The sequence below is a fragment of the Siminovitchia jepli genome, assembly GCF_047228825.1.
Classification (GTDB): Bacteria; Bacillota; Bacilli; order Bacillales; family Bacillaceae_C; genus Siminovitchia.
Genome location: NZ_JBFEGN010000007.1, coordinates 1 through 57,671 on the forward strand (window position 1 = coordinate 1; position 57,671 = coordinate 57,671).

Sequence of the window (57,671 nt, forward strand, 5' to 3'; positions counted from 1 at the left end):
TGGTTCTTCCCGACACCAGGGTAAACAAGTTCAAGAACAGGATAAGACATTTATCCAGAAGGCAACAAGGAAAGAGCGTGATTCGGGGTTTCGCCAATTACTTTAAAGTAGGGAATGTCAAAAAGAAATTCGAACGACTGGATCAATGGATACGTATGAGGGTACGAGCCTATTTAAGGAAAAAGAGGTCAATGGAGTCCAATTGGCGTATACCCAACAAAGTGTTAGCACAAGCTGGATTAGTTTTCATGGTCGACTTACTCACCGACGTTCCTAATTCGCGAGTGAAATAAAAGCAACAAACTCACTCCCGGAAATGGGGAACTAACGAAGTGAAAGCCGGATGCGGGAAATCCGCACGTCCGGTTTGACGAGGGGTCGGAGGGTGAAAGCCCTCCTCCTACTCTACTACTTTTAAAGAAAGTATAAGTTTTTTTAGGGTTTAACATTTTGAACAAAGCCCTTAGTTGTCTAGCTCCGACGGACAGGACGTCCTAGTGCCGCCGGCGCCACAGGACGTGGCGACCTAAGGCGGCCAGCGCCTATCGACTAGCAGACTTCCCGCCTCAAAGGGTGCTCCTGCGCTATAGCATATTCGATGAAGCTTTGTTCAGCTCGTCGCAAAGCTGCAGGATGCCAATTCAAAGAAGCAGCTTTCCTACGATAGGTCAACATCGGCTCCGACGCACAGGATGTGCTAGTGCAGGCGAAGCGACAGGACAAGGAAAGCTTCGACAGCATCAGCATCGCACGAAGGAAAAGCGAAGCTTTTTCGAGGACGTCGCTGCTTGAGCCTGCCTTCGTCGCCGTGTTTCCTTTATCTCGTCGGAGTCACTCCAGTCTGTACGTCGATGGGCAAGGCGCTTGCGCTTTTCTTATGTACTTTAAAATTAACAAATGGAATAAAACTGCCGCAATTTAACACCAAGGAAATCGTTGAGGGATGTAATCGGTGGAAAGCCATTCATTCAAAAGAGTTTGTATGCTGCTGTTTGCGCCTTTCAGAAGAAAAAAGCCGCTAAAAAAGCCACCCCGTATATGGAAGCGGCCTTATGCATGCTATATTTTTTCGCGTACCGGGCGGACTTTGAGAAGCCTTGGTTTTGTTTCAGAAATCATAATGGCAAGTAAGATAAGAGCTGCCCCTATTGCCATCTTCAATGTAATCACTTCGCCCAAAATAGCAATGGAGAAGATCATGCCCCAAAATGATTCAGTCGAGAGAATAATCGCTGCTTTCGTTTCCGAAATGAACTTCTGTGCCGAAGTCTGCAATAAAAAACAAAGTGCTGTTGAGAAGATACCCAGATACAGGAGCGGAAGTATCGCTCCATCCGTTACCGGCATGGCGATTTCGCCTCTGAATAAGATGACGGCAAAGCCTAAAAAGGCTGCGGTCCACATTTGAATGATGGTCAGGACAATCGGGTCTTCATCTTTTACAAATTTGGCTGTATAAAAAATATGAAAAGCAAATGCGAATGCACATAGCAATGAAAGAAAATCGCCGAAATTGATTTCCATGGACAGCTTCAGCGATAAAAAGCCGATGCCGGTCATGGCCAATACGGCACCGGTCAGCTCATATTTATCGAGTTTCTTTTTATATAAAAGAAAGCCGATAAAAGGAACGATGACAACATTGACCGCCGTGAGAAACGCATTTTTGGAAGGGGTCGTAAATTGGAGCCCGACCGTTTGCAGGGCAAATGCCAAATATAAAATACTCCCGAGCAAGACACCCTTTAGAATCATGTTTTTACGGATGGACGTCAATTTTTTATAAAATATGAAACTTAAAATGAGTCCGCCTATCAAAAAACGGACAGCCATATTTTGATAAGCTGTGTAATGGACCAAAGAAATGGAGCTTGCCACAAATCCGCTCCCCCAAATGATGGCCGTAATAAACAGGCCGATTTCCCCAAAGTATTTGCGCATGATTTCCCCCCGAATTTATGTATCTCTCAACCTCATTCTAATATAAATTTTCTTTTTGCAAAAGATTCCCGCAAAAAGAAAATGGTAAAAAGTGCATCAAAGCACGAATCATCTTTTTCATTGCATGCCCGCAGAAGCGTGGAGGTTGAGATAGAGGTGGATGGATTGAACAGTGAAATGTTTGCCGGACAAGGGTGAAAAGCTCCACAATTAATTTTTATCTTGCAGAAAATACCTTCCTTTTTCCATGTTTTTTATCTGCCTTTGTGCTTATTTCGTTCTCCCATATTGACAGATAACAATTTGAGACATACAATCCATATTGTTAACCTAATTTTTAAATAGGTTAACAATATGACAGAAAGGGGGAGGAACGATGCAAAGCGGAGAGCTTTTCAGCGTTAGAATGAGGGCGGCCAAGGACGGGCCCCATGAACGGGGCGGCACTCACATATCCGGTGGAGAGATGCTCGCAGCATTCGGCGATATTCAGCAGGCTGTCATGTATTTGCTGGAAAAGGGGTTAAACCATTCAAAAGGCAGGCCGGATTTTATGCAGATTCAATTTGAATGTATTCATGAGCCTGCAAAATGCGTTAAACCTTTGAAAATGAAGACGAATGAGGTGGAAACGCCGGAGGAAGGACAAGCACTGGCGTGGAGCCTGTTGGAAGAAACGGGGATTCGAAGGCACATCATTGATGAAGCCTATAAGCTTGTTTCGCAATACTCAAGCATGAGCGGGGCCGTGTTGATTGATGTTCATTCAGGAATGCGGTTGGATAACAGGAAAGAAAAAGGGGTGCGTGTTTCCAGAATGGACTGGCAGAGCGGACATGATGAAAAATGGGCCGGCTGCCATGATGTGCCCCTTCATTCAAGAGTGAAGGAAGCGGTTGTTCTTGCCACAAAGGTATGTGGACATCGAGCTGCTGTTGCTGAGTTATGCTGGTCAGATGATCCGGATTATATAACAGGTTATGTGGCAAGTAAAAGGCTTGGCTATCAGCGCATCACCAAGCTGAAAGAATACGGGGACGAACGGGGCTGCAGGATTTTTTTTGTAGATGGCAAGGAAGATATACACTCTTACATACACTATTTGGAAAATCAGCCCGTCATTGTTCAATGGGAGGTAGAAGAATGACACAAGCATTCATTGAAAAAAGCAAGAAATACCTTTGGCTGCCTTTTACGCAAATGAAAGATTACGACCACGATTCTCTCATTATTGAGAGCGGTAAAGGAATAAAAGTAAAAGACATATTTGGGAAGGAATATTATGACGGCTTTTCTTCTGTTTGGCTGAATGTACATGGCCACCGCAAAAAGGAATTAGACGATGCGATCAAGAATCAGCTTGAGAAAATTGCCCACTCCACGCTGCTGGGGATGACAAATGTTCCGGCAACGGAACTGGCCGAAAAGCTGATTGAAATCAGCCCTGAAAATTTGACGCGTGTCTTTTATTCGGACAGCGGGGCAACGGCCATGGAAATTGCCCTTAAAATGGCTTTTCAATATTGGATCAATATCGGCAGGCCGGAAAAGCAGAAATTTATCGCCATGCAAAACGGCTATCATGGAGATACGATTGGTGCTGTAAGCGTCGGTTCCATAGAACTTTTCCATCATGTATACGGACCGTTGATGTTTGACAGTTACAAAGCGCCTATTCCGTACGTTTATCGTTCTGAAAGCGGCGATCCCATCCGGTGCCGTGATGAATGCTTGCATAAGCTTGAGCAGCTTCTAATTGAAAAACATGAGGAAATTGCGGCACTTTCCATTGAATCTATGATTCAGGGGGCTGCCGGAATGATTGTGATGCCGGAAGGATTTTTGTCGGGTGTGCGTGAGCTATGCACGAAATTTGATGTTTTAATGATTGTGGATGAGGTGGCGACCGGATTTGGACGAACCGGAAAAATGTTTGCCTGTGAACATGAACATGTCCAGCCGGATCTTATGGCTGTCGGCAAAGGAATAACGGGAGGTTATTTGCCGATTGCCGCAACCTTCACCACCGAAAAAATCTACGAAGCTTTTTACGATGATTACGATCAAATGAAGACTTTTTTCCATGGTCATTCTTATACAGGGAATCAGCTTGGGTGCGCAGTCGCCCTTGAAAATTTGCGGTTATTTAAAACCGAACAGATTGTAGAAGAGGTGGCCAGGAAGGCAAAGGTGCTTGAAAGGCTTCTGGGTGAGCTGCATACACTTCCACACGTTGGAGATATTAGGCAGCTTGGTTTTATGTGCGGCATCGAGCTTGTTGCGTCCAAGGAAACGAAGGAACCTTTTCCTTCCGAAAAAAGAGTTGGATATCGTGTTTCCCTAAAAATGAGGGAACTGGGGATGCTGACACGGCCGCTCGGAAATACAATTGTCTTTATGCCGCCACTTGCCAGTACAATCGAGGAACTTGAGGAAATGATTTCCATTATGAAAGAAGCCATTCATGAGGTGACAAGTGTTGCCGTTTGATGGCTGGCTGCGTGGCCGCTTAAACGAGGTAAAAGCCGCCGGTTTGTACCGGAAGCTCCGAACAATGGAAACGGCTCCCCAGCCCGAAATGATAGTGGACGGACAAAAGCAAATCGTCTTTTCATCCAATAATTACCTGGGGCTGGCGAATGATAAACGGGTGATCCAGGCTGCAATGAAAACATTAAATCAGTTTGGAGTTGGAAGCAGCGGTTCAAGGCTGACGACAGGCAATTCCGGTTGGCATCAAAAATTGGAAAAAAGAATTGCGGATTTTAAGCAAACGGAAGCCGCCCTGCTTTTTTCAAGCGGATATTTAGCCAATATCGGTGTCCTGTCGTCATTGCCGGGAAAAGGAGATGTCATTTTAAGTGATCAATATAATCATGCCAGTATTATTGACGGCTGCCGGCTATCCAGAGCGGAAACACTCATATATCAACATGTCGATATGGAGGATCTTGAAAAAAAGCTGACTGATACAGCTTGTTTTCAACGGCGGTTTATCGTGACAGACGGCGTCTTCAGCATGGATGGTACCATTGCGCCTCTTGACCGGATCATCGAGCTTGCCAACCGTTATGAGGCACATGTGATTGTCGATGATGCCCATGCCACAGGTGTTGTGGGGAAAAACGGCAGAGGGACGAGTGAATGTTTTGGTGTATTGCCTGATGTGGTGATTGGCACTTTAAGCAAAGCTGCCGGTACGGAGGGCGGTTTTGCCGCCGGTTCTCATGCCTTCATCGATTTTTTAATCAACCATGCCAGAACATTTATCTTTCAAACGGCCATTCCGCCATCAAGCTGTGCGGCTGCGTATGTTGCTTTCGGGTTGATGGAACAGGAGCGGGAAAAGCGTCAACTGCTCCATTCCAACATCAAGAAGGTGAAAGCGGGATTACGGGAAATGGGCTATCAGGTCAAGGGAGATGATACAGCGATTATTCCCGTGATCATAGGTAAGGAAGGAACGGCAGTTGCATTCTCCAAAAAATTGCAGGAAAAGGGAATATACGCGCCTGCCATTCGTCCGCCAACTGTACCGGCAGGGGAAAGCCGTATCCGTTTGACAGTGACCGCTGATCATCATGCAAAAGAAATAGAATACTTGTTAGAGGTATTTGATTTTATAGGAAGAGAGTTGAGGATCATCAAATGAAAGGAATATTTGTAACGGGAACAGATACGGGAGTTGGAAAAACGGTTGTATCTTGCGGGCTTGCTGCAGCATTAAAAGAACAAAGGATAGATGTCGGAGTATTTAAACCGCTGTTAAGCGGAATTTCGCGTGAACATGCCGAAAGTGATACAAGCCTGCTGAAACAAATGTCGCAAACGACACTGTCCCATGAGGAAATTACTCCCTTTGAATTTGTGGAACCTCTCGCCCCGCTAGTTGCAGCACGCCTGGAAGAGAGAAAGATTTTCCTTGAAGATGTGCTCGCTCATTGGGAGAGCATGAAAGAAAAGCACGAATTTTTTATCGTCGAGGGTGCGGGTGGCATTTCTGTACCGCTCGGCGAAGATTTTTTGGTAAGTGATCTGATAAAAGCTTTACAGCTGCCGTTGTTAATTGTAGCCCGGCCGAATCTTGGTACAATCAATCATACTTTTTTAACGATCCAATACGCCAAAAGCATGGGTCTTCCCATTGCCGGTATCGTCATAAACGGTAGAAGTGAACACCCGGATATTGCCGAGGCAACGAGCCCGGAGTTGATGGAGGATATGTGTGGTGTACCCATTTTAGGCATGATGCCGAAGCTGGACGAAGTCACGAAAGAAAAGGTTCAAAGCATGATTCAAGTTTATCTGGATATGCCATTATTGCTAAACCGTTTGAAATTAGACGGGACTTCTGACCAGGAAGTGCGTTTGATATGACCACAAAACAGTCCATTTCACTTACTTCCGCGGCGTTTATTGACAATCCTTATCCGTTTTACGACGAGATGCGTTCCATGGGGCCGCTATACAAGCTGGATTCGTTTCCATATCCAGGTTGGTACATTACCGGTTATGAGGAAGCAAAGAAAGTCCTTTTGGATACAAGATTTAAAAATCGGATTCCGCTTCCACTCACATCGAAAAAATATGGACGCCTGAAAGAAGTTCAGAACGATATGATGTTGTTTAAGAATGAGTTTGACCACAGGCGCTTGCGCGGACTCACCAGCGCGGCATTTGTACCGTCCAAGCTGGAACATGTTCGACACTATATAGAAGAAACTGTCCATGATTTGCTTGATCAGTCAGTGCAAAAAAACAAAATGGATGTCGTATCTGATTATGCTTTTCCCTTGGCAAGTCTTGTGATCGCAAAGCTGATCGGTGTTCCGGTAGAAGAGCGGCCATTATTTCGAGATTGGTCGGCCAATTTAATCCGAACGATTGATTTCACCCGCACCAGACATATATTGGCAAATGGCGACGAAACCATTGGTGTACTGCTGGATTATTTTCAGCGATTAATCAACAAGAAGAAAAGTGCTCCAAAAGAGGATCTGATCAGCATGCTGGTAATGCAGGACAACCAATTATCCGAAAAAGAACTGTTGGCAACATGCATTTTGCTGGTCATAGCTGGGCATGAAACGACGGTAAACCTGATCAGCAATACTGTCCTTGTTTTATTGAATCATCCGGTGCAGTATAAGGCATTACAAGAAAATCCGGCACTGATCGAAACGGCAATAGAGGAAGTTCTGCGCTATGAAAGCCCTACACAGATGACAGCCCGAGTGGCATCAGAAGATATCGAAATGGGGGAATCTATCGTTCAAAAAGGTGAACATGTATATGTTCTTTTAGGGGCGGCAAACCGTGATCCAGAGAAATTTGCCAAGGCCGATGTATTTGATATGACGAGGAAATCCAACCCCCATCTGGCATTTGGACATGGTGTTCATTTTTGCATAGGGGCGTCACTGGCGCGCATGGAAGCTCAAATCGCCATTCAAACCCTATTACAGCGCATGCCGGATCTCCAATTAGCCGATTCCCATCCGCGGTGGAGGAGATTGATCGGGTTTCGATCGTTATCGGAACTGCCGGTTATTTTGAGCTAGTTCAGCTCTGAATCTATCCCATTTTTCAAAAAGGTGGTTGGACAACTTTCTTTTTGAGCATACTGCTATTGGTGATGAACATGTTATGTCATTCGAGCGAAGAATTAATGGCGTTTGTAAAAGAAGCAAGGTCAGCTGCCAAGGAGGGAAAAGTTGCTGAATACATCCCTGCACTGGCAAAAGCGAATCCCAATAGTTTATCGATTGCCATTTTTTATCCTGACGGAAAATGTATATCGGCGGGCGACATTGACAAAAAAATGACACTGCAAAGTATTTCCAAGGTCATCAGCCTGGCGCTCGTCCTCATGGACAGGGGAGAAAAAGAGGTATTTTCGCGTGTGGGCATGGAGCCGACGGGAGATCCGTTTCATTCGATCGGAAAACTGGAAACAATGTCTCCCGCCAAGCCCTTAAACCCAATGATCAACGCCGGAGCATTAGTCGTTACGCACCTGCTGAAAGGAAAAAGTGTTGAAGACCGGTTACAGCCATTACTTTCCTTTATACGGGAAATGGCCGGTGACAACCGGATTGATTACAGTGAAGAAGTGGCTTTGTCCGAATATCAATCATCTTTTTTAAATCGGGCCCTTGCTTATTTTTTAAGGCAGCATGGCGTCATTCAGGAAGATGTGGAAGAACTGATTGATCTATATACAAAGCAGTGCGCGATTGAAATGAACTGTCTTGAGCTTGCCAGGATCGGAATGGTGTTTGCGATGGACGGCTTGGATCCGATGAGGGGAAAACAGCTCATGCCGCCCAAAGTTGCCCGCATCTGTAAAACATTTATGGTGACGTGCGGAATGTATAATGCTTCCGGAGAGTTTGCAATTAAAGTCGGAATTCCGGCAAAAAGCGGCGTATCCGGCGGGATCATGGGTGCTGTTCCGAATACATTTGGGATCGGCATTTTTGGCCCCGCATTGAATGAAAAAGGGAACAGTGCAGCAGGCACCAAGCTGCTGGAGCTGTTGTCAAAAACCTACCGTTTAAGTATGTTTTAACCAATGATGACAACAATTCCCGCTTGAATATGGAACATTCGTTTGCATATAATATATACAAACAAATGTTCCGGAGTGGTGTGAATGAAAGGGCTGCCCATGCGTGCTGTGCAGGCAGGCGAAAGGTTGGAAATGATCTATTTGTCCGAAAACAATCAGCTTTCCCAGCGTGTCATCAAAGTCATATCTGTGTCGGAAACAACAGTTAAGGCGTACTGTTACTTAAAAAAACAATTTCGGACTTTTAAAAGGGAAAATATCCTCTCGGTGGCTCCGGCCGTCCAAAAAAAGCAGATTTATGAGAAAGTATAATGCCAAACGCCATGTACTTTCTCTTTTTGTATATTCCCCTGCCGTTCCAAGTAATCCAAATGGCCGATCACCTCTGACATGACGAGCGAAAACTGCTGGTCGTAAACATCTTGATAGTACGTTTCGGCAATCTCATTGGCCGTTCTTTTCCCGTTTCTGATCAATGTTAGAAAACGCTCTGCTTTTTTCTCCATGCCATCCAGTCTCTTTTGTATCAAATTCTTTGGTTGATGGATAACTGTACCGTGGCCTGAATAGACTTCGTCAATCGGAAGCGACAGGCATTTTCTTAATGACACCATATGGATCAGCAATGATGGCATTCTCTTTCCGTTTTCATCAGGCTCTACAAGGGCATTGCTGGATATATGGCTGATCAATAAATCTCCGGCAAAAAGCCGCTCCTGCTTTCGATCATAAAGAGCGATTTGATCAGGGGCGTGTCCTGGTACTTCCAGCACTTCGAAATATTCCCCAAAGCGCTCCCCGATATCGACCAGATCAGCGGTTATTTTTTGTGATTCATTTTCCTTCATGGCTTTTTTCAAATGTTCTACTTGTTTCTTTCCCCTGTCTCCGCACCCCATTTCTTCATACAGCTTTTGATAAAATGCCATGCGCATCTGTAAAAAAGCCGCATCCCTTTTTAAGCGCGGAAAGGAAAGGGGATGCGCATATACAGGAATTGGGTGTTCTGCTGTTATCCAATTGACAAGGCCCACATGGTCTATATGGTGATGGGTCAAAACAATATGCGTTAAGTCTTTTATACCAAATCCGTATTTCTTCAAAGTATCATGAAGGGCTTTCCGGCAATCGCCATTGTTATAGCCGGCGTCGATCAGTATGAGGGATTGTCCGGTCTTGACCAGATAAAAGTTAACCGATTTCAAAGAAGATGGAACCGGTACTTGAACTGGAAAAATGTCCATATTTTGTACAATTGGCAACACATTCACTCCTTATAGGCTGGTTGATTCCGGGAAGAAATGCTCTTTTTTATTGTAAACGTTTATTGCCGCAAAGTTCAATCACCGTTTATTTTACTCCTTTATTGACCATAAAGGTTAATATATCAATGTTTTTGGAATGAAAGGTGAAATCATGTGAATAATTGCGGCGTATACTTCATGACTCATTCGATCGAGACCCAAAGGGGAGGCATGACAAGGGCAGTGATCCAGAGAGCCTCTTTGTTGGCCGAGCACGGGAAAGAAATAGGCATTATCACCTTCGATTTTAATCCTGATTATGAGGATGTGATTGAGCATTACTGCACCACGGGACTTTGGAACAGGAAGATACGCCATTTCAATGTATATGAGTTTTTTGAAAGGTACAGCGGTGAAGACGATATCCCCATAGAAAAGGGGCAAAGCTATCGAAGGCAAACGCTCGATTACGGAAAATATCAGCTCCATAAAGAATATAAGGAAAACCGGCTGCATGCGATTGACTGTTTGTCCGGCAAGAAGAAAAAAGAAAAGAGGATTCTTTTTGACCGGCATGGAAACGTGCGGCAAGTGATCCATTTTGATCCAAAAACATCGGAAGTAACCAATGAATTGTTTTTTACACGGAATGGGCGTCTCTTTTTTAAGCGGCTTTTTCATCCGGCTACCGGCAAGTCGGCGGGGTGTTTTTGGTTTGATCGAAACGGAAAACAATTGAAAGCCTTTCGGGCGGTAAGAGATTACCGGGATTTTTTTATTCATTCGATCATTCAACAAGATGAAGCGGCGGTATTCGTTTCGGACAGCCGTTTTTCCGACAGGGTGCTTTTTCACATCAAAAACCCGAAAGTTGCCAAGCTTGCTGTTCTTCACAGCAATCACCTGCAGTTTCCGTTTGATTACGGCAGCAGCCTTGTGCCAAGAAACGGGAACCTTCTTCAGCAATTGAGCAGGCTTGATGGTCTGATTGTACTGACAGACAGTCAGGCGAATGATATTCGCAGCCGGTTCGGAGACAGGACGACCATTCATGTCATTGGACATCCAGCCATCATGAATGAGGCCAAGAACAGGGAACGTGATCCTTATACAGCGGTAATGCTTGCGCGTTTTCAAAGAATCAAGCAAATACCGCATGCCATTAAGGCTTTCAAGAAAGTGATTAAACAAGTACCGCAGGCAAAGTTGGAGATTTGGGGATTCGGAAAGGACGAAGCAAGGTACAAAGCCTTAATCAAAAAGCTGCATTTGGAAAAACATGTATTCGTGATGGGATTTACCCATACACCTTTCAAAGTGTATCAGCGGGCAGCTTTTTCCATCATCACTTCGAAATCCGAAGCATTCGGAATGTCCATCGTTGAAAGTATGGCAGCAGGCACGCCTGTGATATGTTACGCGTGCAAGTATGGGCCCTCCGATTTAATTGAACATGGAAAAAATGGACTGCTTGTCGAAACAGATCACATTAATGGATTGGCGGAGGCCATAACCGATCTGTTTTTGAACAAGGAAAAACGAGAGGCTCTTGGCATCGAAGCGCAAAAGATCAGCCAAGCATTTTGCGGGGAAGTGATTGCGGAAAAATGGCTGGCTGTGTTTGAAGAGGCCATCAAGCAAAAAGACAGGCGGATGAGGCTCGGAAAGATTGTTTGCGAGGTGGAACAAGTAGCGTTTACAAAGACGAAAGAGATCTATGTGCAGGGGCGCATTTTTTTCAATGAAAAGGATATAACACCATTGCTCAAACAGCATCTTTCGATTTCATTGCAGTTGAGAAGAAAAAGGCGGCTGGAAGATGTATGTGCTCCGCTTGAGATCCGCTGGCTGGATCACGGGATCGTCGCGTTTCAGGGAGTGCTTCCGTATGTCCGTATGCCAAAAGGGATATGGGATATCTTTATTTGTGCATCCTGTTTAAACGATCATATGATGATTCGGCCTGGCATAAAAGCAGAAGCGGACATTCCGAAAATAAAAAAGGTCATGGGGAGAACCGTGCTCCAATTCCGGGGGCAGCAAGATGGCCTTTGCTTAAAAGTATACAAAACCGAACAGAAAGAACCGGTTGACTTGAAGCGGCTGCCAAAACTTTTTTACATGAGATCCATCGCGAAATTCCGGGATATGCTGCAGGAAATTTACATAAAAAACGCTCCCTGAGACAGGGAACGTTTTTTCAATATTACAGTCCGCCGATGGACAAATATTTTGTTTCCAAGTAAGGCTCGATTCCTTCGATGCCGCCTTCGCGTCCCAGGCCGCTTTCTTTCATGCCGCCAAACGGCACATGGGCTGCAGACGGAGCGCCGTCGTTCCAGCCGACGATGCCGAACTCAAGGTGTTCGGAAAGGAAAGTACCTGTTTTATAGTCATTTGTAAAAAAGTAAGCAGCAAGTCCGTATGGGGTGCTGTTGGCAATTTCGACCGCTTCTTCCAACGTTTTGAATGTTGTGATCGGTGCAACAGGGCCGAATGTTTCTTCCTGCATGATGTCCATGTCGTCCGTTACATTTTTTAGGACTGTCGGATAAATGAAATAGGAGCCTTTTTCTTCATCCACATCAAATTTATTGCCGGCAAGCACTTCGGCACCTTTATCAATGGCGTCATTAATTTGGAAGGCAATTTTTTCGTAGCCTTTTTTATTGATAACCGGACCGATATCCGTGCCTTTTTCCAGGCCGTTGCCCACTTTCAGCTTGCTTGCGCGTTCAGCCAGTCTTTTGGAGAACTCTTCCGCAATACTTTCGTGAACGATGATGCGGTTTGCGCAAACACAAGTTTGTCCGGCGTTTCTGAATTTTGTTGCCATTGTTTGTTCAACGGCAAAGTCAAGGTCGGCATCCTCGGCAACAATGAGCGGAGCGTGTCCGCCAAGTTCCATGGTTACGTGTTTGATCGTATCCGCACTGTCTTTTATAAGGGCTTTTCCTACAGGCGTAGAACCAGTAAATGTAATTTTTCGGACGAGTTTACTGTCTGTGAACAACCCGCCGATTTCACGGCCGCTTCCATTGACTACTTGAACGGCGTCTTCCGGAATGCCTGCTTCGTGGGCCAGTTCAATGAGACGAATCGTTGTTAACGGGGTTTCAACCGCAGGTTTGACAATAAATGTACAGCCGGCTGCAAGGGCTGGAGCCGCTTTTCTGGTCATCATTGCTGCCGGGAAGTTCCACGGAGTGATGGCTGCAACAAGTCCGATTGGCTGTTTTGTTACAATAATCCGCTTCGATTCTGTTGAAGCAGGAACGGTTCTTCCATAAATGCGTTTCGCTTCTTCAGCGTACCAAAGAACGTAGCTCACTGCATAATCTACTTCACCCAGTGATTCGTGAAGCGGCTTGCCGTTTTCTTTTGTCATCACTTCTGCGATGCTTTCTTTGTTTTCTTTAATTTTATCCGCCCATTTAAAAAGAAGCTCGGACCGCTTGTGAGCGTTGACTTTAGACCACTCTTTAAAAGCTTTGTGGCCTTTTTCCAGCTTCGCTTTTACTTCTTCGGCTGTGTCGATTTTTACTTCATCGACGACTTCACCCGTAGCCGGGTTTTTCACTTCAAAAGTTTGTGCCATATCATTCTCTCCTTTTCTATCGTAGTCAATGGTTACAAGGTTCCATGTCAAAAATGCATGACCCGCAACTTCATAATGCCCAACTTTTATTTTAACAGAGTATCCGCCCAACCTGCAAACCGGTGCACTGTCACTCCCCGAAAATCCCCGAATTTTGTCGAAATGGGTATCCATATTTTTTACTCTTGCTTTAACCGATTCATTAGTTCCTCTTGACGGAAGAAGGGAAAAGAATATACAATTATATTTATAAATCATAGTGGTTTACTTTGATTAAAGGAGGGGGAAATATGGTTCAAATGATTGTTACGGGCCTGTTATGTGGAGCTTTGCTTGGCTTTGTCATGCAAAGAGGGCGCTTTTGCCTGACCGGCGGATTCCGTGATATGTATATAGCGAAAGATAATCGAATGTTTTATGCTTTGCTCATCGCCATTGCTGTGCAAAGTGTCGGTGTATTTGGGTTGATTCAATTCGGGTTGGTTGAATTTTCTGCAGGGACTTTTCCGTGGGTGGCAACGATTATTGGTTCCTTTATATTCGGGATCGGCATCGTGTTTGCCGGCGGCTGTGCAACCGGTACGTGGTATCGTGCTGGAGAAGGGCTGCTTGGGAGCTGGATTGCTCTATTCGGCTATATGTTCATGAGTGCGGTTATGCGGACAGGAGTGCTTGCGCCCATTGACCAGTCCATGAAATCGGTGCAGTTTGGAACGAATTCGATTGCGGAAACAACAGGACTTTCCGTTTGGCTTTTCATCGCCATTTTTGTAGGCATTGTATTGTGGATTGTCATCAGGGAACGAAAGAAACCAAAAGTTGCCATTCCTGCAATGAGGCCAAAGCGCTCGGGACTTGCCCATTTGTTGTTTGAAAAACGCTGGCATCCCTTTTTTACGGCAGTGTTGGTAGGATTGATTGCAATTCTTGCCTGGCCGCTCAGTGAGGCAACGGGAAGAATGTATGGATTGGGCATCACGACGCCATCAGCCAATATTCTTCAATATTTGGTCACCGGGGATATGACTTTCGTCAACTGGGGTGTTTTCCTTGTACTTGGCATTTTTCTTGGGTCACTGATTGCAGCAAAGGGAAGCAGGGAATTCCGATTTAGAATGCCGGATGCCAAAACAGGAATCAGAAGCTTCATCGGTGGCAATTTGATGGGCTTTGGTGCAAGCCTCGCCGGGGGATGTTCAATCGGCAATGGATTGGTCATGACGGCGATGATGACATGGCAAGGATGGGTTTCATTGCTGTTTATGATTCTGGGAACGTGGACAGCATCATACTTTGTGTTCATCCGGCCATATACAAAAAAGAAAAAAGCTGTTGTTGCGGAAAAAACAGTAACGGCATAAGGAGGGAACAACATGCAAAAAAAATTGGAAGTAATGGGCCAAGTTTGCCCTTTCCCGCTCGTTGAAGCAAAAAAGGCAATCGAGGAAATTGGAACAGGGGACGAACTTGTCATTGAATTTGATTGTACGCAGGCGACGGAGAGCATTCCGCGCTGGGCGGCGGAAGCAGGTCATGCTGTCACGAATTTTGAACAAATCGGGGAAGCAGCCTGGACGATTACTGTACAAAAAAAATAATATGGAACGAATAAAGCGAGGGATTTGTTTCCCCGCTTTTTCTTTTTTGCACAATTGCACAGAAAATGTATTTATTGTATCATTGAACAACATTATTTTGCAGAATTGCAAAATCGTTTTTCAAAAATGAAACAACGGCGCTGTATATTTGTAGATTTTTGGTTTGAAAACGGCAACAATCGTACGTTTTCCCATTTTTAATTTGTTGGCACGCAAATTGCAATCATCATTTTGCAAAACAGAAAATCGAAAACAGCGCCGTCAAGAAGATGCAAATCACTTTTTGGAGGGAAATCAATGAGTTGGGATTGGAAAGATGTACTGAAGCCCTTATCGTTCATATTTAATCCTGACCGGACGGTCGAGCAATCGATTATTCTGTTACAAGAAGAGGGCTTGGAGGTTGGCTTTGTTGCTGATAACAAGGAAATAATCGGCTATGTAACGCTGTCTTCTTTATTGAACCAACTTGTGAATGGGGATGATAAGAAAGGCTTGATCAAGCCTGAAAAAAATTTTCTGTTCGTGCGGGAAGATACACAAGCAAAACGGATTCATAACTGTTTTCTGGTGATCGGAGTGGATCACTCTGAAAATCCGACCGGATATATTCTGATGGACGACCTTCAACATCAAATCAATCAACTGCAGGTAAAAAGCTTTAATGACGCCCTGAACAGTGCGGAAATGGGCATCGTCACGATGGATGCTTCCTTTTACGTGCAATTCATGAACGAAAAGGCGGAACAAATTCTGGGAATGAAAAGGTCCATCTTGCAGGGCAGGGATTACCGGAAGATCATCTGCATGGAAGAATCCTTTGAAGAAGTGCTCAAAGGGCAAAAGTGGTTTGGCGTTGAAAATACGTTCAACTTTAAAGTGATTACAGGCCAGTTCTCTCCTATTTATGAAAACGGAAACATTATTGGAATTATTCATAACTTTTACTTGAAAGAACAGCTTGAAGAAGCTGTCCATGAAGTGGATTTTGTCCAGGAGATGAACGAAGACCTTCAGGCATTTTATACACTGGCCAAGGAACAAATTTTAGTCGTAGACGCTGCCGGAACCATTACGAGGGCGGCGGGGGCCTTTTTTCAGCATTTTTGGGGAAAAGAAGATGCGGGAGCTTTAATCGGGAAGAATATTCAAGAGTTTGTTGATAAAGGCATTTTTATTCCGGATATCGTTTCCGCAGCAATCGAGAAGCAGTCAAGAGTATCGTTAACGCAGGAGGGAAAAAAAGGAGCTGTTTTATCAACAGCGGCACCAATATATGTCGGGGGCCATTTAAAGAAAGTCATCGTTTTTTCCAAAGACATCACATCAGCCGACAAAGAGCTGCAAACAAACGAAGAACCAGTACGTGAATCTGTGAGTGCTGTTTCCATCATTTATCGCTCCAGTCAAATGCACCGGCTTATGGATGAAGTGAAGGCGGTTGCTCCTATGGATTCTACAGTTCTGCTCCATGGCGAGTCGGGTGTGGGAAAAGAAGTCATAGCCCGAAAAATTCATGATTTAAGCAGCCGTTCGGACAACGCTTTTATAGCGGTGAACTGCGGCGCCATTCCTGAAAACTTGATTGAAAGCATATTATTCGGGCATGAAAAAGGCGCCTTCACGGGGGCAGACACAAGAAGAATCGGCTTGTTTGAGGAAGCGCACAACGGCACGGTATTTTTGGATGAAATTTCTGAATTGCCGCTTCTGATGCAAGTGAAACTGCTTCGGGTTTTGGAAGAAAGAGAGATTGCCAAAGTAGGTTCGGTTGTTCCTGTAAAAGTAAATGTGAGGGTGATCGCCGCATCTAATAAAAACATAAAGAAAATGGTTGAGGCAAATCAGTTCCGGGAGGACCTGTTTTACCGCTTACACGTTGTTCCTGTTTCCATTCCGCCTTTAAGAAAAAGAAAGGAAGATATCGCGCCGCTGTCGATCCATTTTTTGGAAGAAATAAACGAGCAGTTTGGAAGGAGAAAAAAGATTTCAACCGATGCCCTGAATGCATTGGAAAGCTACCAATGGCCAGGAAATATTCGGGAGCTGCGCAATATGATTGAAAGGCTTGTAGTCGTTTCCAAAGAAGAACTGATTACTGAAAAAGACGTTTATCGTGTGCTCTGGGCAACTGATGCTGATGAACAAAGCTTTTTGACGGTTAAAGGAATAATGCCCTTGAAAAAAGCGGTCGATGAAGTGGAGCGTCAGCTCATTGAGCAAGCGGTGGCGAAATTTGGAACAGCCACAGAAGCGGCTAAGGCACTTGATATAAGTGTATCTACTGTCAGCCGGCGCATGAAAAGATTTAGCGGTGCAGGAGGTGCGGGAGTTGATCTTTTTTTCCGAAACAAAGTTTGACTTTTGCGGTGATGAATACATTTACGCCGAGATTTCCAGGGATATGCGGATCGAGAGTACGTTAAAGGCTTTGTCCATTACGAACGAGCTAAGAGAAAGAAAGATTCCTGGAATCATTGAGATTTATCCGAATAATACGTCCTATTTAATTCGCTATGATCCGAACATTATATCTCCGCATCACTTGCTTGAATATTTGCGGAATGTGGACAGGATGAAGAATGAACATGAAAGCTTGAACTTTCATTCCAGAATGATTGAGATACCTGTCCTTTATGACGATGAGTGGACAAAGGAAGTGTCAAGAAAGTACTCAGCGCAGCATGGAGGAGAAGAAAAGCCGAATTTTGATTATGTCATGGAGTTCACGGGATGCAGCAGCAAGGAAGAGTTTATCAAAGCCCACTCCCGCCCTCTTTACTTTGTCACATCGCTCGGGTTTAAGCCTGGAACGGCATGGTGCTTTCCATTAATAACGGAAAGAGAAAGAATTATCGAAGTTCCAAAGTATAAAAGTCCGCGGCCGTATACTCCGGAAAGGGCGGTAGGGCTGGGCGGCGCTTTTACAGTGATCTACCCTTCCGATTCCCCGGGCAGCTATCAATTGATCGGCATGGCGGCAGTACCCGTTTACGATGTTAATCAAAAATTGGAACCGTTTAAAGAAAGCTTTTTCCTGGCAAGGCCCGGTGATTTATGGAAATACCGGCCCGTATCAGAGGCGGAATATCAAAATATCCGTGAACAAGTGTTAAACGGCACTTACGAATTCAACATGAAACATGTCACTTTCTCTGCCACCCGCTACGAGGAGGAAGGGGACTTGTATATCGACGATTTAATGGAGGAACTCCGCTCATGATGAAACTGATTGATCCCGGAATCCGGACAACTATACAAGATCTCGGCCGGACTGGCTTTTTTCATTTGGGAGTTCCTCCATCCGGAGCTGCTGACAAAATGTCCTTTATGCTCGGCAATGTCCTCATTGGCAATCCAACAGATGTGGCAGGACTGGAGATGATGGTAAAGGGCGCCAGCGTTGAATTTGAAAAAAGAACGACCGTAGTCATAACAGGCGCTCCCGTCGAAGTCAGGTTAAACGGAAACATGCAGCCGATGTGGGAAGTGTTTGAAGTTAAAAAAGGCGATGTGCTGGAAATTGGGAAGATTTCGGAAGGTTTGTTCAGCTATCTGTGCGTTTCAGGGGGATTGGAAGCGCCGGAGGTGTTGGGAAGCAGATCCAGTTGTTTAGCCAGCGGCTTTCATGGCATCACTGGCCGGCTTTTATTGGCAGGTGATGAAATCAGAATGGCTGAACCGCTTCCCGGGGCCATTCAGCTTGTGGGAAAAGAAATGATCGAAGAAGCAAAGCCGACATTTGATAACAAGGGAACGGCCCATGTTGTTTTGGGGATCACATGTGATCTGGTTAGTGACGAAGGATTGGTTTCCTTTTTAAATACGCCCTGGACGATTCAACCCCAATCGAGCCGGACAGCATGCCGCCTGAACGGCGGACACATTGGCTACAAAGAGAGCAAACCGCCGTTTGGCTCAGGAGGAAATCCGGGAAATATTGTTGACATTCCCTATCCGATTGGGGCAGTCATCGTTCCCAACGAAGGAGAAATCATTGTTTTATTAACAGATGGCACGGGCGGAGGCGGATTCGTAACGATCGGAACGGTCATTTGGCAGGATATCAACAAATTATCCCAAATGAGGCCTATGTCCACAGTGAAATTTAAAGCCATTACTGTCGATCAGGCGATTGCCATGAGAAGAGAAAAAGAAAGATTGTTGGAAAGAGTGCGGGAAAGCGTTCAATTTTAATCATTTTAGGAGGTGGTGGCCCGTCAAACAGCTCTGCAAAAATAAGCAATGCATTACTTGATAAATAAACTGGAGGGGATTATGTTGAGCAAACAATCAGGCTATCATGTGGCAGTAGACGTAGGAGGCACTTTTACGGACGTATTTGTTTTTGACGAAAAAACAGGAAAGATGTTTGTTACAAAAACATCTTCTACACCTTCCAATCCGGAAAAAGGGATTCTTGATGGGATTATGAAAGCCGAATTGACAGGCGAGCAAATAAAGATGTTCTCCCATGGTACGACAGTGGGGACCAATGCATTAATCGAAAGGAAACTGCCAAAGGCGGCACTTATTACAACAAAAGGATTCCGGGATGTTCCCGAAATACGGCGTGGGACGAAGCTTGACCTATGGGATGCATACAACGATGTGGCCGAACCTTATATTAAACGGAGAGACCGTTTCGAATTGGACGAGCGTGTCGGCTTTAACGGGGAAATGATGAAGGAAGTAGATGAAGCAGAAGTTCGCGAATTAGCCAGAATATTAAAAAGAAGGAAAGTTGAATCAGTAGCCATTTGCTTTATGAATGCCTATGTCAACGGAGAAAATGAACGAAAAACGAGGGAAATGCTACAAGAAGAATTGCCGGATGTTTATATTTGCACTTCTTCCGATACTCTCCCTGAAATTTTTGAACATGAGCGGATGAGCACAACGATCGTCAATGCCGTACTTGGACCGACAGTCAGCAAGTACATTCATCTTTTGGAAAGTAATATGAAAGATATCGGGTACGAAGGCGACATCATTGTCCTTCATTCAGGGGGAGGCGTGATGACTTCCCAGACAGTTCCTAAGTATGCAGCAAGATTGGCAAGCTCCGGAATCGCGGCAGGTGCGATTGCGAGCAAGCATATTGCCAATATGTGCGGATATAAAAATGCGATCGGTCTTGACATGGGCGGAACAAGTACAGATATTTCGCTGATGTATGACAATGAACTGCGGATTACAAAAGACTGGTACATTGAATATGGTTATCCGATCGGTTTCCCGAGCATTGAAATCTTGACGATTGGGGCTGGGGGCGGAAGCATTTCTTGGATCGACGAGGGAGGTTCTTTGCGGAATGGCCCGCATAGCGCCGGAGCGGATCCGGGGCCTGCATGTTACGGCAATGGCGGACTCGAGCCGACAAATACGGATGCAAATCTGGTGCTTGGCAGGTTGAACACGAAGTTAATTGATGGCCAGATGACACTTGATAAAGAGCTTTCCGTCAGAGTGATTGAAGAAAAGGTAGCGAAGCCGCTGGGTTATGATACTCTCGGTGCAGCCAATGCGATGATCCAGGTAGCCAATGCAAACATGTGTGATGCGCTGAACTTGATTTCCGTCCGCCGCGGTTATGACCCGCGTGATTTTGCTCTCGTGGCGTTTGGTGGTGCAGGTGCGCTTCATGGTGCCGATTTGGCCAGGGAAATGGAGATTCCGACAGTCATCGTTCCAGCCCACCCGGGCGTTGCTGCGGCAATGGGCTGTCTGCTTGTGGATGTCCGCCATGACATTTCAAAAACGTATGTTGCCAAAGCAGCAGAAGCTACGAAAGAACAATTGGAAAATGAGTTTATCGAAATGGAAAAAGAAGCAACAGAACTTTTGGCGGAAGAAGGAATCGAAGCCGGGCAGATGAACTTGATTCGCTACATTGATATGCGTTATGTCGGACAGTGGAGAACATTATCCGTTACAATTGACCGTCCGATTGTCAGTCTGGAAGATGCCATTGAAAGGTTCCACCTGGAGCATGAACGTGAATTTGCTTTTTCCGACCGTGAAAAAGGAATTGAAATTTACGGTTTGCGTGTGGAAGCAATTGGTACAGTGAAAAAACCCGAATTCGTAAAAGAGCAGCCGGTTGGGACATTGGAAGAAGCCTTAAAAGAAACCCGCCCTGTCTATTTCCAGGAAGAAGGCGGAATGGTAGAATCGAAGATTTATAACCGTACGAAAATTCCGGTTTTGTCCGAATTCCAAGGCCCGGCAATTATTGAACAGCTTGATTCAACGATCGTTGTACCGGCGGATTACAAAGTCAAAATAGACGAATACCGCAATATTATTATGAATCGGATTTAAAACAGGTCAATCATTATACCGAAGAGAGGGAGCGATATCATGTTGAAAGTGGATACAAAATTAGATCCGGTAACGTTTGAAGTCTTAAAAAATGGCTTTGTCAATTTGGTCGACCAAATGTCAGAGCAAGTATTGAGAACCTGTTATTCATTTGTCATATACAACCGCGACTTCAGTTCTGCGCTTTGTGACGCCCAAGGAAACACCGTAATGCAGGGAACTCAGGATATTTCCGTACACGTTGGGACATTGCATTTAACAGCGAAAGCGGTTATTGAGGATTTCGGGGACGATATTCATCCCGGAGATATATTTATTATCAACGATCCGTATCGAGGGGGGACCCATTTTAATGATACGCGGATTATCCGTCCTGTTTTTTACGATGGCCAATTAATTGCTTTTATGCAGGTAAACGGCCACTGGGCAGATATGGGCGGATCCACGCCAGGATCTTTTGATGTCAACGCCAAAACCCATTATGGGGAAGGGGTCCGGATTCCTCCGCTCAGAATTTGGAGCAAAGGGGAATATTTACATGATGTGGCTCATTTGCTCGTTGCCAACATGCGTGTACCCGAAGAGCGGCTCGGGGATCTGCGTTCCCAGGCGGAAGCGACCAAAACGGGAGAAAGACAGTTAATCAAACTGATCGAAAAATATGGACTGGATACCATTCTGACAGCATTTGAAGAAGTCCAAAATTATGTGGAACGCTTAACCCGTGTGAAGGTAAAAGAGCTTCCGGATGGCGTGTGGGAAACAACTGATTATATTGACATGGATCCTGAAGTGGGCGACGGGCTTATTCCGATTAAAGTCAAAATGACGATTAAGGACGATGAAATTCTTTACGATCTTTCCGGCTCCCATCAATCGATCGGCTGCTTCTTGAATTCGGCTTTCGGTTCATCCATGTCGGCGGCATACGCAGGTACGAAAACATTTTTCCCTGATATTCCGCTCAACTCCGGATTTTACCGGGTTGTCCATGTGGATCTGCCGGAAAATACAGTCGTCAATGCCTGCTGGCCGGTGGCTGTCACTGGGTTTTGTTCGGGAGCGTATGAAAAAATCATGAATGCGTGCTTTGAATTATGGTCACAGATTATGCCTGAGCGCGCCCTTGCCTGCTCTTTCAACCTGGAGTACCTTCTCATTGGCGGAGATGACAAACGGGAAGGCTATAACAACTATTTCATGTGGTATGATTGGATGGCCGGAGGCCATGGCGGCCGCAGCACAAAAGATGGAGCGAATGCCTTATCCCCTGTGTTCGGCGTCGGATTGAGCATTCAGCCATGTGAAGGGCAGGAACGTCTGTCTCCCGTCATTACGACGAAACATGAAATTGTCACTGATTCCGGCGGCCCTGGAAAATTCCGCGGCGGCTGCGGCGTGGAAAAAGGCGGTATCCTGACGGAAGCAGACGATGCTGTGATGTCTTACTGCTGTGACCGCTCCCGCTCCGTAACGTGGGGAATCTTCGGCGGCTTACCCTCCACTCCGCATGGCGTTCAACTGATGAGAGGTGAAGCAGGCAGCGAATTCCTTGGAACGATTTTTTCCAATGTAAAAGTAAAAAAAGGGGATGAATTCACAAGACCATCTGCGGGCGGCGGCGGTCTCGGCGATCCACTTAAAAGAGATCCGCAAGATGTGCTTGAAGATGTCATTGACGGCTATGTGTCCATTGAAAGAGCGAAGAAAGATTATGGTGTCGTCATAAAGGAAATTGACAGGGAAATCGATCTCTTTGAAATCGATGAAGAAGCAACAGAAAATGCACGGGAGTATATTAGACTTAACCGCAAAAAATGGCTGGAAGAAGACCCGGAAAACGTCATGGAAAAATATCATAATGGTGAAGTGGATCTATTGGATCTGATCCGTCATTACGGCATTATTATTGATCAAAAGACAAACGAACTGCTTCCGAAGTCAACCGCCCAATACAGAGAAGCGATGAAAAAACGCACATTAACTTATTGGGGATAGAGAAAAGAAGGGATACATTCTTTTATCAAGAAGAATATGAAACAAGTAAACATTCCGAAACGAGGGACGAGCCCCTTGTTTCGGATATTCTTTTTAAAAACGTTGGGATTTGTTGGATGATTTCCCTGCAAGGCTGCAATTGCTTGTGAATAAGTGAACAAAATAAAAAATTGTCAACAATGCCAAGTATTCTTTTTTTCTGAATTTGTACTTGATGTTTTATAGAAATAGAGTATAATAAATATAAATCTAATATAAGGCAGAGACGATGAGATGAACGCCTGAATTGAAAACCCTTACGAGTAAGCGGGGTTTCTTTCAGTACGTTTATCTCATTTTTTTGTCTTAGTTATCAAACTTATCAGGGGGGGAACGAAGTGAAAAAGGTAATAGGATTCGTGGCGAGTGTTTTTTTGGCTGCTGTCATGTTGGCAGGGTGTGCAGGTGATTCGTCGGGATCGGGGGAAGGCGGCGAGAAGGGCGATGGGCGCATAACGCTCTATTCGCCTGAAACACCAGATATGACGAAAGAATTGAAGCAAAAGTATGAAGAACTAAATGATGAGACAGTGGACGTGCACTATGCAGGTACAAATGTTCTTGTCAATCAAATGATGGCGGAGAAGGATAACCCGAAGGCCGACGTTTGGTATGGCGGTGGAGGTATTCTTCCTTTCGAGGCTGCGGTGGATAAAGGAATCATCGGATCCTATGTGCCAGATTTTGCCGCTGATTGGGATGTCGTTGAAGACGGAATAAAAGTGAAGCATGAGGATGGCAAATATGTCGGTGTGGAAATCTTTGTACTTGGATTTTCCTATAACACTGAACTTGTCTCCGAAGAAGAAGCACCAAAAACTTGGGAAGATTTACTTGATCCGAAATGGAAAGGAAAAATCCAATTCTCCAATCCAGCAGCTTCCGGCACAGCTACCTTAATGGTTATGAGCCAGATGATGCAAAAGGGAGAAGACGAAGCTTGGAAGTATTTTGAGAAACTTGCTGAGCAGGCAAACTCTATGCCGGATTCAGGTTCAGCTCCTACAAAAGCGGTATCTATGGGGGAAGCCCATATTGGAGTAGGTTTCGACTTCATGGCGTATGAATTAAAAGCCAAGGGCGAAAGTGTTGATTTTGTTGTTCCTGATAAAACCCCCATTCTTGTTAACCCTGTATCGGTTGTTGAAGGGGGTCCGAACGAGGAGGGCGGCAAAAAGTTTATTGATTTTCTTCTATCTAAAGAAGGGCAGGAAGTATTGGCAAATTGGTACCATATTCCAATTAACCCTGAAGTAGAATCTAAAACACCACTTACTTTGGATAACGTAAAATCACATGCGGTTGATCTTGATATTGACTGGGTGAATGAAAACTATGACCGTATCCGGAATGAATGGAAAGATAAATTTCAGTAAAAGGATGAACGAACAATGGGGTCAGTTAAAATCAAAAGTTTAACAAAGAAGTTCGGGGATGTTACTGCCTTGGATGATATCAACCTCGATATTCGGGAAGGCGAATTTTTCGCCCTTCTCGGACCATCGGGTTGCGGCAAGACTACGACAATGAGATGTATCGCGGGATTCGAGGTTCCTACAGGTGGTTCTATTTACATAGGTGATCGCGAGATGAAAGGGATTCCGGCCAACAGGCGAAATTGCGGGATGGTGTTTCAAAGCTATGCCTTATTTCCGCATATGAACGTTTTTGACAACGTTGCATACAGCTTGAATATTAAGCTGTTGAATGCTAGCAAATTGTTTGCAAAACTTCCGATATACGCACGCCTTTTATCAAAACGGCTTGGAAAGTCCCCAAAGGATATTGAAAACAAAGTAATGGAAATGCTTCGTTATGTTGAACTCGACCAGTATGCAGATCGCTTGACGAGTGAGCTTTCCGGAGGCCAGCAGCAGCGTGTCGCATTGGCGCGGGCACTAGTCATGGAGCCGGCCGTGCTTCTGATGGATGAGCCGCTTTCCAATCTCGACCAAAAGCTTCGCCACTCGATGCGGAATACAATCCGCTCCATTCAACAGGATCTTGGAATTACAACCATTTTTGTTACGCATGACCAGGAGGAAGCAATGAGTATGGCGGACCGAATTGCGGTTATGGATCATGGGAAGGTTATCCAAGTTGGAACACCGACAGATCTATATAGTCAACCGGCGACATCATTTATTGCAGATTTTGTTGGAACGTCCAATATTCTCAAAGCTACAGTTGATGGAAAAGAGAACGGATTGACAGTTGTAAAAGGGGACGGGTTCGTGTTGCGTTCCTCAAACGGGACGGATAAAACCGAGGTAGATGTCATTATTCGGCCTGAGCATGTGAAGGTGGCTGATGCAAATAAAACAGTACACGGAGATAATAAAAACGTTATTCAGGGAACGGTTATCATGGCCACATATCTTGGTTCAATCGTCCGATATGACGTTCAAGTCGGAAGCTATCAGCTCATTGTTGATACAACGTATTCAGCCGGAACAGGCATTTTTGAAGAAGGAAAAAAGGTGAAACTTACGGTAGAACACGAGAGGGTGCTATTGATATGAAAAATATGAAAGGGGGATTTAATGGCCTTACGGTCGTGAAAGTCCTGATTTATATATTCTTTGGACTATTCTTGATTCTTCCGCTTATTTCCGTTATTCTCGTCAGTTTTACCGGACAGCCCATCAATCTGCTTGGCTCGCTTACCGATCCGGCTACGTTCAGTTCCACGGTGGAGAAACTTAAAGGGGCTTCTTTTGATCATTATAAAAAGATATTTACAACAAAGAGTTACTTTGCTGCATTGAAAAATAGTTTACTGCTTTCATTTTTAGTAACGATTATAGTAACTATCGTCTGCATTCCGCTCGCTTACGGCATTGCACGTACCAAAATGCCATTCAAAAAAACGATATCAGCATTATGTATGGTTCCGCTTATTGTACCGACCTTTATTTCTGCGTATGCATTCATTATCATGCTTGGCCGCTCAGGCTGGGTTACCCAGATTTATAATGCGCTTGGCGGAGAAGGGATGTTGATTGATCCGTATTCCATGTCAGGGATCGTACTCGTTCAGGTTTTTTTCTTTTTTCCATATGCACTTTGGCCGCTCGTTGCCGCGTTTAAGGTAAGTGATTTGAGCTTGGAAGAAGCCTCGCAAAATCTTGGTGCGAAAAACTTTTTCACCTTCGCGTTTGTAACGTTTCCGCTTGCATTGCCTGGCATTATTTCAAGTGCGCTGCTTATTTTTACTGTAAGTTTTTCAGATTTTGGCACCCCGATCATTTTGGCTCCAAAAGAAACAAATTTGCTTGTCGTAGAAGCTTACCGTGAAATGGCCGGTTTTTTCAACTGGGGAGGGGCAGCCATTTTAACCGTCGTTATGGTGCTTGTAGCCGGCTTCTTTTTTTGGCTGCAGCATTTGTTTACAAAAGGAAAGAATTACGGAACGGTTTCAGGAAAGCCGAAGCAGCAAAAGCTTAGTGAAAATAAACTATTAAATTGGACACTTGCGATTTATTCCATGCTTGTTGTGCTCGTTCCTTTGCTGGCGATGATTTCAATAGCCATCCAGTCTTTTGCCACAACGTGGGGAAAAGATCCGCTGCCGAACGGGTATACACTGCAGCACTATAAAACGATTTTCTCAACTTCGTTGGGGAATATTCAAAACAGCATTATTCTGGCGTTGGGCGCGCTTGTGCTCAGTGTTATTATTTCAACTTTCGTTTCGTATTTCGTTGTCCGCCAACATTCTTCTTCGATGGACTTCATCGTGTCAATCCCGTTGGTTGTTCCAGGGATTGCCTTTGGCATTGCGCTTATTCAAACGTTTAATACTGCTCCGCTTCAATTAACTGGAACAGCCATCCTGCTTATTATCGCATATGCGATTAGGCGACTCCCATACATGATACGGTCGACGATGGGAACAATGCGTGCCATCAAGCAGGACATCGAAGAAGCTGCCATTAATCTCGGGGCCACACAGCTTACAGCTGCAATGACGATTATAGGACCGCTTATGCTTCCGGGAATAGCGGCTGGATCAGTTCTTGTTTTTGTTACCGTTATTAAGGAAGCAAGTGTTTCAATCCTGCTCGCCCCGGCCGAATGGGCGCCAATGAGTTTGGCGATCTTCCAAAATATCTTGCGCGGAGAATATTATACGGCCGCAGCCATGTCTGTTGTATTGGTTGTCCTTGTGCTTCTGTTACAGGCACTTGCAAACCGACTCGGGCAAAAGAAGCTATAGTAGACTACAGGAGTGACAGTATGAAAGGGTTTATCTTCGACCTGGATGGAACGATCTATGTCGATAATGAAATGATTGAAGGAGCAGCTGACGCCATCCATAGGCTGAAATCCCGTGGTGATCGTGTAATTTTTCTGACAAACAAGTCGATAGCGCGCCGGATTGATTATGTTGAAAAGCTCAAGTCGCTTGGGGTAGATGTCACTTTAGACGAAGTAATTAATTCCAATTTTATAACGGCAAAATATTTAAAAGATAACATGGAGGCGGGGGATACAGCTTATGTTATTGGGGAGGAGCCGTTGTTTGACGAGCTGGCGGAAGAAGAGATCAGTATTACGAAGGATCCGCAACATGCCTCCCATGTCGTTATCGGTTGGGATCGAAATTTTGATTATGATAAGTTAAACAGCGCTTTTCAGGCATGGAGAAATGGTGCAAAAATCATTGCAACGAATCCGGACAGGACTTGCCCGATTAAAGAAGGAGAAATCCCCGATTGCGGTGCGATGATTGGCGCCATTGAAGGGGCCACAGGAGAAACGGTCACAATAGTTACGGGAAAGCCATCCCCCCTTATGGCCAGCTATGTATTGGATAAAGTTCTTCGGCTTCCCGCAGAAAACGTGTACATGGTTGGGGACCGGCTAGAGACGGATATTCGGATGGCGAATGAAGCAGGGATGAATTCTGTTCTTGTCATGACGGGAATCACGAATTCATCGATGCTGGAAAGGGCAGCGGACAGTCCCAAATATACACTCTCCAGCGTGAAGGATATTGATCAGATTGAATAAAATGATTGGCTTAAAGATTGATGGTCATCATTTACAAGTCGTAATTCCACATAGCAGGATTTCCGGAAGATACTGCGAGTGCTCCGGCTTTCAGGGCGTCATGTACTTCCTGGAGTTCAGAGACAAGGCCACCGGCGATAATGGGATAAGGAAGCTCGATTGTAAGCCGATCAACAATTTTCGGCAAAATACCCGGCATGATTTCGACAGCATCGGGACTGCATGATTTGACCATTTCAATCCCTTTGTATAAGGCGCTGCGATCCAGAAGAAAGATCCGTTGAATGGTCATGAGGCCCATTTCTTTGGCGAATTTGACCATGCTGCCTTTTGTGGTTATGATTCCTTTCGGCTTCCATGCCTCTGCAATAAAGTTAACCGTACTGCGGGAATTGGAAAGGCCATCAATAAAGTCGAGATGGAGAAAAACATGTTTTCCCGCTTCTTTCAGACGGGTAATGTAATGTTCCGCAGATAAGAGGTTGCCCGTGAGCAGGAAAACGATATTCACGTTGCTTTTTAACGCTATATCCAGGTCTGCTTCACTTTTGACTGAAGCAATAATTTGTGATTCAACCATGTCTTCGATTCTCATATATTCCAAATCACACCCTTCTTTGTTGATAGTTTAAGTTTATCACATAACTGTTTTGTGCAAAATATAATATAAGGTCAGAGATTCTGAGAAAGGGCCATTGCAGTCCCCCGTTTTCAAACGGGGTGATTGTAAATGGCCTTTATTATATGGAGGATTTTAAATGGGAACATTTTCATTTAAGGAACGAAAACAATTGATGGAGCATCTCGGTGAAACCAAATACGATGTGATCATTGTAGGAGGCGGTATAACAGGAACGGGCATCGCACTTGATTGTGTGACAAGGGGGCTGAAGACCCTTCTCGTGGAGATGCAGGATTTTGCAGCGGGTACATCGAGCAGGTCGACAAAGCTGGTCCACGGAGGACTGCGGTACTTGAAGCAGTTTGAAATAAAGATGGTTGCAGAGGTCGGAAAGGAGCGGGCGATTGTTTATGAAAATGCACCCCATGTGACGCATCCGGAATGGATGCTGCTGCCGATCTATAAAAAAGGGACATTTGGAAAGGTTTCAACTTCTGCAGGACTGCGGGTATATGATTTTTTAGCCGGAGTCAAAAAGAATGAACGGCGCAAAATGTTGACACGGGAAGAAACCCTTGCGAAGGAGCCGCTTTTAAAGAAAGATGGTCTCCTTGGAAGCGGCTATTATGTTGAATATCGGACGGACGATGCCCGCCTGACAATGGAAGTGGCAAAGAAGGCTTTTGAAGAGGGGGCTGACCTGCTGAATTATACGCAGGCCGAAGGCTTCCTTTATGAAGGCGGAAAAGTTTCAGGTGTTAAGGTGCGAGATGTGTTTACAAATACAATATATGAAGCAGCAGGCCGAAAGGTTGTCAATGCAACAGGGCCATGGGTGGAGAAGATGATTGAAAAAGACAGAAAGATAAAAGGGAAGGGCCTTACACATACCAAAGGTGTGCATATCGTTATGGATAAGGAAAAATTCCCGCTCAGGCAGGCAGTCTATTTTGATACACCTGACGGCCGGATGGTATTTGCGATTCCGAGAGACGGAAAAACGTATGTTGGCACAACGGATACTTTTTTTAATGGTGACCTGAAAAATCCTCCGATTACAGAGGAAGACAAGGATTATTTAATGTCTTGCATCCGGTTTATGTTCCCGGAACTTGGAATAACGAAAGATGACATTGAATCTGGATGGGCCGGAGTCAGACCGCTCATTCAGGAAAAAGGCAAAGGGCCGTCCGAGATATCCCGCAAAGACGAAATTTGGGTGTCAGATACCGGATTAATCACGATTGTGGGAGGGAAGCTGACCGGTTACAGAAAAATGGCTGAAACGGCAACAGATATGCTGGCAAAACAGCTTGAGCAAGAGGGGATTCAAAGCGGACCATGCGTAACAAGAAATCTTCGCCTTTCCGGCGGACATTTTACGAATCCGGCCGAATATGAAAAGTCTATTGATGAGAGAAGCCGAAAACTTCGGGAAATTGGCCTTCGTCAAGAGGAGGCACGAACAATTGCGGCGGTATATGGAACAAACGCAGATATGGTTGCATCGATGAAGGAAAAAGTTCTGCCGGACGAAGAACTGCCGTTGGCAATTAAATTGCTTGTTCATTACGCTGTGCTGTACGAAATGGCAATGACGCCCGAAGATTTTTTTGCACGCAGAACCGGGGCAAGCTTCTTTCGTTTGAATTGGCAGAAAAAATGGGAAGACGCCGTAACTGCGTATATGAAAAAGCTTTTTGGAAACCTGTAGTGTCCGGTTGGAAAGAGGCATTGCATTGTAAAAAGCCCTTGGTGCCTGATCAGCCTTGAAACCAAGGGCATCATTCTTTGCACTTATGCTTTACTCCATTCTTTACCAGTCTTCAGTTGATCTCCTGCAGCCACCTTCTCTGCATTTACCTTTCCTGAGAAAAACACGGCGCCGCCGCCCATGTCAGCTTCCCGGTCCGGTGTCAAGGCATTCACAAGCCGTTTTGCTCCATGGGCATCGGCCCAGAGGCCTTGGGTGACCAGAACGCCTGGAAGAACCTGATCCCCGACAGATGCCGGCAATTCACATTCTCCCCGGTCATTCCAGATGCGGACCCAATCACCGTTTTCAATGCCAAGCCGCAGCGCGTCTTCCTGGTTGATGAACAGCTGCGGTGATTTTTCCAATCTGACATGTTTTTCGTTATTGGAAAAAGTGGAGTTTAAAAAGTTATGGTTCGGGCCGGGCACGAATAGAAAAGGATAGTCCGAATTTTCCTCTTTCAACGGTATGTGCGTCGGCAGCGGCGGGTGCCCATCCAGTTCCATCCTTTTCGAATACAATTCAATTTTTCCGCTCGGTGTGTTCAAACGCTTCAAACGGTTTTCCGGAGTACGTGCTTTGACAAAGCGTTTTTCTTTAAGTTCTTTCAATGTAATGTCAGGAAAATAAGGATTTGGCACATCACTGATCGCCTGGCGGATCATGTCTTCATCACTGTCTTTAAAAGCTTCTTCATCAAATCCCATTACTGCCGCCAACAGCCTGAACACTTCCGCATTCGACTTGCTTTCTCCATAAGGAGGAATGACCGGCTCCTGTAAATGCAAATAGAGATGCCAGTAAGATGTATATATATCCGTATTTTCAAAGGAGGACGTTGCCGGCAATACGATATCCGCATACGCCGCCGTTTCCGTCAAAAACAAGTCATGGACGACCATGAAGAGGTCATCACGCAGCAATCCTTTTCTGACTTTGACGGAATCCGGAGCAACGACGGCAGGATTGCTGCTATATACAAATAAGGATCGGATCGGGTTTTCCGTCTCTAACAGGGCTTGCCCCAATTGAATCATGTTAATCGAGCGGGTTGGCTTTTTTTGCAGATCCGGCCGTTGCAATGCCCTCGTGTTGTAATTCAAGTAAGCCGAGTTTGATTTCACTGCTCCTCCGCCTTTCAGCAGCCATTGGCCCGTTAAAGCCGGAAGACAGGCAATGGTCCTGACAATCATGCCGCCATTGTCATGGTGCTGAAGCCCGTTGCCGATCCGGATCATGGAGGGGGCAGTGGAACCGTACAGACGGGCAAGTTTATAAATATCTTCCGCCGGAACTCCTGTAATGCCAGAGACAACTTGAGGGTCATATTGCTTTACATGGTGCTCCAGTTCCTCGTACCCTACTGTATATTCTGTTAAAAACTCCCGGTCTACTAAATTTTCTTTATATAATACATGCATGATGCCCAGCGCCAATGCCGCATCGGTTCCCGGAATAACCGGAATAAACCAATCCGCCATGCGGCCGGTCCGGTTTTTATGGACATCTATGACAACGAGCTTTGCCCCTTGCTTTCTCGCTTTTTGTGCGATCATTACCTGGTGCATATTCGTACTTGCAGCATTGATTCCCCAAAAAACAAACAATTTTGTTTCCGTCATTTCTTCGGGATCCGTGCCAAAACTGCTGCCCATCGTATACCTATATCCCACAGCTCCGGCATCCGAACAGATCGTCCGCTCCAACTGGCTCGCACCGAGACGATGAAAAAAGCGCCTGTCCATTCCTTCTGAATGAATCCTGCCCATATTTCCGTAAAAGCTGTAAGGCAAAATGGATTCCGGACCTTCCTCCGAAATGATTTTTTTCCAGCGGTCGGAAATCGTCTCAATGGCCTCCTGCCAGCTGATCGGGATAAACTTTCCTTCGCCCTTTTCTCCAACACGCTTTAAAGGTGTTTTTAATCTTTTTTCGTCGTAAAGGCGGGCTCCCATATTCCGCACTTTGTTGCAAATGCTTCCTTTCGTTATGGGATGGTTGGGATCTCCGTCAATTTTTACGATCTTCCCGTCTTTTTTATGGACAAGCAGTCCGCATTGATCCGGACAATCAAGAGAGCAGACCGAAGGAAATATTCCGTCTTTTTGATGTGCCAATGATTCCATTTCGAGCATCCCCTTAGATAAAATAATGATATAGATTATACCACACCACAGCTGATACGTCGTTGTACCGATAAACTTTCTTTCAGAGATTGGCCGATGGCTTCACGGCAGCACAAATGACCCTTTGGCGGTTAGTTGTAAGTTCAAATGATCAAGGAATGGGCACACGAAACGACCGTCGTGGGCCATATAGCAAAAAATGGTACAAAAGTTTGGAGGCCCAAAGCAATAAAATTGAAAAAATTGGTTGACAGCCAAAACATTTCGGAATAAAATAGGTTTCAACGTTCCAAATGACAATTTCATTATTTCATACTCTTATGAAGAGAGGCGGAGGGACTGGCCCGGTGAAGCCTCGGCAACCATTGAATATACTTTTATATATTCAAACGGTGCCAATTCCAGCAGATTTTTTAAAAGTCTGATATATAAGAGGCAAAGCTGATGATTCTAATTAAAAGCGGAGACCTCTTATTGTGAAGGGGTCTTTTTCTTGTATATCGGGCGATTTACAATCAAAGGAGCTGAGAGGAATGGGGGAAAAAGTAAAAGTAGATAACGAGAAGTTGAAAGTGATTGCGGAAGCCCTCGGCAATTTGCGTTTCGGTGAGCTGCAAATAACGGTTCACGAAGGGAAAATTGTTCAGATCAACCGGATCGAAAAGAAGCGGTTTCCAGCATGATACATGATGAATATACTGGGAAGCTGACCGGACAACCGGAGGCCTCTTGATTTGCGCAAATTTGCTTGCTAAAGGCATATTTGTGTTGATCAAGGGGTTTTTTAAATGGAAAAAAGGAGAATAAACATGTCTGACGCGGAACTTTTGCAACCTTTGCGAGCGGCTGTTTTTGGTGCATGATCCAACCATTTGACACTCAGCCGGGGATTGAGAAAGTGGTTTCCGGTTATACTGGCGGGACGTTTGAGAACCCGACGTATGAACAGGCATGCACCGGGATTAATCGGCCATGTGGAAGCAGTACAGATTTCGTTTAATAACCAAGTATTTTTATATGAAAAGTTAGTTGGATCGTTTTGGCAGCAAATTGACCCAACAGATGGGGGCGGCCCATTCAAAAGCAGCGGATCATCCTATCAGACAGCTATTTGTGATCATTCCGAAAAACAAAGAAGAATTGCCGGGGAATCGAGAAGGAAGCCGGGAAATAGCGGGAGGTTTAAGTATCCCGTTGTTACGAATATTTTGCAGCGGATCCTTTCCATCCCGTCAGAATCACGATAAAAAGAATCCGGAAAAATACGCTTCCTTCAAGGAAGAGTCCGGAAGGGCGCTGTTTAAATACTAACAATTCATCATTAAAGGGGAAACATCAGAATGAGAAAAACATTGCTTACCATTAGTCTAATTTTCAGCCTGTTGGTGTTAGGAGCGTGCGGAAGCACTGCAGCCAACGAGGATAAGAAAGAAATTACCATCGGTGCAACTGCAGGTCCGTACAGTGACCAATTGCGGGAAGGCATTATCCCGATCCTTGAAAAGGACGGATATAAAGTGAAAATCGTTGAGTTCAATGATTATATTCAGCCCAATGTCGCTTTAAACGAAGGGGAAATAGATGCCAACCTGTTCCAGAACAGAATATACCTCGGGCAGTTCAATAAAGACCATGACATGGACCTGGTTGCGCCTTATGCGGTGCCGACAGCTCCCATTGCCCTCTATTCCAAAAAGCATACGTCTTTGGATGATGTAAAGGAAGGCATGACCGTGACGATGCCGAATGATCCGACCAACTTGGCCAGATCCCTGAATATGCTTGCAGATTTCGGTTTGATCAAAGTGAATGAAGAGGCCGATCCAACAGTCGTCTCTGAAAAAGACATCGTGGAAAATAAGCTCAATTTAAAAATCAAGCCAATCGATCCGGCCCAAACACCGCGTTCACTGGGAGACACAGATTTTGCTTTCATAAACGGAAACTTTGCGCTTGCTTCAGGATTGAAGCTGGATGAAGCGGTTGAAATCGAAAAAACACCGGAAGGGTATTTAATTTATGTAACGCTCAGAAAAGAAGATGTTGATAAACCATTCGCAAAAGCATTGGAGAAAGCTTACCACTCAGATAAATTTTTGGACTTTACAAACAAGAAGGCAAAAGGGTACGTAAAACCGCCTTATCAAGTGGAAAAGGAGGCAAATGAATGATCGGAATTGAAAATGTGACGAAACGATACAAACATGTGACGGCTGTCAATGATGTCAATCTGACCATTCGCCAGAGGGAGATCTTTGGGATTATTGGCTACAGTGGTGCCGGGAAAAGCACATTGCTCAGATGCTTGAATCTGCTGGAAAGGCCGACAGAAGGAAAGATTTTGATCGACGGCAAAGATTTGACGGCATTGTCGGATCGGGATGTCCGGAAAGAACGCCAAAAGATCGGCATGATTTTTCAGCATTTTCATTTGATCAGTTCTAAAACCGTTTTTGACAATATCGCTTTTTCATTAAAAGCGGCGGGCAAGACGAAAGAAGAAATTAAGAAGCGTGTCCCGGAACTGTTGGAGATGGTCGGGCTGTCCGATCGCGGCGATCACTATCCTGCCCAGCTATCCGGCGGTCAAAAGCAGCGGGTCGGCATCGCCCGGGCACTGGCCAATGAACCGAAAGTACTCCTGTGCGATGAAGCTACTTCAGCGCTTGATCCGACAACAACAAAGTCAATTTTGCAACTGTTGAAAACAATCAACGAAACGCTTGGGATCACCATTATTTTAATTACACATGAAATGGAAGTGGTCCGGGATATTTGCCATCGGGTAGCCGTCATGGAAAATGGCAAGGTCGTCGAATTGGCTGATGTATATGATATTTTTGCCAATCCGAAAACGGCTCTGTCCAAACAATTTGTTCAAACGGTCCATTCTTTGGCACTGCCTGAAAGACTGCTTGCGGCCAGAAAGGGGACGATTGTTCAAATCATTTTTCAGGGCGATTCAGCCGAAGAAGCGGTCATTTCGGAGACATTAAGACAATTTGATGTATCTGCCAATATTCTTCATGGCCAAATCTCCTACATTCAGGACCGTCCGCTGGGAACACTCATCATTGAAATGACCGGCAATCACGCGGAAGTCCAGCAAGCGATTGACTATATCACGAAACGGACAAATCTATTGGAGGTGCTCGCCGGTGTTGCTTGAGATGGTGCATGAATTCGGAAAAGCCTTCCTGGAAACTTCATGGATGATGGGAATTGCCGTCGCTTTTGCGGTTATGATCGGCGTCCCGCTGGGCATCGCCCTTTTTGTCACAAGCGAAGGCATGTTCTGGCAAAACCGCTTCATGCAACACGTGGCGGGAAGCATCATTAATATTATCCGTTCCATTCCTTTCATCATTTTGCTCGTTGTCCTTATCCCATTTACAAAATTGATCCTGGGAACAACGATGGGCCCGGCGGCCGCGAGTGTCTCGCTTACCGTCGCTGCCATCCCTTTTTACGCACGCCTGGTGGAAACATCTTTGCGCGAAATTGATAAAGGGGTGATCGAAGCGGCAGAATCATGCGGTGCTTCCCCGTGGCTGATTATAAAAGATGTCTTGCTTCCCGAAGCCAAACCGGGGATGATTGCCGGTCTTACTGTCACGGTGATCAGTCTATTAAGCTATTCGGCGATGGCCGGAATCGTCGGCGGGGGCGGAATCGGCGACTTGGCCATTCGATTCGGCTACTACCGTTTCCAAAACGATGTCATGATTGCAACGGTCATCATACTGGTCATTCTCGTTCAATTGATCCAATTTGCCGGAGACCGGGCGTCAAGGGCAGTGGATAAAAGATAATTTTTCAAAAGGAGGAAAAACATGGCGCAAACCATTGTAAAAGAAGGACTCTCATCAAAGCTCCATGGTTGGGAGCATCCTGACAAAATGAGAGAATTTCGTAAAAACCATAAATCACTGGTAAAAAAAGATAAGACGACGACATTGAAAGAGGCAGTGGCACGGGGCGTAAAAGCAGGAGACTATATCGTTTTCGGCGGCATGGGATCGGTGCGCAACCCGATTGCCGCGGTGCATGAAATCATCCGCCAAAAAACAGGGGATCTGACGATCGGAACGAAAGGATCACAGCATGACTGGCAATTGCTGGCGGCAGCGGGAAACATCACAAAAGCAGAGGTTTCCTACGGTTTTGCGGACGAAGTGCGCGGATTGTCACTCCCGGCGAGGAGGGCAGTTGAATCGGGGCGGTTAAAAGTGTTATCCGAGACAACAAATGCCGGCTTCCAGTGGCGTTTTACCGCTGCGATGAAAGGTCTTTCTTTTTATCCGACACGGTCATCACTCGGTACGGATACCTTGCATTACAGCGGATCGAAAACAATCATCGACCCTTTTACAAATGAGCCGGTGGAGCTGCTGCCCGCCTGCTATCCGGACGTAGCAGTTATCCATGTCCATCGTGCGGACAAATACGGAAACTGCCAAATTGAGGGTAATGTCGCAGAAGATATTGAAATTGCGCACGCGGCTAAGTTTGTTCTTGTGACAGCAGAAGAAATTGTCCATGATGAAGTATTTTCAAACCGTCCGGACTTGACGAAAATTCCTTACTTCGTTGTTGATGCGGTTGTCGAAGTGCCATATGGTTCCCATCCGAATCAAGTCCCAAGGCTTTATTCCTTTGATGAAGATCATTGGCAAATTTGGCTGGATGCGTCCGTCAGCGAAGAAGGTGTTGACAAGTACTTGCAGGAATACGTATATGGCAGCGAAGACCACTTTGCGTATTTGGAAAAAATCGGCGGCGTCCGTGAGTTAAGGCAATTGGAAAAGATCGAACATCAATTGGCGCCATATCCAAAAGTGGCGAAAAGGAGAGGGTAAACATGGCAAACGATACAGAAAAAATGATTATTGCTGCATCACGTCTGCTGCCCAAGGATACTGGCGTTTATGTGGGAACGGGAATGCCGCTGCTTGCTTCGGTCCTTGCATTGAATACTCATGCACCTGATTTGCTGCTCGTTTATGAAGGCGGCGGGGTCGGAGGGAAGCCGACAGGAAGGCTGCCAATCCAAGTAAGCGAGTCATTGACGTATGAAAACGGCGTGACGGTCGGTTCGATGGACTATGTGATGAGCCTCGCGCAGGCCGGCTGGATCCGCTACGGATTTTTGGGCGGTGCCCAGATCGATCAATACGGGAATTTAAACACAACGGTAATCGGTGATTGGGAAAAGCCGAAAGTGAGACTGCCCGGCTCCGGCGGGGGTGCGGACATCGCTTCTTTATGCGAACGGACAATCATAATCATGGGGCAGGATAAGAGAAAGTTTGTTTATCAACTTGACTTTTTAACAAGCCCCGGCTATCTGAATGGGCCGGGCAGCCGCACGAAAGCCGGATTGCCGGCCAATACAGGGCCCTATCGCGTCATTACGCAGATTGGTGTGTATGGATTTGCTGAAAAAACGAAAAAAATGACCCTGCTTCACCTGTTTGAAGGCCACACACTGGAAGATGTACAGGCCAACAGCAGCTTCCCGATTGAAATCGCCCCAGACTGGTCTTATTTGGAGCCGCCGACAGCAGCGGAACTGGAAACATTGCGGACTTTGGATCCCGACGGAGTTGTCATCGCATAAAAAAGAAGGAGGAAAGCAGATGTCAAAACAAACAAGTTTAAAAGAAGCAGCTGCAGCCGTTGAAAGCGGTGCGTTGCTGGCATTGGGCGGAAATGCGCTGCACCGTTCTCCGGTGGCGTTTGTAAAAGAGTTGATCCGCCAGGAAAAGAAGGACCTTTCCGTCATTAAGACGGCCGGCGCCCTGGATGTTGATCTTTTGGCAGCGGCCAAATCACTGAAGTCCGTATATGGCGGGTATATCGGTTTTGAAATGTTTGGATTGGCGCAAAGCTATCGTAAAGGCGTACAAAAAGGAGACATTACGGTACATGAACATGCGTGCGCAAGTGTAATCGCAGGTCTTAGGGCAAGCATTTACGGCGTGCCTTTCCAGCCGATCAACGGATTCCAGGGAAGCGAGCTTCCCGAGCTTACAGGAGAAGTTCGCTGCGTTACCTGCCCTTTTACGGGTGAAAAAACAGCTGTAGTTCCCGCGCTGCGTCCGGATTACACGGTGATTCACGTAAACATTGCCGATGAAAAAGGAAATGCATTTATCGATGGTGCCGTATTTGAAGACTTGATCATGGTACGGGCGGCCAAAAAAGTGATCGTTACGGCCGAAAAAGTGATTGACTCCGAAAGCTGGACTGTCAGGCCACAAGTTCCCGGCTTCCTCGTTGAGCATGTCGTTCTGGCCGAAAACGGGGCGGCTCCCGGAAGCTGTGCCCCTTATTACTCCATCGACAAAGCGGGAATGATCGAATACTTACAGGATTCTGAAGCGTACGTAGAAAAAGTAAAGGAGGCTGTATCTTATGTCTAACGTTCAAGCTGCCGATTACATCACGGTTGCCATGGCCCGTCTGATTGCAGACGGCGAACGCGTCTTTCATGGCGTCGCTTCCCCCATGCCTGCGGTTGCGATTCAACTGGCGAAAAAGCTGCATGCCCCAAAAGCGGTTTACCTGAGCATCCCTGGTGGAGTGGACGCCTGGCCTTCAGCTTTTTCAAGCTATTCTTCTGCGGATCCGGGATTACGGGAAGGATCGATTTCTGATTTTCCGCTTTCGGATATTTTCGATTTGTCGGCCCGGGGCGGGCTTGATGCAGCTTTTTTGAGCGGAGCGCAAATAGACGGGTACGGGCGGCTGAACTTGAGTGCAATCGGAACATACGACACGCCGAAAGTACGCTTGCCGGGCGGAGCCGGCAGTGCGGCATTGCTTCCAACCGTCAAAAGAGGCATTCTTTGGAAAACGAACCACGACAAACGAAGTCTCGTGGAAAAATTGGATGTTGTGACAGCTGCGGGCAATACAGAATTCGTTATTACTCCGCTTGGCATTTTTAAAAAATCCAAGGAGGATGAGCGTCTGCGTCTGTATGCCATTTTTCCGACCAGCTCTCTGGAAGAAATTCAAGAGAATACGGGGTTTGCAGTGGAAAAGCACGAAGAGTTTACCGACTTTGCTCCCCTCACAGAAGAGGAGTTGGCACTGCTGGAATCAATTGACCGCCACGGAACAAGGTACAGTGAATTTAAATAAAACATGTAAGTATTTCGGTCATCCCGATATGTGTGAATGTTCGCAAGCATTTTGGTTGATCGACAAGTATTTGAAAAACGGAAAATAAATTTCAATATGAAAGAGGTAGGTACAAATGGCAACAGCACAATTAACGAAAGTTAACACAAGCGGAAAATGGGAAACAGGATTGCAAACTTCCATTTTGATCAGAGATTTTAATAGAATAATCGTGGATGAACCAGTAAGCCTCGGGGGAACGGATGAAGGGCCAAATCCGGTCGAATTGGTATTGGGCGGTTTATCCGGCTGCACATCCGTCATGATTGCCCTTATCGCAAAGGAACAACAATTTTCGTATGAGGGTGTGGAATTTAAAAATGAAGGAGTCCTGGATTTACGGGGACTGCAGGGAGTGGAAGGAATTTCTCCGCACTTTCAATCAGTTCACTACAAGGTACAAATTAAAACGGATGAAAGTGAAGAGAAAATTGGCGCTTTAAAAAAGGAAGTGGAAAAAAGGTGTCCTGTTTTGAATTTGTTGGTTGATGCAGGTGTTAACGTTCAGGGTGAATGGGTAAAGGCCTAATAGGATGAAGCCGCCCTGAAGCGGCTTTTCCCCCCTTGGCTTGTCTGAGCCTGTACATGTCTGATGCAGTATTACCTATGTAAAAAAGGTTTTTTTCATTACACTATCCATTTTGGCCGTGTTTTTTGATATAATAACATTTGATGTTTTGCAATATATGTAAAGAGAGGTTTTTGTCATGAGCAGATTTGTTAAATCAGGTGAAGCAGCACCAGTTGCTGGCACTTATGTAGAAGCTGGACACGGCGGGGGAAAAGTAAAAAACGGCCAGCGCATTGAAGTGGAAAAAGGTGAAACTCTTCCGGAATTAAAAACCTATACGGTCACAATCAACCATAAAGGGGAAGAGAAAAAAAGGGAGCGCCAGCACGTCTGGTTGCTGGAGAAATAACAATTGTTTTCATAAAAAAGGCACTTGGAGTCCAAGTTGAATCCAGGTGTCTTTTTTTTGTGCAAATGTATATAACACATACAGGAATGGCACAAGCGGAAAATGAACATTTTTGTATATCATCCGCCGACGCTATTCTATGAAAAAACGATTTCATATGGTAAAGGGGTTGATAGCATGGCATATGTGTTTGAGGGTTACCGTGTTACATCGCCCTATGGTTGGAGGATCAATCCATTGGGGCAGAGCAGGGAATTCCATGCCGGCATTGATTTGGTCAAAGCGGACAAGGCGCCTATTGCCGCCTTTACGGAAGGAACGGTTTTGTTTGCAGGACCCGGAAAAGCCGGCACCGGTTTGGGAGGCTACGGCAATGTAGTTGTCATCAAGGATAAAAACGGGCGGGCTCAACTGTATGCCCACTTGGACAGAACGGCCGTAAAAACCGGAATGTTCATTAAAAAGGGCCAAATCATCGGTTATCAGGGGGCGACAGGCCAAGTAACGGGTTCCCATTTGCACTTTGAAGTCCGAAAAAAAAGTTCGCCGAATTATGGGTGGGAAGTCAATAAGGAGCAATCCACCTTATCCCCGGAAACCTATCTCCAGTCCTATGATCCCGAGAAAGAGACGCAAGCGGCAGGTCCGGCATATAAAGTAAATAAAACTGTTCCCGGCTATTTAACGGCATCTGACGCCAAGCATCGCAAAAATAAAAAAACAACAGTCAAACCGGGAACTTACCAAGTGTATAACATTTCGGACGGCATGATTAATGTAACCACCAAAAAAGGCATTCCGGGAAGCTGGATCAATCCGCTGGAAAATGTCGTGCATGCAGCAGTGCCCAAACAGAAAAAACGCCTCATCCTATCCAAAACTTTTTCTTCATGGCGCGTCTATCCGCTGAACAAAGCTCCGGTAAAGGGAAACGAAAAAGGATTTCTTAACCCGGGAAAATTTGGGGGTTTGGAATATGAAATTCTCGGAAACCCGCAAAAAGATGTGTATACAATACAGACGAAGGATTTTGGAAAGGTGAAAATTTACGCGCCTGGCAGTACAGGGGCTATGATCAGATAGCCGGATATTTAAAGTTTTCTTTTCGTAAATAAGCAACTAGAAGAATATAGTTGTCCCCCTCCCATATATTGAAAATGGGAGGGGATTTGGCATGCAGTTTTATTATGGCCCGCAAATGCCGCTGCGTATATTGGATGAGGCGGAATTTTGGAAGCACCAGGAAGAAGAACATACAGTAGTCATTCGGGAATTGGTGACAGGGTTGGAGGCGGAATTCGTCGAAGCGCTGTTTGAATGGGAAAAAGCGCTATCCAAAACCCATCAGCAAGTTGTCAGTTTTATCGAATCTGTCATCCGTTCCGGTTCCTATATTCCTGTCCAATTGTATCAGCAAGTCCTTCAACTTGTAACATTTTGCCTTGAGGAAAGTGAACGTTTTATCGAGTTATGCCTGCAGATAAAAAATGACAGTGATGTTGTTGCAAAAAATCAAACGGCTGTTGTCGTCCTGGACCACATTATACGTGAATCGGAATATTTTATTGGAATCGCACGTGCACTGCTGGCTTCCTGATAATATACTAGTCTTGGGGCTTGAATGGTCCCGGGGCTTTTCATTTTTTGATAGAATAAAATAAAAAGCTGCCTACATAAAAAAAGAATGGAGGGCATCTTTATGTATCCCTACATATTATTGATTTTTACCGTGATTTTTTACGCAGGAAACATCCTTGTAGGAAAAGCCATTAATGAATTGCCTCCAGTTACCATTACTTTCTTCAGGCTTCTGACGGCTTTTATTGTGTTATTCCCTGTCGGTGCTGCGGGGGCCTGGCGGCGCCGGTCCGAATTGATGGAACATAAAAAGCCGCTGCTGATCATGACCTTGACGGGCATTTCTCTTTTTAACGTCTTTTTATACGGTTCCCTGCAATTTACGACTTCTACAAAGGTGGCTGTCATGGAAGCTGTCATTCCAGTTGTAACAGTTATTTTGAGCACCTATATGTTAAAAGAACGTTTAAAAGTTCTCCAATGGGCAGGCATTCTGCTTTCATTGGCAGGAGCAGTCTGGGTCGTCATGAATGGCAAGGTGCTGCAGCTTGCCGCGGTCGGCTGGAATATTGGGGATGCCATCATGGTCGGGGCTGTGCTGGCATGGTCCATATATACAATCGCCGTAAAGAAATATATGCATTTATTCCCTTTATACGGCACCTTGCTTGTTATGTCGGGCTTATCCCTTATCCTCCTGATGCCTTTTCTCGTCATCGAATGGTTTGTTACGGGGATACCCGTTTTTACGGTTCCCAATGTTGGGGGGCTTTTATTTTTGGGCATTTTTCCGTCTGTTCTTGCGCTTATTTTTTACAACCGCGCAGTGGAAATGTTAGATCCATCACGGGCGTCCATATTCTTGAATTTTCTTCCTGTCGTTACGATGATTGGCGCGTATTTTTGGCTTGGGGAAACAGTCACCGCGGCACAAATTGCCGGGGCGCTGGCCGTTATCGGCGGCGTGTTGCTGACGACCAGGGGAAAATCCTCCGGTGACAAGCTGAAAAAAACGAAAAACGAGGTCTAATCGAGATCTTTTTTGCAACAAAACACCCTATTTCAATGTCCGTTTTGGGCATGCAGTTTGCCCTCCGATATGTACAATTCTTTTTTGGATGTGCTGATGTTTTCACGTAATGGTTTGTTTTTCATAAGATAGGTACCATGAACGGATGAAGAGGGGGAAAAGTGTTGCCTTCCATTATTAATTTAGGGTTAATGAATGTAAATTCTCCACAACAAAACTCGGCCGTTACTGTCGGGGAAGGGATTATCACCGGGATGGATGCCAACAGAAAATACAATTTGGCATTTGGGGGTACATTTGGTTTCTTTAATAATTTAATGGCAAATGTAGCCAATAATTTAGATCCTATGGATGGCGTTGACGGGGTCATCTTTGATCAGGACTTAAAACCAAATTTAGGCGGAAACTTGTAGGCAAGAAAACGCTAAAATTCTATCGCCATTCCTTGCAGTGGTTATCGCCATTGTTTGGGATGTTTTTTTCATTTTTGGATCGGAAAGGTCCGCGGCAGGGCCATAACCATCATTTCCGCAGAGCAAGTTCCTTCCCATTTCCCTGAAAGAAGTCTCCCCTTCAAGCTGAGCCAAGTGGTGAATTAGTTTTCAGGGGACTTGCCCTTAAATGCTCCCTGGCCAAAAGAAAAAACCCTTTCATTCAAGGGTCTGCCGGGGAATCCGGCGAATTTTCCTCTTTTTCAGTTAAATCTTCCCCGGAATGAGTCAGAGAAGCACTCATTCTGGAAAAATTGTTTCGATTCCCGTGAATATTGCCCAATCCCTGGTTATGTTTTTTGCTGCTTTGAAAGTCCTCTATAAAGTTATTGCCAATACTAAAGCAAGATGCCGCTTCAATACTCCCAATACTGATCGTGCCGATATGAAAGGTTGGGGATAAAACAGGAGATCCCACAGATCATTCATCCTTCCTTTGTTTCGGTTTTACTCCACAAGCTTTGCCGAACCTTATTTTCGTTTCCGGATAACGCTCCAACCACCTCATTATGGACTCTTTCGCTCCGAAACTGTTGATGTGTGTTTTTTTTGCCAAGGAACACCCCGCCGGATGTACCGATAGTCGTAATGCTAATATCTCCCAATGTAAGCTTCAAGGCCTGCAACTCCTTTTTCCATTAGGCTATTCAATTTGCGGGGGAGTTGCCACAAAACGTTTGTATATCCGTGCGGCTTTCACTTTATTCCTGGGAAAAACATATCGTGTAGAAAGTAACGAAAAACTGCCGGTCAGAAGCGTGGTGAAAAAAAATGGCCCATTTTTTTGAATTTAAATTTGACGGAAATATTCATGTTCAATCCATGAACAGGCAATCCGGCATTTTTATCGGGGAACAAAACAAAGCCATTGGCTGGAATGCTCATGGAAAAGCCAATAATGTCATTGGAAGTGTCGGAGGAAGGTCGAATCTGCTTTGCCAAAATGTATTCATCCTGGAAGACCCGGATTTCATTGATACCCCCATTGATGACCGGGATATAAATCTTTCGATTGAACACCCGGGGAATGAAAACACATCAAACCTTAATTTCGATCATATCAATGTGAACACCATGCAGCAAAATTCGCTTGTTACAATGGGAGAAGGACATATAACCGGCATGGACGCCAATGAAAAGTCGAATCATTCGCTTGGGAATATATTCGGAAACGAAAATCAGACGAAATATAATGTCAATATTAATTATGACCAAGATGTAGTCGATGGGATTATAAATGATCAAGATATCAAAGTGGCTAACGTTAAAAAAGAATAGTCAGCCATTGTTGTGAAACCTGTAGCCTGTAGAAGTTTGAATTAACGCCGGCATTTCCTCCGAATCCCCTGCCTTCGTTTCTGGCTTGACGTTTTTTTATCCATCTTTTGACCAAGTGATGCGGCAAATTCCTCGGATCCGCTAATATTCGTACCGATCAGCAACTTCCCGCTTAACTCATCAATCTCAATATTGTCTAAACGAAAAATGATGTTTTCAAGATGATCGATTTGGACATGGTCAAAGTGAATCGTTTTGCCGCCGGATTCCTCTTTGGGCTGTTGAGGCTGCTCCTGTGGCTGCTTTTGCAGTTGTTGTTGTTCAAGTAGTTCAATCATCCGGTCCAATTTTGCCAAAATCAGAGAGTTTATTTTGTCCTCTTTTTCTTGCTGTTTGTTAATGAAAGAAAAAAATTTGAACATAAACTCCCCTCCTTGAAGGACCCGAAACATGGGAATCCGTAAACTCCCCACATTATATGAGTAAATGACAGCTCTTATACGATCCCCATACCAGCCTGTATTGAAGCAAAAACCGGGAGTCAGCCATGTTCGGGGCAAAAGCAAAGGGAAATAAGAGAAGGACAAACAAAAAAACGGAGCATAATCGAATAGTGAAAGGCGATCTTCCCGACGGAGGGTCGCCTTATTTTTCTGTAGCGCCCTGCCTTATTTTCTTGGAATGGGGAATAAAGGGGAATAAGAAATATTTGAAACGATTGACTAACAATTTTTTGCATTGATGTAAAAAAGTGAGCTGTTATACAAATGATAAAACAATTTCTTCGATTATAATAACATCTTTCATTGTCTATGGCGCACTCCCGACAATAGCCATTCGCAAAGGAGACCGTGGTATTATAAAAAAGCAAGCGGGGCAAAAGGCATTGCCTTGAAACAATGCGGGTGCCGAAATTTTTTCTCAGGAGCTTTTTATGATGGAAGCTTCTTTTTTATGAATTTCTTTTTAAAAATAAGGAACTTCTGCTTTCTTCTTTATTTTCAGGTCGTGAATGTTAAAATGAGTTTGAGAGCAATGATGAAACAGGGAGGAAAGAGCCATGAGTAAACCAAAAGTATATATCACGCTTCCCGTTGCAAAAGAAGTGGAAGATTATATTTCCGAGCATTGCGAAATCCGCAAATGGGAAGGAAAGGAACCGATTCCGCGAGATACCCTTCTGCAAGAACTGACCGATATCGACGGGCTGATGACGACCGGAAGAAGAATTACCGAAAATCTTCTCAACCATGCGCCCAACCTGAAAGTTGTAAGCAATGTTTCAGTAGGCTATAACAACTTTGATTTGGAAGCCATGAAAAAAAGGAATGTGATCGGGACGAATACACCGCACGTTTTGAATGAAACTGTTGCCGACCTGGCTTTTGGCCTGATTCTTGCTTCAGCGCGCCGCATTGCCGAGTTGGACCGTTTTGTCAAAGAGGGAAAATGGGGACCGACAATGGGGGATGATCCGTTTATGGGCATGGATGTGCACCATGCGACCCTCGGCATCATTGGAATGGGCAGAATTGGCGAAGCGATTGCAAGAAGGGCAAAATTCGGCTTTCATATGGATGTCCTTTATTATAACCGGCATCAAAAGCCCGAGGCAGAAAAAGAGATCGGTGTTACATACAGTGATTTTGAAAAATTGTTAAAGGAATCCGATTTCGTGCTATTAATGACACCGCTTACGCCGGAAACCCATCATTTAATGGGGGAAAAAGAATTTAGGCTAATGAAAAAGACAGCGATTTTTATCAATGTTTCCCGGGGCCAAACAGTTGATGAGCAGGCTTTGATCCGTGCCTTGCAAAATAAGGAAATTCATGGGGCCGCACTGGATGTTTTTGATCAAGAACCTGTTGAAAAAGACAATCCATTGCTCCAAATGGCAAATGTTGTGACGACACCGCATATTGGGTCTGCCACCCAAAAAACAACTGATGCCATGGCAATGCGGGCGGCCAAGAACCTGGTTGCCGTCCTGACCGGGAAAGATCCCATCGATCCCGTTCAATGATGATGATAAAAGCAGCCCGAAAACGAAAAGCACCGCCAAGTGTAAAACCATTCAGCAATTGGCGGTGCTTTTATATTACATGATGCTTAAGTGATCATTTTTTAAATCGGTAATAAACATGTGCCCAGGGGCGTGTGTGATCATGATTTCCGGTTTTACCTGCATGGCTACGGCCTGCGGGGTGACACCGCAAGCCCAAAATACGGGAATTTCACCTTCCTTGATCGTTACACTGTCGCCAAAGTCGGGTTGATTAATATCTCGTATGCCGATTTGTCCAGGATTCCCTACATGAATGGGGGCTCCGTGGACGTCCGGAAAGCGGCTCGTTACCTGCACAGCCCGAATGGCGTCTTTGGCAGGCATCGGCCGCATGCTTACGACAGTCGGGCCTTCAAAACGTCCTGCTTTTTTACAGGGAATATTCGTTTTATACATGGGAACATTGCAATCTTCTTCAATATGGCGGATTGGCACGCCGTTGTCCAGCAGCGCTTCTTCAAAGGTGAAGCTGCAGCCAAGAAGAAAAGCGACCATATCCTCATGCCAAAGAGCAACAATATCTGTCCGTTCCTCTGTCAATTCACCGTTGCGGTATACCCTGTATTTGGGAAAATCGGTTCTGATGTCAGCATCTGGAGCCGACAATTCGGGAACGAAAGAGCCGGGCTCTGTCACATCGATTAACGGGCAAGGCTTCGGATTCCGTTGGCAAAACAAGAGGAACTCAAAAGCCATTTCTTTTGGAAGTATGGCCAAATTTGCTTGTACAAAGCCGTGAGCCAATCCTGATGTCGGTTTCGTCCATTCATTATTGCGGATGAGGTGTCTGATGTCCGATGGTTTCCTGAGTTCCATTGAGCACATATTGGTTCCTCCTTATTTAAAGAGCTGCGGTATTCCGTTTGCAAGGGAGTATACACCCATGCAGGACATGGCAATGACGATTATGATGCCAAAAATGGTCAACCATAGGGGATGTTTATAATCCCCGACAATTTTTGCCCGATGTGCTGCAACAAGCATGACCCCGAGGGCAATGGGGAGGATGAGCGCATTTAAGGACCCGACCAATACCAATATTTTAACCGGCTGTCCGACAAAAATGAAGACAAGTGTTGAAACAGTGATAAAACCGATGATAATCCATTTGTGATACTTTTCCAGAGCCGGGTGAAATGTGCGGATAAAAGAAACGGATGTATAGGCACAGCCGACAACGGAAGTAACAGCTGCAGCCCACATGACAACCCCGAATATTTTGTATCCGACATCGCCGGCCGCCAGTCGGAAGACAGATGCCGCCGGATTGCCGGGATCAAGTGCCAATCCTTGGGCAACGACCCCCAATGCAGCCAGGAAAAGGAATATGCGCATAATGGAGGCAATCCCGATGGCGCTGACTGAGCTTTTTGTCACCTCGGGGAGTGCCTCTTTTCCTTTTAAACCGGCGTCAATCAAACGGTGCCCGCCTGCAAACGTTATATAGCCCCCAACCGTGCCGCCCACAAGCGTAATAATGGCCAGCATGTCGATTTGGTCCGGTACAAATGTCTTAATGGCCGCTTCTCCAACCGGCGGCTGTGCGGTGAACATGACATAAACCGTTAGCGCGATCATAACAAAGCCCATGAGTTGGGCAAAACGGTCCATTGCCTTGCCGGCTTCGCGGACAAGAAATATGCCGACGGCAATAATGCCGCTTAAAAGCGCCCCAATTTTGGTATTAAAGCCAAACAAAACGTTCGTTCCAAGACCCGCTCCGGCAATGTTGCCGATATTAAAGGCCAGTCCACCTGCGACAATCAGGGCGGCAAGAAAATAGCCCAATCCGGGCAAAACGTCATTCGCAATATCCTGGGCGCGTTTTTCCGAAACGGCAATAATGCGCCATATGTTCATTTGGGCACCGATATCTATGATGATCGATATCAGTATGACGAAGCCGAAGCTTGCCATTAACTTTTCGGTAAATACAGTTGTTTGTGTCAAGAAGCCCGGTCCGATGGCCGATGTTGCCATCAGGAAAGCGGCTCCAAGCAAGATGCTGGCATTTCCTTTCCTGGCCACTAACTATTCCTCCAACCATTATTGATTTTTAAAGTTTTCAATAGCGGAAACAGTAATGCCTTCTTTCTTTAATGCATCCGGAATGTATTTCGCAAATTCAAGGGCGGTTTTCCCGTCTCCGTGGATGCAGACAGTTTCGGCTTTGATCGGGATATCCTTCCCTTGGAGGGTGGCTACTTTTCCTTCTTTTACCATCCGGACCACCTGGTTGACTGCTTGCTCGTGATCGGTGATAAGCGCATTGGCTTCCCGTCTTGAAGTGAGCGTTCCGTCCTCTTGGTATGTCCGGTCCGAGAACACTTCATTTGCCGTTTTCAGCCCGATTTTTTCGCCGGCTTTTACGAGCTCTGATCCGGAAAGGCCAAAAAGAATCAGTTCCGGATCCACTTTGTATACGGCTTCGGCGATTCCCTCTGATAGGGCGGCATTTTTGGCGGCCATATTAAATAAGGCGCCGTGCGGCTTTACGTGCTGTAGTTTTCCGCCTTCCGAAGAAACAAAGGCATGCAGCGCTCCAATCTGATAAACCACGATGTCGTATGCTTCTTCCGGTGAAATGCTCATTTCTCTCCGGCCGAATCCCAACAGGTCAGGCAAACCGGGATGGGCACCGATGGCCACATTTTTTTCCAAAGCATTTTTTACGGTTTTTTTCATAATGGATGGGTCTCCGGCGTGAAAACCGCAGGCAATATTGGCAGATGTAATATAATTCAAGATTTCATCGTCATTTCCAATCGTATAGGCTCCAAAGCTTTCTCCCATATCACAGTTTAAATCGACAATATACATTATGATTCCTCCTGAGTGATTTTTAAATGTATCCCCTGTTTCAATTGTTCGATGGAAGTCTCCATTTCCAAAGATAATTCTTGGGCCTCTTCCAAGGAAATTTCCTCAAAAGAAATGGTTTCCCCAGGCTTCGTTTGGGCGATAAGCGGCAAGTCTGCTGAAGCGATCTGGCCGATTTTCGGATACCCGCCGACCGATTGGCGATCCGCCAAAAGAATGATCGGATTTCCGTCTGGAGGCACTTGGATTGAGCCAGTATTGATGGCCTCCGATACCATTTCCTTTGTTTCTTTCAGGTGAAGGGATGGTCCTTTTAACCGGTAACCCATCCGGTCCGATTCGGTTGTAACGGAAAAGGGTTTTTCAAATAAATCTGCTTGACTCGCTGTTTGAAACCAATAAAATTGAGGTCCTTTCATCGTTCGAATCGGTTTATGGTTCTCAAGGGACGGGTAAAGGCCTTCGGCAGCAGCCCAACTGCTTTCAGCAAACGGCTTGTTTTGGCATTGACCAGACAGATGCTCCATAATCTTTTTGGAAATTGTGGAACAAGGACCGAATAAAAGGGAGTCACCTGCCTGCAGGGCACGTCCTTTGTAGCCGCCAACTGCAGCCCGGAGGTAAGTGGATTTGCTCCCCATCACTATCGGAACATCGATCCCCCCGGCGACAGCCAAATAGGCCCGGCATCCTTTTACGGCATACTTAAAATCGAGCCGGGTACCTTTTTTGACAAAAACAGGCCGCCATGACCTTACTTGTTTTCCGTCCACAGCAGGGGAGAGGTCACCGCCGGTAATGGCGATTAATGCATCTTCTTCGAATTGGATGGCAGGCCCGATCAACGTGATTTCAAGGGCAGCTTCAGTTTCATTGTTTCCAACAAGCAGATTGGCGATTCGGTGTGCCAAAGAATCCATTGCCCCGCTCGTTATAACGCCGTATTTTTGATAGCCGGTCCTTCCCAAATCCTGGACGGTTGTCATGAGCCCGGGACGCAATACTTTGATCATTGGTTCTGCCCCTCCCACTCCCTGTACTCTTTTAAGCTGATCGGTTTGAATCTGATTTTGTCGCCTGCCTGCAGCAGTGTTGGAGGATCCTGCCGGGGATGGAACAGTTCCAGCGGTGTCCTGCCGATAAGCTGCCAGCCGCCGGGCGTTTCAATCGGATAAATCCCTGTTTGCTTGCCAGCAATCCCGACGGTTCTTGGGGGAATTTTCAGCCTTGGCGTTTCCCTTCTCGGCGTAGCAATTTTTTCCGGCATGCCGCCAACGAATGGGAAGCCGGGTGCAAACCCGATCATATAAACTGTATAATCCCCATTTGAATGAATATCGATGACTTCTTCGGGGGTGAGTCCGTTACGTTCGGCGACATATGGCAAGTCAGGCCCGAACTCGCCCCCGTAACAGACGGGAATCTCGATCACCCTTTGCTCTGCCTTTTTGTTTGCGGCATAAGAAGAGAGCAATTTCTCTATTCTTCGGCAAACGGTTTTATAAGGCGATTCGTTTTTTTTGGATAGCTTGGCAGCTTTCTGAAGGTCGTAAAAGAGTGTCACGGTTGTATAAGCCGGGACATACTCAATAAGCCAATCTTCATGCTGCCGTTCAAAAATTTGGCAGACACTTTGAACCAGACTTTGCGTCTGAAGATTTATCTCATCACCTAAATGGATCACGAGTGCGTTGTCGCCAAGCGGTTGGAGATTAAAGTTCATTTTTTCACCCCATTTTTTCATATGTATCATCTTGCAGCAAGCTGGTCCGGGTGAATTTTCCGTCCGTGTAAACGTATTTTTTTGCAATCATTCGACCAAAAGCTACAATCTTTGATAAACTATTTTAGCACGCAGGATGTAAATGTACAAAAATGGGGCCTGTTTTCAAAAGCGTATAGAATGCGCCCCTTTCCACACAATATCACGGTAGCGCTGTTTATCCGTATCCCCTTCAGTGTTGATTAAAAGGATCCTTGATTTCTTATCCAGCTGCAAATGTTCTTGCGCAAAGCGGGGATAAGCCATAAAAAGGTAATGCAACAGCCCCAGTGTTACAGCGCCGGATTCCCCTGAGATTATTTTTCGATCATCCCCAACCGGGTTTCCCAATACCCTCATACCCAGGGCAGCAATGGCATCGTTGCACGAAAAGGCAGCGTACGCTGTGTTGATTAGAATACGATACGCCCTTTCATTCGGAACACCGCAGGCAAGCCCTGCCATGATCGTATCCAAATTACCTGTAACGGTTTTCATTTTCCCTGTTAAAAAAGAGCGGTAAAAGCAATCGGCCTGATCCGGTTCCACGATAATGATGGTTGGATGATCCGCTCCGTAATATTGGGCGAAATAAGCGGCAATGCCGGCAGCAAACGATCCGACCCCTGCCTGGAGAAAGATGTGTGTCGGCGGTTGTACATCATTCGTTTCTATTTCCTCAATGATCTCAAGGGCAATCGCAGCATATCCTTGCATAATCCAAAGAGGAATGTCTTCGTATCCTTCCCATGCCGTGTCCTGGATAAGGACCCAGCCATTTTCTTCCGCCAATCTGGCGCATAATTTCACCGTTTCATCATAGTTTACATTCGTTATGCCGGCATGGGCTCCTTCCTTGCGGATCGCTGCTAATCGGGCCTTGGAGGATCCCTTCGGCATATACACAACGGACTGCTGCCCAAGTTCACGGGCTGCCCAGGCAACACCGCGCCCGTGATTGCCGTCTGTCGCCGTAATAAACGTGATGTTTCCCAGCCTTTCCTTTATCTCCGGAGAGGTCAATTTTTCAAAGGAAAGTTCTTCAACCGGTTTATCCAGCCTCTTTGCCAAGTATTGTCCGATGGCATAAATGCCGCCCATCACTTTAAAGGCGTTTAAGCCAAAGCGTTGTGATTCATCTTTTACTTGAACGGCCTCCACATTCCATTCATTGGCCAGATGATGCAACGAAACAAGGGGAGTGTTCGAATAGTTTTTATGGGATTTTTGAAACGGCAAAACGTTGTTGATCTTTTCATAAGAAAAATGACCCAAATCCTTTAAGGCATTTTTGGGCTGGATTCGCTTATTAACTGCCCACTTTACATGCATAAACGAATTTTCAATCAATCTTTCATCACCCCGTTTGCAAATTGACTACCTTATTACCATAGAGGAAACAAACTGATTTTGCCAATACAACAAATAGGCTCCGTTACCCATATTATTTTAAAAAAAGTTATGAATCTGCTAAAATATGAACAAATAATGAAACATGATCATCAATCACTCTTCCAAATAGAATGAAAGAGGGAGTGCTCCATGGTATTGACTTATCACGAGGATCAAGACATTAAAGCATTTTTGAAGGAAAATAGAGATCAATTTGAAAAGCGGCTTTTGGAGGAAGCAGTCAACGTTCGTGATAAAATTGACGAAATTCGCCAAATCGGAAATATTAATCTGATGGAAAATGCCCACAAACTTGTTTTATACGTTGTGGAGGGCAGAGGACAAGAGCTTGTTGCCTTTGCAAACCAGGAAGGGGAGGCCTGGGAACGATTTTCTCTTACCTTGTCTTTTAAACTTGAGTGGGTGCAGGCGATTCGCCGGACACTTTGGGCTTTTCTTCATGAATATGATTATTTGAAGGGTAAAGAAGTACATATTGACCAATTTTATGCACAGGAAAAAGAGATCAACCAAAGAATTGACCAGTTCCTCAATCGCTTCTTTATCTCCTATTCCAAATTTAAGGATGAGCTGATTGAATCACAGAGGAAAATCATGGATCACTTATCCGTTCCAATTATCCCAATTGATGCCGCCATCAGCGTCCTTCCTTTAATCGGAAGCATCGACAGCAGGCGTTCTGCCTCCATCGTTGAAAAAGTGCTGATGGAAATCGCGAACAAACGCATTCAAACGTTGATTATAGACTTGTTCGGAGTCGGCGACATGGAAGCGGATGTAATCGATAAATTTTTAAAATTGATTGACGGGATTGAAATGATGGGATGCAAAGCCGTCATGACCGGCCTGCATCCGGTTGTGGCCAAGAAAATGATTGATCTGGGAGTCTCTATTGGAAACAAAGCCATTTTGAAAGGGACACTTCAGCAGGCAATCCAAGATTATCTTTTAAAATAATGGGGATTGACAAATGAATAGCTGAAAAGGGAGGCGGTCTGATTGGAACAAAAACCAACGATACGGGTGCTCATTGCCAGTCTGATAGGAAGTTCCATCGAGTGGTTTGATTACTTCTTGTATGGAACGGTTGCTGCTCTCGTATTCAACGATTTGTTTTTCCATGCGGATGATCCCACAGTTGGTTTATTGCTGGCATATGCATCATTCGCTTTGGCTTTCTTTATCCGCCCGATTGGCGGAATTATTTTCAGCCATATTGGAGATCGGATTGGCCGCAAAAAAACGCTCGTATTAACGTTGTCCCTTATGGGGGGAGCGACGGTATTGATGGGATTGTTGCCGACCTATTATTCTATTGGCACAATGGCTCCGGTTTTGCTTATCCTGCTTCGCCTCATTCAAGGTTTGGGCCTTGGGGGCGAATGGGGAGGCGCCCTTTTGCTTGCTGTTGAGTACGCACCGAAAGAAAAACGCGGATTTTTTGGCAGTATTCCGCAAATGGGCGTTACGATCGGCATGCTGCTCGGAACATTGGCACTTTCACTGATGTCGCTGCTTCCGGAAAATGCTTTTATGACGTGGGGATGGAGAGTTCCTTTTATTTTAAGCGCCCTATTGGTTGTTTTCGGTTTATGGATACGTAAAGGAATTGATGAAACGCCGTCTTTTAAGGCAGCCCAGGAGAAAGGCGAAATTGCGAGAGTGCCTTTTGTGGAAACGATGCGCACCCATTGGAAAGAAGTGTTGATCGCGATCGGGGGAAAAGTGGTGGAAACCGCACCATTCTATATTTTCTCAACATTCATCGTTTCATATGCAACAGCCAATCTCGGCTTTTCAAGAACGGTTACATTGAATGCGGTTACCATCGCGACTGTTATCACGACACTGCTGATCCCTGTTATGGGAAGGCTTTCAGATAAAGTGGGCCGGAAACCGCTTTATGTTGGCGGTACCGTGTTAATGATTTTATATGCATTTCCGTACTTTTGGCTGCTGCATCAAAATTCCAAGGTGCTGCTCATTTTGGCTACCGTTTTGGGGTTAGGCATTATTTGGGCGCCGATCACGGCCGTTCTCGGTACAATGTTTTCGGAAATTTTCAGATCAAACGTGAGATATACAGGCATATCCCTGGGTTACCAAATTGGGGCCGCTGTCGCAGGAGGAACCGCACCGCTTGTTGCTACAGCACTGCTTCGTGCATACAACAATTCGTATGTTCCCGTTGCCTTATATATCATTTTTACTTCCGTCATTTCACTGATTGCCATTGCGGCGGTCCGTGACAGGAAGGATGAAGAATTGGATGAAAAAGCCGGATAATCTGTTTATTTAGGAGATCGCCCATTCGGTGATTCTTTTTTTACGCTTTAGGGTTACGGAACCTCCCCATTTCAATGGGGAGAGGTTTCAGAAAAGAGAGGGGAGTAAATCGTTGCTTATTTTGACTGAAGAAGAAGTCCGATCCATTTACTCAATGAAAGAAGCGATTGCCGACATCGAACAGGCGCTGCAATTAAATGTACAGGGCCTGGTGGAAAATCCCGAACGAACGGTAATCAACTACCCGAAAAAGCGGGCTTCCGCTTTATTTATGCCCAGTGCCATTGAACCGATCGGCATTTCCGCCGTAAAAGTTGTAACCATTTTTCCTGATAATCCAGCCGTTGGCAAGAAAACGACACAAGGCGTCATCTTGCTGAGTGATACGGAAAACGGAGACCACTTGGCCTGCATGGATGCATCCTATTTGACAAGGCTCCGGACCGGCGCCGCAAGCGGGGCTGCCACGAAGAAGCTTGCAAAAGAAGATGCAGATTCTGTGGCGGTCATCGGCTGCGGGAGAATGGCAGAAGAGCAGCTGCAAGCTGTATTGGAAATCCGCCCGATCCAAAAGATTTTGCTTTTTAATCGGACGAAAGAGCGGGCTGAGCAATTTGCCGGACGCATTTCCGGCCTGGCGCCAACGTACAGTGGAGCTGTTCAAATTGTGAATGAGGCAGATTTCTCTGTGAGGGAAGCGGATATTGTCATTTGCAGCACCCGTTCGGAAACGCCTGTTTTTTCGGGTGAAATGCTGCGCCCCGGAACACATATTAATGGTGTCGGTTCTTACCTTCCGCATATGCAGGAAGTGGACGAAATTACATTGCAAAAATGCAGCAAGATTGTTGTCGATACAATTCATGGGGTTAAGGAGGAAGCGGGAGATTTTATCATTCCCGAAAAGAGGGGAGCGTGGGACTTCTCGATGCTGCATGGGGAGCTTGGCGAACTCGTATCGGGTTTGATTGCCGGTAGAGAGTCGGAGGATGAAATTACCTTCTTTAAATCAGTCGGCATCGCTTACTTTGATCTTGTTGTCGCGGCCGCTGTTTTTAAAAAGGCCAAAGCATCCGGAGTTGGAACCGAAGTGAATCTATAAAAAATCCGGGAAATCCTGCTTAGGAAATCCCGGTTTTATGATAAAAGCTTGTCAAAGCCGACCCGCTTGTTCAAGTAAAAGACGATAGGCATTCCGGCCAGCATGACAACAAATTCGCCCACTGCCACCGTGAACCAAGTGATCAGGAACGGAAAGCCAAGGACAAGTTTCAACTCGAGGGCAATGATAAACATGGTAAAAGTAAAGACAACTGTATTAAAAAACATCCGTGCCCAAATATTTTTAATCAACCTTCCGGAGAAAATCGTAATGAGCAGGGCGATCAACGATTGGCCCACTCCGAAAACAAGATCATAAACGCCAAGTGGCGAAAACAGCAGGTTCGTTAAAAAGACGCCGATCACAATTCCAAAAATATATTTTTTATTGAAAACAACGAGGTGGTTAAACATTTCGGACACACGAAATTGGATGTTCGTAAATCCAAAAGGCTGGATAAAAAAGGAAACGGCAATGTACAGTGCCGCCAAGATGCCGTTAACGGCCAACGTTCTTAACTTCATAAACATCTCTCCTTAGTTTTGATAACGTGGGATGGTTTCGAACCACGCGGGCACAAAAGCCCGAATCTTTATAGTAACGCCGTACATATACTTCCGTCAACCAAGAAAGCTTGACCGGCTTATTCGTGGGAAAAACAGCGCTTTTGCGTTAAAATTTTTGCCCAACAAAAAACAGGATGCCTGATCAGGCATTCCTGTTATTTATCAAGTGAATCACCGCGCATGTATTGTTCGAATTCTTTCATGTCTTTATTTTTCGTATTGGCCAGATGCATTGGATTGGGCGGGTCTTCATCGTGAGTGATGACGCCCATTGTCGGGTTTTGCAATCCGGGATCATTAATGATGTTTTCGGATGTTCCGTCAATATGTGCAGTT

The 57,671-nt window shown here is 45.4% G+C and carries 56 protein-coding genes, 1 pseudogene and 1 riboswitch (1 of these 58 running past the window's edge); of the genes and pseudogenes, 41 read left to right on the forward strand and 16 right to left on the reverse strand.

Translation table 11 applies throughout. The annotated features are described in order from the left end of the window. Positions 1-77 precede the first annotated feature (77 nt). Positions 78-293: a group II intron maturase-specific domain-containing protein gene (locus tag AB1L08_RS05155; protein ID WP_413063672.1), complete on the forward strand. Its 216-nt coding sequence runs from the start codon at positions 78-80 to the stop codon at positions 291-293. A gap of 766 nt (positions 294-1,059) precedes the next feature. On the opposite strand, the gene AB1L08_RS05160 is transcribed toward AB1L08_RS05155, so the two are convergent. Further along, complete coding sequence (locus tag AB1L08_RS05160; RefSeq protein ID WP_413063597.1) at positions 1,060-1,941, reverse strand: DMT family transporter; 882 nt, start codon at positions 1,939-1,941, stop codon at positions 1,060-1,062. A 376-nt stretch (positions 1,942-2,317) separates the two neighbouring features. Here AB1L08_RS05160 and bioW point away from each other — a divergent pair, with 376 nt between their 5' ends. The 7 genes from bioW (at position 2,318) to AB1L08_RS05195 (ending at position 8,824) form a co-directional block, all read left to right on the forward strand. Next, positions 2,318-3,088: a 6-carboxyhexanoate--CoA ligase gene (gene bioW / locus AB1L08_RS05165; RefSeq protein WP_413063598.1), complete on the forward strand. Its 771-nt coding sequence runs from the start codon at positions 2,318-2,320 to the stop codon at positions 3,086-3,088. Beyond that, entirely contained in the window at positions 3,085-4,431 is a 1,347-nt protein-coding gene (gene bioA / locus AB1L08_RS05170; protein WP_413063599.1) for an adenosylmethionine--8-amino-7-oxononanoate transaminase, read from the forward strand. The genes bioW and bioA overlap by 4 nt, the downstream gene beginning before the upstream one ends. Next, positions 4,421-5,593, forward strand: coding sequence for an 8-amino-7-oxononanoate synthase (gene bioF, locus AB1L08_RS05175; protein ID WP_413063673.1), 1,173 nt, complete (start codon positions 4,421-4,423; stop codon positions 5,591-5,593). Before bioA ends, bioF begins: the two co-directional genes overlap by 11 nt. Continuing rightward, positions 5,590-6,318: a dethiobiotin synthase gene (bioD, locus tag AB1L08_RS05180; protein WP_413063600.1), complete on the forward strand. Its 729-nt coding sequence runs from the start codon at positions 5,590-5,592 to the stop codon at positions 6,316-6,318. Before bioF ends, bioD begins: the two co-directional genes overlap by 4 nt. Continuing rightward, positions 6,315-7,502, forward strand: a complete 1,188-nt coding sequence (locus AB1L08_RS05185) for a cytochrome P450 (protein ID WP_413063601.1) — start codon at positions 6,315-6,317, stop codon at positions 7,500-7,502. The genes bioD and AB1L08_RS05185 overlap by 4 nt, the downstream gene beginning before the upstream one ends. An 80-nt stretch (positions 7,503-7,582) precedes the next feature. After that, complete coding sequence (glsA, locus tag AB1L08_RS05190; protein ID WP_413063602.1) at positions 7,583-8,512, forward strand: glutaminase A; 930 nt, start codon at positions 7,583-7,585, stop codon at positions 8,510-8,512. 84 nt (positions 8,513-8,596) lie between these two features. Continuing rightward, positions 8,597-8,824, forward strand: coding sequence for a hypothetical protein (locus AB1L08_RS05195; protein WP_413063603.1), 228 nt, complete (start codon positions 8,597-8,599; stop codon positions 8,822-8,824). On the opposite strand, the gene AB1L08_RS05200 is transcribed toward AB1L08_RS05195, so the two are convergent. Next, complete coding sequence (locus AB1L08_RS05200) at positions 8,809-9,774, reverse strand: MBL fold metallo-hydrolase (RefSeq protein ID WP_413063604.1); 966 nt, start codon at positions 9,772-9,774, stop codon at positions 8,809-8,811. The genes AB1L08_RS05195 and AB1L08_RS05200 overlap by 16 nt on opposite strands. 213 nt (positions 9,775-9,987) lie before the next feature. On the opposite strand from AB1L08_RS05200, the gene AB1L08_RS05205 reads away from it, so the two are divergent. Beyond that, positions 9,988-11,940 (forward strand): glycosyltransferase, encoded by a 1,953-nt coding sequence (locus tag AB1L08_RS05205; RefSeq protein ID WP_413063605.1) that lies wholly within the window; start codon positions 9,988-9,990, stop codon positions 11,938-11,940. Between the two features lie 22 nt (positions 11,941-11,962). Here AB1L08_RS05205 and AB1L08_RS05210 read toward each other — a convergent pair whose 3' ends face one another. Beyond that, a complete protein-coding gene (locus tag AB1L08_RS05210; protein WP_413063674.1) occupies positions 11,963-13,354 on the reverse strand; it encodes an NAD-dependent succinate-semialdehyde dehydrogenase in 1,392 nt (463 codons plus the stop codon). A 290-nt stretch (positions 13,355-13,644) separates the two neighbouring features. On the opposite strand from AB1L08_RS05210, the gene AB1L08_RS05215 reads away from it, so the two are divergent. The 11 genes from AB1L08_RS05215 (at position 13,645) to AB1L08_RS05265 (ending at position 28,329) form a co-directional block, all read left to right on the forward strand. After that, on the forward strand, positions 13,645-14,715 hold the full coding sequence (locus tag AB1L08_RS05215) for a YeeE/YedE thiosulfate transporter family protein (RefSeq protein ID WP_413063606.1): 1,071 nt from the start codon (positions 13,645-13,647) through the stop codon (positions 14,713-14,715). 12 nt (positions 14,716-14,727) lie between these two features. After that, positions 14,728-14,952, forward strand: a complete 225-nt coding sequence (locus tag AB1L08_RS05220; protein WP_413063607.1) for a sulfurtransferase TusA family protein — start codon at positions 14,728-14,730, stop codon at positions 14,950-14,952. A gap of 297 nt (positions 14,953-15,249) precedes the next feature. Then, complete coding sequence (locus AB1L08_RS05225) at positions 15,250-17,313, forward strand: sigma 54-interacting transcriptional regulator (RefSeq protein WP_413063608.1); 2,064 nt, start codon at positions 15,250-15,252, stop codon at positions 17,311-17,313. Beyond that, positions 17,285-18,175, forward strand: coding sequence for a 5-oxoprolinase subunit B family protein (locus tag AB1L08_RS05230; RefSeq protein WP_413063609.1), 891 nt, complete (start codon positions 17,285-17,287; stop codon positions 18,173-18,175). The genes AB1L08_RS05225 and AB1L08_RS05230 overlap by 29 nt, the downstream gene beginning before the upstream one ends. Next, the gene (locus AB1L08_RS05235) at positions 18,172-19,149 is read left to right on the forward strand and encodes a 5-oxoprolinase subunit C family protein (RefSeq protein ID WP_413063610.1); all 978 of its coding nucleotides are present in this window, start codon (positions 18,172-18,174) and stop codon (positions 19,147-19,149) included. Before AB1L08_RS05230 ends, AB1L08_RS05235 begins: the two co-directional genes overlap by 4 nt. A gap of 84 nt (positions 19,150-19,233) precedes the next feature. Then, positions 19,234-21,276, forward strand: a complete 2,043-nt coding sequence (locus tag AB1L08_RS05240) for a hydantoinase/oxoprolinase family protein (protein ID WP_413063611.1) — start codon at positions 19,234-19,236, stop codon at positions 21,274-21,276. A 39-nt stretch (positions 21,277-21,315) separates the two neighbouring features. After that, on the forward strand, positions 21,316-23,274 hold the full coding sequence (locus AB1L08_RS05245; RefSeq protein ID WP_413063612.1) for a hydantoinase B/oxoprolinase family protein: 1,959 nt from the start codon (positions 21,316-21,318) through the stop codon (positions 23,272-23,274). A gap of 425 nt (positions 23,275-23,699) precedes the next feature. After that, the gene (locus AB1L08_RS05250; RefSeq protein ID WP_489686519.1) at positions 23,700-24,689 is read left to right on the forward strand and encodes an ABC transporter substrate-binding protein; all 990 of its coding nucleotides are present in this window, start codon (positions 23,700-23,702) and stop codon (positions 24,687-24,689) included. A 15-nt stretch (positions 24,690-24,704) separates the two neighbouring features. After that, positions 24,705-25,835: an ABC transporter ATP-binding protein gene (locus AB1L08_RS05255; protein ID WP_413063614.1), complete on the forward strand. Its 1,131-nt coding sequence runs from the start codon at positions 24,705-24,707 to the stop codon at positions 25,833-25,835. Next, complete coding sequence (locus AB1L08_RS05260) at positions 25,832-27,532, forward strand: ABC transporter permease (protein WP_413063615.1); 1,701 nt, start codon at positions 25,832-25,834, stop codon at positions 27,530-27,532. The genes AB1L08_RS05255 and AB1L08_RS05260 overlap by 4 nt, the downstream gene beginning before the upstream one ends. A 20-nt stretch (positions 27,533-27,552) precedes the next feature. Next, the gene (locus AB1L08_RS05265) at positions 27,553-28,329 is read left to right on the forward strand and encodes an HAD-IIA family hydrolase (protein WP_413063616.1); all 777 of its coding nucleotides are present in this window, start codon (positions 27,553-27,555) and stop codon (positions 28,327-28,329) included. Between the two features lie 31 nt (positions 28,330-28,360). Here the strand turns inward: AB1L08_RS05265 and AB1L08_RS05270 are convergent, their stop codons facing one another. Then, positions 28,361-28,924 (reverse strand): glycerol-3-phosphate responsive antiterminator, encoded by a 564-nt coding sequence (locus AB1L08_RS05270; RefSeq protein ID WP_413063675.1) that lies wholly within the window; start codon positions 28,922-28,924, stop codon positions 28,361-28,363. Positions 28,925-29,087: 163 nt separating this feature from the next. Between AB1L08_RS05270 and AB1L08_RS05275 the strand changes: the two genes are divergently transcribed. Next, a complete protein-coding gene (locus AB1L08_RS05275) occupies positions 29,088-30,665 on the forward strand; it encodes a glycerol-3-phosphate dehydrogenase/oxidase (RefSeq protein ID WP_413063617.1) in 1,578 nt (525 codons plus the stop codon). Between the two features lie 83 nt (positions 30,666-30,748). Here the strand turns inward: AB1L08_RS05275 and AB1L08_RS05280 are convergent, their stop codons facing one another. Continuing rightward, on the reverse strand, positions 30,749-32,833 hold the full coding sequence (locus AB1L08_RS05280) for a molybdopterin-containing oxidoreductase family protein (RefSeq protein ID WP_413063618.1): 2,085 nt from the start codon (positions 32,831-32,833) through the stop codon (positions 30,749-30,751). Between the two features lie 315 nt (positions 32,834-33,148). Further along, positions 33,149-33,268, forward strand: a riboswitch (SAM riboswitch). A gap of 98 nt (positions 33,269-33,366) precedes the next feature. Here AB1L08_RS05280 and AB1L08_RS05285 point away from each other — a divergent pair. The 15 genes and pseudogenes from AB1L08_RS05285 (at position 33,367) to AB1L08_RS05355 (ending at position 43,962) form a co-directional block, all read left to right on the forward strand. After that, on the forward strand, positions 33,367-33,516 hold the full coding sequence (locus tag AB1L08_RS05285; protein WP_413063619.1) for a YezD family protein: 150 nt from the start codon (positions 33,367-33,369) through the stop codon (positions 33,514-33,516). Positions 33,517-33,692: 176 nt separating this feature from the next. Then, positions 33,693-34,144: pseudogene (gene msrA / locus AB1L08_RS05290) on the forward strand (peptide-methionine (S)-S-oxide reductase MsrA). 29 nt (positions 34,145-34,173) lie between these two features. Continuing rightward, the gene (locus AB1L08_RS05295; protein ID WP_413063620.1) at positions 34,174-35,004 is read left to right on the forward strand and encodes a MetQ/NlpA family ABC transporter substrate-binding protein; all 831 of its coding nucleotides are present in this window, start codon (positions 34,174-34,176) and stop codon (positions 35,002-35,004) included. Further along, positions 35,001-36,002, forward strand: a complete 1,002-nt coding sequence (locus tag AB1L08_RS05300; RefSeq protein ID WP_413063621.1) for a methionine ABC transporter ATP-binding protein — start codon at positions 35,001-35,003, stop codon at positions 36,000-36,002. Before AB1L08_RS05295 ends, AB1L08_RS05300 begins: the two co-directional genes overlap by 4 nt. 1 nt (position 36,003) lies before the next feature. Continuing rightward, a complete protein-coding gene (locus AB1L08_RS05305) occupies positions 36,004-36,645 on the forward strand; it encodes a methionine ABC transporter permease (RefSeq protein ID WP_413063676.1) in 642 nt (213 codons plus the stop codon). Positions 36,646-36,666: 21 nt separating this feature from the next. Beyond that, positions 36,667-37,692, forward strand: a complete 1,026-nt coding sequence (locus tag AB1L08_RS05310; protein ID WP_413063622.1) for a CoA transferase subunit A — start codon at positions 36,667-36,669, stop codon at positions 37,690-37,692. A 2-nt stretch (positions 37,693-37,694) separates the two neighbouring features. Beyond that, on the forward strand, positions 37,695-38,453 hold the full coding sequence (locus AB1L08_RS05315) for a CoA-transferase subunit beta (protein WP_413063623.1): 759 nt from the start codon (positions 37,695-37,697) through the stop codon (positions 38,451-38,453). Between the two features lie 19 nt (positions 38,454-38,472). Then, on the forward strand, positions 38,473-39,258 hold the full coding sequence (locus AB1L08_RS05320; protein ID WP_413063624.1) for a CoA transferase subunit A: 786 nt from the start codon (positions 38,473-38,475) through the stop codon (positions 39,256-39,258). Continuing rightward, positions 39,251-39,982: a CoA-transferase subunit beta gene (locus AB1L08_RS05325; protein WP_413063625.1), complete on the forward strand. Its 732-nt coding sequence runs from the start codon at positions 39,251-39,253 to the stop codon at positions 39,980-39,982. The genes AB1L08_RS05320 and AB1L08_RS05325 overlap by 8 nt, the downstream gene beginning before the upstream one ends. 115 nt (positions 39,983-40,097) lie before the next feature. Beyond that, a complete protein-coding gene (locus AB1L08_RS05330; protein ID WP_413063626.1) occupies positions 40,098-40,550 on the forward strand; it encodes an OsmC family protein in 453 nt (150 codons plus the stop codon). 178 nt (positions 40,551-40,728) lie between these two features. Beyond that, the gene (locus tag AB1L08_RS05335; RefSeq protein WP_413063627.1) at positions 40,729-40,941 is read left to right on the forward strand and encodes a YjzC family protein; all 213 of its coding nucleotides are present in this window, start codon (positions 40,729-40,731) and stop codon (positions 40,939-40,941) included. A gap of 177 nt (positions 40,942-41,118) precedes the next feature. Further along, positions 41,119-42,024, forward strand: coding sequence for a M23 family metallopeptidase (locus AB1L08_RS05340; RefSeq protein WP_413063628.1), 906 nt, complete (start codon positions 41,119-41,121; stop codon positions 42,022-42,024). A 91-nt stretch (positions 42,025-42,115) separates the two neighbouring features. After that, positions 42,116-42,538: a DUF2935 domain-containing protein gene (locus tag AB1L08_RS05345; RefSeq protein WP_413063629.1), complete on the forward strand. Its 423-nt coding sequence runs from the start codon at positions 42,116-42,118 to the stop codon at positions 42,536-42,538. A gap of 102 nt (positions 42,539-42,640) precedes the next feature. Beyond that, positions 42,641-43,549: a DMT family transporter gene (locus tag AB1L08_RS05350; protein WP_413063630.1), complete on the forward strand. Its 909-nt coding sequence runs from the start codon at positions 42,641-42,643 to the stop codon at positions 43,547-43,549. Positions 43,550-43,713: 164 nt separating this feature from the next. Beyond that, positions 43,714-43,962, forward strand: coding sequence for a hypothetical protein (locus AB1L08_RS05355; RefSeq protein WP_413063631.1), 249 nt, complete (start codon positions 43,714-43,716; stop codon positions 43,960-43,962). Between the two features lie 241 nt (positions 43,963-44,203). Here AB1L08_RS05355 and AB1L08_RS05360 read toward each other — a convergent pair whose 3' ends face one another. Then, complete coding sequence (locus AB1L08_RS05360; protein WP_413063632.1) at positions 44,204-44,458, reverse strand: hypothetical protein; 255 nt, start codon at positions 44,456-44,458, stop codon at positions 44,204-44,206. A gap of 7 nt (positions 44,459-44,465) precedes the next feature. Beyond that, complete coding sequence (locus tag AB1L08_RS05365) at positions 44,466-44,657, reverse strand: hypothetical protein (RefSeq protein WP_413063633.1); 192 nt, start codon at positions 44,655-44,657, stop codon at positions 44,466-44,468. 154 nt (positions 44,658-44,811) lie between these two features. Between AB1L08_RS05365 and AB1L08_RS05370 the strand changes: the two genes are divergently transcribed. Beyond that, positions 44,812-45,318 carry a hypothetical protein gene (locus AB1L08_RS05370; RefSeq protein ID WP_413063634.1) on the forward strand — a complete coding sequence of 169 codons (507 nt, stop codon included), beginning with the start codon at positions 44,812-44,814 and terminating at the stop codon, positions 45,316-45,318. A gap of 41 nt (positions 45,319-45,359) precedes the next feature. Here the strand turns inward: AB1L08_RS05370 and AB1L08_RS05375 are convergent, their stop codons facing one another. Continuing rightward, positions 45,360-45,740, reverse strand: coding sequence for a hypothetical protein (locus AB1L08_RS05375; RefSeq protein WP_413063635.1), 381 nt, complete (start codon positions 45,738-45,740; stop codon positions 45,360-45,362). A 638-nt stretch (positions 45,741-46,378) separates the two neighbouring features. On the opposite strand from AB1L08_RS05375, the gene AB1L08_RS05380 reads away from it, so the two are divergent. Beyond that, positions 46,379-47,344: a 2-hydroxyacid dehydrogenase gene (locus AB1L08_RS05380; protein ID WP_413063636.1), complete on the forward strand. Its 966-nt coding sequence runs from the start codon at positions 46,379-46,381 to the stop codon at positions 47,342-47,344. 75 nt (positions 47,345-47,419) lie between these two features. On the opposite strand, the gene AB1L08_RS05385 is transcribed toward AB1L08_RS05380, so the two are convergent. The 6 genes from AB1L08_RS05385 to dpaL form a co-directional block, all read right to left on the reverse strand. Next, the gene (locus AB1L08_RS05385) at positions 47,420-48,211 is read right to left on the reverse strand and encodes a putative hydro-lyase (RefSeq protein WP_413063637.1); all 792 of its coding nucleotides are present in this window, start codon (positions 48,209-48,211) and stop codon (positions 47,420-47,422) included. Positions 48,212-48,223: 12 nt separating this feature from the next. After that, positions 48,224-49,366 (reverse strand): NRAMP family divalent metal transporter, encoded by a 1,143-nt coding sequence (locus AB1L08_RS05390; RefSeq protein ID WP_413063677.1) that lies wholly within the window; start codon positions 49,364-49,366, stop codon positions 48,224-48,226. Positions 49,367-49,432: 66 nt separating this feature from the next. Beyond that, positions 49,433-50,206, reverse strand: coding sequence for a LamB/YcsF family protein (locus AB1L08_RS05395; RefSeq protein WP_413063638.1), 774 nt, complete (start codon positions 50,204-50,206; stop codon positions 49,433-49,435). Beyond that, complete coding sequence (locus AB1L08_RS05400; protein ID WP_413063639.1) at positions 50,206-51,219, reverse strand: 5-oxoprolinase subunit C family protein; 1,014 nt, start codon at positions 51,217-51,219, stop codon at positions 50,206-50,208. The genes AB1L08_RS05395 and AB1L08_RS05400 overlap by 1 nt, the downstream gene beginning before the upstream one ends. Then, entirely contained in the window at positions 51,216-51,929 is a 714-nt protein-coding gene (pxpB, locus tag AB1L08_RS05405; protein WP_413063640.1) for a 5-oxoprolinase subunit PxpB, read from the reverse strand. Before pxpB ends, AB1L08_RS05400 begins: the two co-directional genes overlap by 4 nt. 165 nt (positions 51,930-52,094) lie before the next feature. Then, the gene (gene dpaL, locus AB1L08_RS05410; RefSeq protein ID WP_413063641.1) at positions 52,095-53,318 is read right to left on the reverse strand and encodes a diaminopropionate ammonia-lyase; all 1,224 of its coding nucleotides are present in this window, start codon (positions 53,316-53,318) and stop codon (positions 52,095-52,097) included. 192 nt (positions 53,319-53,510) lie between these two features. On the opposite strand from dpaL, the gene AB1L08_RS05415 reads away from it, so the two are divergent. From AB1L08_RS05415 to AB1L08_RS05425, 3 genes are all read left to right on the forward strand, one after another. Beyond that, entirely contained in the window at positions 53,511-54,338 is an 828-nt protein-coding gene (locus AB1L08_RS05415) for an STAS domain-containing protein (protein WP_413063642.1), read from the forward strand. Between the two features lie 42 nt (positions 54,339-54,380). Continuing rightward, positions 54,381-55,667 carry an MFS transporter gene (locus tag AB1L08_RS05420; RefSeq protein ID WP_413063643.1) on the forward strand — a complete coding sequence of 429 codons (1,287 nt, stop codon included), beginning with the start codon at positions 54,381-54,383 and terminating at the stop codon, positions 55,665-55,667. Between the two features lie 112 nt (positions 55,668-55,779). Next, positions 55,780-56,769 (forward strand): ornithine cyclodeaminase family protein, encoded by a 990-nt coding sequence (locus AB1L08_RS05425; protein ID WP_413063644.1) that lies wholly within the window; start codon positions 55,780-55,782, stop codon positions 56,767-56,769. Between the two features lie 35 nt (positions 56,770-56,804). Here the strand turns inward: AB1L08_RS05425 and AB1L08_RS05430 are convergent, their stop codons facing one another. Further along, a complete protein-coding gene (locus AB1L08_RS05430) occupies positions 56,805-57,293 on the reverse strand; it encodes a QueT transporter family protein (protein WP_413063645.1) in 489 nt (162 codons plus the stop codon). A gap of 197 nt (positions 57,294-57,490) precedes the next feature. Next, positions 57,491-57,671 carry the 3' portion of a hypothetical protein gene (locus tag AB1L08_RS05435; protein WP_413063646.1) on the reverse strand. It continues 35 nt past the right edge of the window, so 181 of the gene's 216 nt are visible here — the last part of the coding sequence; the start codon falls outside the window, past its right edge — the gene reads right to left on this strand; the stop codon is at positions 57,491-57,493.

Coding starts and splice junctions, on each gene's coding strand:
- AB1L08_RS05415 (WP_413063642.1), top strand. CDS start 53,511: ATGGTATTGACTTATCACGAGGATCAAGACATTAAAGCATTTTTGAAG.
- AB1L08_RS05225 (WP_413063608.1), top strand. CDS start 15,250: ATGAGTTGGGATTGGAAAGATGTACTGAAGCCCTTATCGTTCATATTT.
- AB1L08_RS05400 (WP_413063639.1), bottom strand. CDS start 51,219: ATGATCAAAGTATTGCGTCCCGGGCTCATGACAACCGTCCAGGATTTG.
- AB1L08_RS05370 (WP_413063634.1), top strand. CDS start 44,812: ATGGCCCATTTTTTTGAATTTAAATTTGACGGAAATATTCATGTTCAA.
- AB1L08_RS05305 (WP_413063676.1), top strand. CDS start 36,004: ATGGTGCATGAATTCGGAAAAGCCTTCCTGGAAACTTCATGGATGATG.
- bioD (WP_413063600.1), top strand. CDS start 5,590: ATGAAAGGAATATTTGTAACGGGAACAGATACGGGAGTTGGAAAAACG.
- AB1L08_RS05205 (WP_413063605.1), top strand. CDS start 9,988: ATGACAAGGGCAGTGATCCAGAGAGCCTCTTTGTTGGCCGAGCACGGG.
- AB1L08_RS05215 (WP_413063606.1), top strand. CDS start 13,645: ATGGTTCAAATGATTGTTACGGGCCTGTTATGTGGAGCTTTGCTTGGC.
- AB1L08_RS05210 (WP_413063674.1), bottom strand. CDS start 13,354: ATGGCACAAACTTTTGAAGTGAAAAACCCGGCTACGGGTGAAGTCGTC.
- AB1L08_RS05285 (WP_413063619.1), top strand. CDS start 33,367: ATGGGGGAAAAAGTAAAAGTAGATAACGAGAAGTTGAAAGTGATTGCG.
- AB1L08_RS05270 (WP_413063675.1), bottom strand. CDS start 28,924: ATGAGAATCGAAGACATGGTTGAATCACAAATTATTGCTTCAGTCAAA.
- AB1L08_RS05280 (WP_413063618.1), bottom strand. CDS start 32,833: ATGGAATCATTGGCACATCAAAAAGACGGAATATTTCCTTCGGTCTGC.
- AB1L08_RS05375 (WP_413063635.1), bottom strand. CDS start 45,740: ATGTTCAAATTTTTTTCTTTCATTAACAAACAGCAAGAAAAAGAGGAC.
- AB1L08_RS05345 (WP_413063629.1), top strand. CDS start 42,116: ATGCAGTTTTATTATGGCCCGCAAATGCCGCTGCGTATATTGGATGAG.
- AB1L08_RS05395 (WP_413063638.1), bottom strand. CDS start 50,206: ATGTATATTGTCGATTTAAACTGTGATATGGGAGAAAGCTTTGGAGCC.
- AB1L08_RS05380 (WP_413063636.1), top strand. CDS start 46,379: ATGAGTAAACCAAAAGTATATATCACGCTTCCCGTTGCAAAAGAAGTG.
- glsA (WP_413063602.1), top strand. CDS start 7,583: ATGTTATGTCATTCGAGCGAAGAATTAATGGCGTTTGTAAAAGAAGCA.
- AB1L08_RS05160 (WP_413063597.1), bottom strand. CDS start 1,941: ATGCGCAAATACTTTGGGGAAATCGGCCTGTTTATTACGGCCATCATT.
- AB1L08_RS05185 (WP_413063601.1), top strand. CDS start 6,315: ATGACCACAAAACAGTCCATTTCACTTACTTCCGCGGCGTTTATTGAC.
- AB1L08_RS05335 (WP_413063627.1), top strand. CDS start 40,729: ATGAGCAGATTTGTTAAATCAGGTGAAGCAGCACCAGTTGCTGGCACT.
- AB1L08_RS05235 (WP_413063610.1), top strand. CDS start 18,172: ATGATGAAACTGATTGATCCCGGAATCCGGACAACTATACAAGATCTC.
- AB1L08_RS05250 (WP_489686519.1), top strand. CDS start 23,700: ATGTTGGCAGGGTGTGCAGGTGATTCGTCGGGATCGGGGGAAGGCGGC.
- AB1L08_RS05275 (WP_413063617.1), top strand. CDS start 29,088: ATGGGAACATTTTCATTTAAGGAACGAAAACAATTGATGGAGCATCTC.
- pxpB (WP_413063640.1), bottom strand. CDS start 51,929: ATGAACTTTAATCTCCAACCGCTTGGCGACAACGCACTCGTGATCCAT.
- AB1L08_RS05385 (WP_413063637.1), bottom strand. CDS start 48,211: ATGTGCTCAATGGAACTCAGGAAACCATCGGACATCAGACACCTCATC.
- AB1L08_RS05300 (WP_413063621.1), top strand. CDS start 35,001: ATGATCGGAATTGAAAATGTGACGAAACGATACAAACATGTGACGGCT.
- AB1L08_RS05325 (WP_413063625.1), top strand. CDS start 39,251: ATGTCTAACGTTCAAGCTGCCGATTACATCACGGTTGCCATGGCCCGT.
- bioA (WP_413063599.1), top strand. CDS start 3,085: ATGACACAAGCATTCATTGAAAAAAGCAAGAAATACCTTTGGCTGCCT.
- AB1L08_RS05195 (WP_413063603.1), top strand. CDS start 8,597: ATGAAAGGGCTGCCCATGCGTGCTGTGCAGGCAGGCGAAAGGTTGGAA.
- AB1L08_RS05320 (WP_413063624.1), top strand. CDS start 38,473: ATGTCAAAACAAACAAGTTTAAAAGAAGCAGCTGCAGCCGTTGAAAGC.
- AB1L08_RS05310 (WP_413063622.1), top strand. CDS start 36,667: ATGGCGCAAACCATTGTAAAAGAAGGACTCTCATCAAAGCTCCATGGT.
- AB1L08_RS05260 (WP_413063615.1), top strand. CDS start 25,832: ATGAAAAATATGAAAGGGGGATTTAATGGCCTTACGGTCGTGAAAGTC.
- AB1L08_RS05340 (WP_413063628.1), top strand. CDS start 41,119: ATGGCATATGTGTTTGAGGGTTACCGTGTTACATCGCCCTATGGTTGG.
- AB1L08_RS05255 (WP_413063614.1), top strand. CDS start 24,705: ATGGGGTCAGTTAAAATCAAAAGTTTAACAAAGAAGTTCGGGGATGTT.
- AB1L08_RS05390 (WP_413063677.1), bottom strand. CDS start 49,366: ATGGCAACATCGGCCATCGGACCGGGCTTCTTGACACAAACAACTGTA.
- AB1L08_RS05220 (WP_413063607.1), top strand. CDS start 14,728: ATGCAAAAAAAATTGGAAGTAATGGGCCAAGTTTGCCCTTTCCCGCTC.
- AB1L08_RS05315 (WP_413063623.1), top strand. CDS start 37,695: ATGGCAAACGATACAGAAAAAATGATTATTGCTGCATCACGTCTGCTG.
- AB1L08_RS05350 (WP_413063630.1), top strand. CDS start 42,641: ATGTATCCCTACATATTATTGATTTTTACCGTGATTTTTTACGCAGGA.
- AB1L08_RS05295 (WP_413063620.1), top strand. CDS start 34,174: ATGAGAAAAACATTGCTTACCATTAGTCTAATTTTCAGCCTGTTGGTG.
- AB1L08_RS05330 (WP_413063626.1), top strand. CDS start 40,098: ATGGCAACAGCACAATTAACGAAAGTTAACACAAGCGGAAAATGGGAA.
- AB1L08_RS05265 (WP_413063616.1), top strand. CDS start 27,553: ATGAAAGGGTTTATCTTCGACCTGGATGGAACGATCTATGTCGATAAT.
- AB1L08_RS05430 (WP_413063645.1), bottom strand. CDS start 57,293: ATGAAGTTAAGAACGTTGGCCGTTAACGGCATCTTGGCGGCACTGTAC.
- AB1L08_RS05245 (WP_413063612.1), top strand. CDS start 21,316: ATGTTGAAAGTGGATACAAAATTAGATCCGGTAACGTTTGAAGTCTTA.
- bioW (WP_413063598.1), top strand. CDS start 2,318: ATGCAAAGCGGAGAGCTTTTCAGCGTTAGAATGAGGGCGGCCAAGGAC.